Origin of the sequence: Acinetobacter sp. P8-3-8 (assembly GCF_000214135.1) — a bacterium.
Lineage (GTDB): Bacteria > Pseudomonadota > Gammaproteobacteria > Pseudomonadales > Moraxellaceae > Acinetobacter.
In genome coordinates this window covers 1-52,314 of the sequence record NZ_AFIE01000021.1, presented here as the reverse complement: position 1 = coordinate 52,314, position 52,314 = coordinate 1, and the positions used below count along the sequence as shown (strand labels likewise).

The following is a 52,314-nucleotide window of genomic DNA, read 5'->3' as shown; positions in this document are numbered from 1 at the left end:
TTCATCTAACCCACCCAGCGTGGGTTTTCATTTACCTGTAACACCTAAAACTTATAATCAACACCAAGGTTAATGAAGGATAACCTGTAATAACTAAGTTTGACCTATCTCGCCCTGCTATATGCAGGGTTTTCTTTTGTCTATTAAAGCATAAAATATAATTAAAATAATATTTTTTATAACTATAGTGTTGACTAATAAAATAACTGTAGTTATATTTATCTCACAGACAAACAAACCTTCTCAGTGAGACAAAAATGGAAATTCAAAATTTACGCTTACAACTCCTTCAGCTTTCAGGCGGTCAAGTTGAACACGCTCAAGCAATGGAAAAATACGTTTTGGAAGGTACTGGCTTAAATCAGCAAATGGGCGAAGCGGTAAACGGTGAAAAAGATGAAAAATGTAATTGTTTTTTTTGCCAACTCAGAACCGCAATTGAAAGTAATTCTTAATAAAAAAGCACACCGACCTCGAAACCAGTGTGCTTTCCCAAACAACAGGTGAATTATGAAACAAACACATCTTAAAAGTCAAACGACTCAATATTTAAATCAGCCTCCTACGGCTGAAAATACCATTCAGTATAGAAGCTCAGGCTTGGCTATTCCTTCAATCCTAGTATTGATTCTCTTGGCAATGCTTGCAGGCGGTGTTTTTAGTTGCTCAGGTTATCAAAGTGCAACAGCTAAAGTAGGGGTGAAATCATGAGTCGCTTAACTAAATCTTTACGTGAAGCAATGCTTGAAACGATTCTTTCACATGCATTTGATGCAAAACAAAAAAATGCCAAACAGCAAGAAATTATTGCTGGTGAAAAAGTCTATCAAGACATTTATGGTTCACATCTTATTGCAATGGAGAGCCTTCCAAAGGGTTTTCTTGAGAAATCATCATATTTCTACATATCAATTGCTGGTCGTTCACACTGCATTCGATTGAGTGAAAGTCGGCTAGTGGGTTGTAGACATGACAATAGTTATTTCAAAGCAAAGCTATATGTAGGTGATGAAGCTATTGCGATTGAATACCAAAAAGCTGTTGACGTTTGCGAAGATTTTGACATTAAAAGAAAGCAAATGTCTCGTGAAATTAACCCAGTTCTTGAAAGTGTTCATACATTTAAAAAACTATGGGAAGTATGGCCTGAATCAAAATCACTTTTAGAGAAATTTGAAGAAAAGCCAACAATCGCGATCCTACCTGCTGTTCAAGTTAACAAATTGAATGCTGCTTTAGGTTTGCCAGTTTCGGAAGTCAAGGAGCCACAACAATGAATATGCTTTCTAACTACGCTCCTGAAGCCCCTACTTTCCAAACACTTGTAGTTGCTGACGAGTTTGTTATCCAAGGCTCAAAAGTTTATTTCTCGTTGATTGTACCGAACTACAGCGCTTGTTATGTGTCTGCTGTGGTTGAAGCAAACCAAACATCAAGCTCACTGGCTTGGAACACTACAAGTGATCCGCAAAATGATGTTGATGTGAATTATGACTTGCTTGAAGTCGCTACTTGGCACCGCCCTATTGTTGAGGATTTTGACGAGATTCTAGCTGTTCAAGGGCTTCGATTTGCACTGACAAATAGCCAAGTTTACACACTCAACGAAATGCTCAAAGCGCATTTTGAAGAAGAAAAAGTTAATGAATTAAAAGGAGTAAAAGAATAATGGAATTACAAATATTAGAACAAAATGTGATTGAAGCAGAGCGTTTACGCATCGAGCGAGAAGCTCAAGCAAAAGCGGATGCCGAGCTTAAAGAACAGCAAGCGCGTGAAGCCAACAAGGCCCACAAAAAGAAAATCTGTAATGAGGCGCTCCAAGGTCTTACGAGCATTGGTGTTTCTGAAGAATTAGGCAAACAAATTTTACAGGCGATTCACAAAGGTGAAGTGCCTCACGTATCAATCAAGTTTTGAGGATTAGAAGATGAATGCACCTATACAGCACAGCACGATTGTAACGGCTCAAATCACTCAAATGGCAGATCTTTTAGGCCTTGGTAATGTTGATCCAGTTGAATTAAAAAATACATTAATTGCTACAGCTTTTAATAATGGTGATAAAGAAATTTCAGACGCTCAAATGGCTTCTTTGTTGATCGTTGCAGGCCAATATAAGCTTAATCCCTGGACTAAGGAAATATACGCCTTCCCTGATAAAAATAAAGGAATCATCCCTGTTGTTGGCGTTGATGGATGGTCGCGCATTGTAAATAGTAGCCCTAATTTTGATGGTTTGGAATTTAAATACTCTGAAAATATGGTCACCATGGAGGGTGCAAAGGTTGCTGCACCTGAATGGGTGGATTGTATTATTTACCGCAAGGATCGTGAGCGACCAACTGTAGTGCGTGAATATTTGGCTGAATGCTACCGCCCACCATTTAAAGGAAAATATGGCGATGTGGTTGGCCCTTGGCAGTCACACCCTTCACGTTTTTTACGACACAAGGCGACTATTCAATGTGCACGTCTAGCCTTTGGCTTTGTTGGAATTTATGACCAGGACGAAGCAGAACGAATTCAAGATGGTGGCACAGTCCGAACTGTTCAGGGTGAAACGGGTGATTTGATTCCTGATGGTTATCAAGAGTTTGAAGAAGCACATTTAAACAATATGCGTGAATTGGCATTTGAGGGAATGGAAGCTCTTGAGACTGGCTATGCAGAATTACCTAAAGGCAAATGTCGCTCGCACTTCTGGACCATGCATAAAGAATCATTAAAAGCTGCTGCGCAAAAAGCCGATCAACCACAAGGGGAAGTTTATGAACACTCTCCAGCGGAATGATGATTGGCATGCTCAACGATGCGGAAAAATTACCGCTTCACGCATCAAAGACATGGGCGCAAAACCATCTAAAGGCAAGTGCTATAACGCTCTAGCATTAACTATTCTTTCTGAGCGCCTTACAGGTGTTCAGGAAGAAACCAAAACCACTGGTCCGATGCAATGGGGTATTGATCAAGAGCCATTTGCAGTAATTGCTTATGAGAATGAAACAGGATCATTTGTCACTGATGTTGGTTTAATCGATCACCCTGCTATCAAAATGAGTGGCGCCAGTCCAGATGGATTGGTTGGGAAAAATGGGCAACTTGAGATTAAGTGCCCTTCTACCACAACGCATTTAAATACGATTTTGATGCAAGAAGTTCCAGAAGAACATATCCCACAAATCACTTGGCAATTGGCCTGCACTCGTCGTGAGTGGTGTGATTTTGTGAGTTACGATCCGCGACTTCCTGAGCATTTACAACTTTTCATTAAGCGTATTTATGCGAAAGATTTGGATATTCAAGGTGTTGAAAATTCAGTTATTGCTTTTAACCGGGTAATTGATAGCGCCTTTATTCAGCTTAATCAAAAGGAGCTCGCAGCATGACCCTCCTAAAACTTTACTTTCAACTTTGGCAAATGGCGTGGTGGTTGTGATGGAAATCAGAATTTTACCAGAACCACTCACTGAAAAATTCATTGTATTCAATTGCAATGCTGGGTTTTCGGTAAAAGGTACAGAAAAAGGTTTTTACCTTAGCAAAAAGAACAAGAAATCATTATTCGTCAGTAATAAAGGCGTGATGAATAAAGAAGCCCAAGAGCGTTATGAGTTAATGCTCAAGGTGTGGTTAAGGGATGGTCGCAGTTTTATGGATGACCTAAATATTGAGGTTCGACGTATTTATAGGATGGTGGCGGCATGAGCACATTAAAAGATTTAAACAAGCATCTGTTTGATCAGTTGGATCGTTTAGCCAAGGCTGATAAAGACACTCTTGATTCAGAGGTAAAGCGTGCTCAAACAATGTCGCAAGTGAGTGAGCAGATTGTGGATGCGCACAAAACTCAACTGGAAGCGGTAAAACTGGTGGCTCAATACAAAGGGCTTAACACGAATCAAGAAGCACCACAGATTTCTGTTGGTGATATGAATGTGAGTGTTTGATATGGCGAAAGGTATTGCGATTAAGTACACCGAAGAAATGCTGATGTTTTTACGTCAGCATGAGGAAACGCCACGTACTGAACTAACCTGTAAATTTAATGAAAAGTTTGGCTACAAGCTTTCAGTAGATAGCATTAAGGCTAAATGCCTGCGCATGGAATTAAAAACAGGTCGAACAGGATGCTTTTCACCTGGTCAAAAGTCTTGGAATAAAGGCTTAAAGGGTTATATGGGTGCGAACTCAACATCCTTTAAAAAAGGTCATACACCATCTAATCATAAACCAGTTGGCTATGAGCGTATCACGGTTGATGGTTATATCGAAATCAAAGTTTCAGAACCGAATGTATTTGAGTTAAAGCATCGGCAGATCTGGGAGCAACAACACGGGAAAATACCAGATAACCATGTTCTTGTTTTCAAAAATATGAACAAGCAAGACTGTCGACTTGAAAACCTGATGCTGGTTAGTCGTGCTGAGCTTGTTCGCTTAAATCAATCTTATCGAAAGCTTGCCACACCAGAAACAAATGAAACCTGTGTCTTGATGGCGAAGATCAAAAATAAAACGCATAACTTGAAGGTGGCGTGATGGAAGATAACAAACTAGAGCCAGCTGAAATTGTGCGCAGTGAAATGGGAACTTGGACACATCCAGTTTATTCAAAATACATGAATGAGCATCTGGAAAACAAAGAATACGTAAGTCGTGAAGAGTGGGAAAAATTTAAAAGCCACTTTGGTGTAGACACTGTGATGTTCTGGATGGAGAGCCTTGTTAATTCTGATGATTGGGAAATCATGATGGATGATTGTGATATCACCAAGTGGGACCCGATTGCACCAAACGGCTTTTTCTTAATTGATATCAATTTTAGTGAAGATGATGCCTATGCCATTTTCGCTCGAAATAAGTATGAAAGCGAGGTGGCGTGATGGATATTAATAAAGAACGTGCAGCTTTTGAAGCATCTTTAACAAAAATGAAAATTCATAACTTGCGAGTAGGAACAATATTCGACACAGAGAAAAATGAATACTTTGCTTCTGATGTTTTGCATCCAAGTGAAGATCATATTGTTGGTTGGATTAATTTTAGTTGGAGGTTGTGGCAAGAGAAAGCCACCCCTGAAGGGTTTGTTTTGGTGCCGAAAACTGAGTCAACTGGCTTAACAGATAAAAAAGGGAGAATTATCTTTGTTGGTGATGTTGTTGAATTTGTTGGAGGTTGTGTGGAATTTCTTGATTTATCTGGTTATGGATTATCTAAATACATTGTCAACAAAGGTGACAAAATGATAGTTCGTAAATTGAAATCAGGGTATACGCTTTCTCTACCATGGATTGATTGCGATACCCCCAATCGAGCCGGGAACTTAGGAAATTATGACTTTTGGAACCTTCAACGTGATTTTGTAGTGATCGAAGCACAGGAGCAAAGTCATGACAATTCAAACTGAAGAAATCGACCTTGTAAAAACCTGTGGTGAAAGCCCTGAACAATACGATGCTTTCTATAAGGGTAAACAAGTTGGCTATCTCCGCTTAAGACATGGCGAATTTAGAGTTGATTATCCTGATTGCGGTCAAGAAACCATTTTCTATTCAGAAGAAATGCAAGGTGATGGAAAGTTTGAAGATGATGAGCGTGATGAATTTCTTTTAAAAGCCAAGCAAGCGATTGTGAAAAGATTGAAAGAAGAAAAGGAGGAAGGTTGATGACTGCTATTGCGAATGTTGGTGATTTTGTTGTTGCTTTGCCACCTTCTGATATTTGGTTGACAGATGAACAAGCAGCAACTTTTCTAAGTTATTCACTTGTTCATTTTAAAAGTCATGTAATTTGCTTGGGAGGATTTCCAGCGCCAAGATACATCATGACAAATTCAAAAGGTAGAAGATGGAATTTAGAATCTATATCTAAATGGTTAAGAGAACGACCAGAAACTACAAAAAAAGTTACAGGCAGACCCCGCAAAATTTAGCGGGGTTTACTATTTTATATCTGTGGATAAAAATTGAATTACGCCAATTTTACGCCAAACTCATATTAAGTTATTGATTTTATTAATAGGTATGGTACGCCCAGCGGGACTCGAACCCACTCCACAGGCTTCGGAAACCTGCACTCTATCCAGTTAAGCTATGGGCGCTTAAATCGAGATGGCACATCATACCAAAAAATCGTATCAGGTAAAGCATTTATAAAACATCGAATTGCATTGATGCTTATGCTTTGAACAACGTTCCAAATTTGCAACAGATAATTCCATCTAATACGCTTGGTTTATTTTGTTAGATCGCTCACAATACACACTCCCCAAACCACGTGAGAATTTCATGACTGATGCTTTAACGTTAAGAGATTTATCGAAAACTTATCGAAATGGATTTCAGGCACTTAAAGGAATCAATTTAACTGTTCCTGAAGGTGAATTTTATGCACTTTTAGGGCCAAATGGTGCAGGTAAATCGACAACGATTAGTATTATCAGCTCTTTGACACATAAAACATCAGGTACAGTCGAAATTTTCGGCAATAATCTCGATACTCATCCTTCACATGCAAAACAATGTTTAGGCGTGGTTCCCCAAGAGTTTAACTTTGGTCAATTTGAAAAAACTTTTGACATTTTAGTGACTCAAGCGGGTTATTACGGTATTCCCAAAAAAATTGCTGAAAAACGCGCCGAAGAATATTTAGAAAAACTAGGCTTATGGGAAAAACGTAATACGCAAGGCCGTATGCTTTCAGGTGGTATGAAACGCCGTTTAATGATTGCACGTGCCATGATGCATGAACCTAAATTACTGATTTTAGATGAACCTACCGCTGGCGTTGACATCGAATTACGACGCTCAATGTGGGACTTTTTGACTGAAATGAATGAAAAAGGTACTTCAATCATTTTAACCACGCATTATCTTGAAGAAGCAGAAATGTTGTGCCGTCAAATCGCCATCATCGATCGTGGTGTCATTAAAGAAGATACTTCGATGAAAGCATTCTTAAATCAATTAAGTGAAGAATCCTTTATTTTTGATTTAGAACATCCCATTGAACCAATTCATGTTGACATCATTGGTGTGAAATTTAACTTGATTGATCCTGTGACTTTAGAAGTAACAATGGATAAAGCACATTCTTTAAATGATTTATTTCAACTGTTAGAAGCTCAAGGCATTCGTGTGCGCAGTATGCGTAATAAATCGAATCGTCTTGAAGAACTATTCGTAAAAATGGTCGAAAAAAATCTTGAAGGAGCGCAATAATGAACTTTACCCAACTTCGAGTTGCACTTTATACCCTTGTTTATAAAGAAATACGTCGCTTTATGCGAATTTGGCCACAAACCTTATTACCACCTGCAATCACTATGAGTTTGTACTTTGTGATTTTTGGAAATTTGGTCGGTTCTCGTATTGGGCAAATGGATGGATTTAGCTATATGCAGTTCATCGTTCCCGGTTTGATCATGATGGCTGTTATTACCAATAGTTATGCAAACGTATCATCGAGTTTCTTTAGTGCAAAATTTCAAAAGAGTATTGAAGAACTGATCATGAGCCCTGTTCCATTACATATGGTGTTGTGGGGTTATGTGATTGGTGGAGTTTGTCGTGGGGTCTTAGTCGGAGCAATTGTGACAGGTATGAGTCTGTTCTTTACAGATTTGGCGATTCACAATATTTTCGTGACTATATATACCGTCATTATTACTTCATTGCTTTTTTCATTGGGTGGTTTTATCAATGCGGTTTATGCAAAATCGTTTGATGATATTTCCATCATCCCAACCTTTGTTTTAACACCACTCACCTATTTAGGTGGTGTATTTTACTCTATTAGTGCTTTAAGTCCGTTTTGGCAAAATCTCTCTTTAGTTAACCCGATTGTATATATGGTCAATGCTTTCCGTTTCGGAATATTAGGTCATAGCGATGTAAATGTTTCTCTTTCATTGATTGTCGTAACACTTTGCTGTGGCGTGCTTTATGTCATTGCCTACTATTTACTTTCTCGTGGTTCAGGAATGCGTGAATAATGTCTGTTGAACACTCTTTATTAGGTAAAGAAACCAATTACCCAACCACTTATCAACCTGAAATCCTTTTCCCTATTTCACGTGCGCCTGCACGTGAACAATATGCCGATATTGAAGGTATCTATAAAGGAAAGGATTGGTGGCATGTTTTCGAAATTTCTTGGTTAAATCGCAAAGGTATTCCACAAGTTGCGATTGGTCGGATTACCCTGCCAGCAAGCTCACCGAATTTGATTGAGTCTAAATCTTTAAAACTCTACTTTAATAGTATGAACTTTACTGAATTTGACTCAAAAGAAGCCTTTATTGCAACAGTGGAAAAAGATTTATCACAAGCAGCTCAAGCTGACGTGACACTGACCTTATTCCAAGCGGATGAGCTTGATATTGCCAAGCCTCAAGGCATTTGTATTGATGACCAACAGCCTGAACATTTAGTCAATCATCCTGATGCATCACTTTTAACATTGGATCAAAGCGCTTCTGATGAAAATGTTGAGATACAACTCTATTCACATTTATTAAGAAGTAATTGCCCTGTCACTGGACAACCCGATTGGGGCACTGTTTTCATCCGTTATCAAGGCAAAAAACCTTGTTATCGTAGTGTTTTAGCTTATATTATCTCTTATCGTCAGCATAATGGTTTCCACGAACAATGTGTAGAACAAATCTTTGCCGATATTTGGCAAAATTTGCAACCTGAAAAACTGATGGTATATGCTGCATATACACGTCGTGGAGGATTGGACATTAATCCATGTCGTGTATCAGATGAAACATGGATGCCAAGCCCAATTCGTTTGGCTCGACAATAACATTGAGGTTGATGACATGCCTTTTTTTGGTTTTGTACCATCTGAAGAACTATTAAGGAATATTCAGACAGGTATTGAGAAAAAAAACTCCAACGAACCACTTTACCCTTTACGCGATCAAACTGCTTTATTAATTAATGATGAAATCATTGATGCGATCTTAATTGAGCTTGTTCGTCGCTTTCCACCGAGTGATCGTCGTGATACTGCTGAAAAGCTTGCTGGATATGTAAAATCGACGGTTGCCGTGCTTCTTAAACAACTGTTAAGTAAAGCAGACAATGAAGTTGTGCGTCAGTCTATTACTTTTTCTGAAAGTAGCTTATTTAGAGATCCACAAGATCAATTACGTGTTGGCGCTAGTTTAAATGCGAATCTAGTGACCAATATGAAGCATAGCTTTGCCGAAATTCTAGAAAATGGTGATATTAATCGTGGTGTTTTGTCTGAACAATACAAACAATTCGCCGATGCATCCATTAACCATTTCATGCGTGAATTTAATAAAACGCTTGATTTAGGTATGATCAAGCGTAAAGCAGCCGATATTGGTGCAGCAGCAGTAACCAAAGCTGTGCATATGGCGGTTGATAAGTTGATTCCAAACTTAAATAAAGAAGAAATCAAAGCACTCGCTGAATATCACAGTACATTATTTTTTAATTGATCATTAAAAGTTAATTGAATTTTTTAATGAAAAAATACTCTTGAATCCAAGGGTATTTTTTTTGATTTAGCAATGCATTAAAGTAAAAATATAAAATAATGATTTTTAATTCAAATAGATAAGATTTCTATAAATAACACTCAATCAGGTGATCACTCTATAAAGGGATTACATTCAAAATTCTCAAACTTTCATTTCTTAATTCAATTTTAATATTGTGCTTTTTTAGCCTATTTTTTAAACATAAATTCAAGATTGATCTGAATACTGTAAATACTCGCAAAACTAGGCGGACGTTACCTTCTACAGGGCTTATGTTAGCATTCGCAAACCGTTTCATGCACTAAAATAGTCCAATGGCTCCAAGTTCACAATATAAGTTTTTACGTCAAGCACCCCGTGATGGTTTAAGTACAACATCACATCCCTCCCGATGGCAAAAAATACATATTGACCCATGGTTGACGCTTTTCTTAATTTTAAATGCTTTGCTCGGTTTAACCGTCTTATATAGTGCATCTGAAGAAAGTATTGGACTCGTCGCTAAACAAGCCATGAGTTTTGGTATTGGTCTTATGGTCATGATTGCTTTAGCTCAGATTCCACCTAAGGTCTATCAAGCTTTTGCGCCTTATTTTTATCTGTTTAGTGTCGCCTGCTTAGTCGCAGTTAAACTTTTTGGTGAAGTTCGCATGGGTGCACAGCGCTGGATTGATATTCCCGGTGCAGGCAGTGTACAACCCAGTGAGTTTATGAAAATTGCAATGCCGCTCATGATTGCTTGGTTTTTATCTCGTAATCCGCTACCACCAAGCTTTAAGAACGTTTTCCTGTCTTTAATCATGATCGGTATTCCTTTTATTCTCATCGCAGAACAACCCGATCTTGGAACATCGTTACTTATTTTAGCCAGTGGTATTTTTGTGCTATTTCTAAGTGGTCTTTCTTGGAAAATGATTTTAGTTGCAATCAGTGCAGCAGCCGCTTTTATTCCTATCGCATGGCAATTTTTGCTGCATGATTATCAAAGACAGCGTGTATTGACTTTAATTAATCCAGCAGCAGATGCTTTGGGTACAGGTTGGAATATTATCCAGTCCGAAACTGCAATTGGCTCCGGTGGTTTTATGGGCAAAGGTTACTTAGCAGGTACACAATCGCACTTACACTTTTTACCTGAAGGTCATACCGACTTTATTATTGCAGCTTTTTCAGAAGAATTCGGGTTAATTGGTATTATCTTATTGATTGTGATCTATTTTGCAATTATCTTCAGAACATTCCAAATCAGTTTAAGTTGCTTTCATAATTTCGGCCGTTTGGTCGCAGGCACGTTTGGATTGTCATTTTTTGTTTATGTATTTGTAAATGCAGGCATGGTCAGTGGTATTTTACCTATAGTCGGTGTGCCATTACCCTTTATGAGTTATGGAGGGACTGCAATTATTACTTTAATGGCCACTTTTGGCATTGTAATGTCAATTCATACACATCGTTAATTTCATCATAAATAATTAGGAAATATAACCTATGTTTAATTTTGGGCTTTTACAAAAAGTAAGAAATTTGTCTTTTTGTGCAGCTGCATTTTCGATTACCAGTTTCTGCCAAGCCAATGAGTTTGCAAGTCATCCTGACTATAACAATTTTAAAGCAAAAACCATGCAAACTTATGGTTTGAGTGGTGAGCAAATCGATTGGGCAATGAATGGTTCAAGAAATCTGCCCAATATTATCAATATTATGAATCGACCAGGTGAAAGTAAGCCGTGGTATGAATATAAAACCAATTTCCTTTCTGAAGGTACGATTCAACGTGGTGTGCGCTTTAGAAACCAGTATGCAGATACGTTAAATCGTGCTGAACAGCAATTTGGTGTGCCTCAGGCGATCATTCTAGGGATTTTAGGAGTAGAAACAGGCTACGGCTCAAATAAGGGCTCATTTATCACTCGTGATGCTTTAGCCACACTTGGCTTCGGTTACCCTCGTCGTGCACAATATTTCCAAGATGAGCTCGGTGCATTGATTGCTTGGTCATATAAAGATGATGTTCCAACCAACTCAATTGTTGGTTCTTATGCAGGCGCTGTTGGTTACCCTCAATTTATGCCGAGTAATATCTCTAAATTTGGGGTGGACTATGATGGAAATGGTCATATTGATCTCAGAAATTCAGCCGTAGATGCCATTGGTTCAATTGCAAACTATTTAGCACAGCATGGTTGGCAAAGAAATCAACCGATCGGCTTCCTTGCACGTTATACAGGGAATAATCCTGATGCAATCATTGCTAAAGATTTAACTCAACCTGTGCCTTATGGTTCTATTAAAAATTTAGGGATTGCTCCACTTAATCCTATTGTCAAAATTGATGACTTAGATTTAGTCAATGTCATTCAATTGCAAGATAATTATGGCCCAATTTACTACATCACTTATCCAAACTTTCAAGTGATCACGACCTATAATAAAAGCCGTATGTATGCTACAGCTTTATGGCTTTTAGGCACTGAAATTGTAAGTCGATAAGGCTTGCAATTTCTTAAATACAAGAAAAGTCAAGAAATTATTTTGTTAATTTGATCGCATTTTCTACAAATTAAATAAATTGTTACACTTTTGGTTATTTTTTGATCAATTTCTGTAAGAATTTGTCCTTTTTGTAACTGTTTTACAAATAACACTAGACACATTTGTTATCGCTTGAATATTATCCTTCCGTTAAATGCAGTTGCACAAGTGAATTTACAGACCTCTATAGGTTAATTTTCAGCGACTTAGAAAGTTAAATCAGAGGTTCCAAGGAGTTAAACGATGCATGCTTCACTCAAATATATGATAGCCCTGACCATGGGTTTAAGTATGACGCAAGTGAACTCAGAAATGGTTCAGTCATCATACTTAAACAATGATTCAGATAGTTCGAGCTTAGCTTCTCGTGTAGTAAGCAAAGACTCAACGAATTTTAATTCACATTTCTCAAACCTTAACAGTTTGTCAATTACTGAACGTTCTGGCGATAAAATTCGCCGTGAAACAATTGCAGCTAAGATTCAAGTTCCTGAAGATGAGCCTTCAGTAATTGATAAACTAAACGAAGTAGCTTCAAATACAGTTCGCAAATTCAGCCAAACAGGCGTTGCGTCTTGGTATGGTCGTCAATTCCACGGTCGTAAGACTGCAAGTGGTGAAACATTCGATATGAATGAATTGACAGCTGCTCATCGTAGCCTTCCATTGAACTGTTATATCCGTGTAACGAATAAAGACAATGGTAAGAGTGTGGTTGTAAAAGTAAACGATCGTGGTCCTTTCCATGGTAACCGTGTACTTGACCTTTCATACGGCGCTGCTAAGCGTTTAGGTATTACAAATTCAGGAACGGGACGCGTAAGCATTGAACGCGTGGACGGTCCAAACTCGTAAATTCACTGCATGCATTTAACGAAGCCACTTTAAGTGGCTTTTTTAATGTCTGAATGTACAAGGCTTTTGATTATGCCTCTCTCCATTCAGCAATAGTGCGATTCAAATCGCACTTTATTGGAATTTCTATACACTCCTATGATTTAAAGCTAAATTTGCTTCTATACAACAATAATGATCTCTGTTAAGTTAAATTTTCAGTATGCTTATCTAATGTTGATTTAATACCGATTTAACCCTGAATGCTTTTTTATAATTTAAAATTTTAATAATTTAAATCTTGGGGAATAACAATGTTGCTACGCCCTGCTCTACTTAGCTCAAAGATTTTACCCATATTATCAATTACGAGTTGTATCTTGATCAGCGGTTGTGCGACCACAAAACAACAAGCTTTAAAAACACACTCAGATGCTCATCCTAACGCTCAAATTGAACAAAGCTCACACAACATGCTCATTCATGGTGGTTCTATATTAACCATGCAAGGAATGACGCCGCATTATGTAGAAGCACTATTGGTTCAAGATGGACGAATTACATTTGCAGGTGATTTAAAACAAGCCAAACGACGACAACAACAACAGAAAACCAGCCAAGAGATTGATTTAAAGCATTACACCCTATTACCAGGCTTTATCGATGCGCATAGTCATCTCAATAGTGTAGGACTACAGCAAACTGTTGCGAATTTATATCCTGAGCCCGATGGCAATGTGTCTGATATTCCCTCATTGCTCAATGCTTTATCACAATGGCAGCAACAAAATCAGGCATTTATCCAAGCCACTCAAGGCTGGATCATTGGCAATGGCTATGACGATGCGCAACTGGAAGAAAAACGGCACCCTACAGCAGATGACCTCGACAAAGTCTCAAGCAACCACCCGATTATTATTTTGCACCAATCAGGACATTTAGCTTCAGTCAATCATAAAGCACTTGAATTGCTTAACATTGATAAAAATACGAAGAATCCCACTGGCGGCATTATTCGTCGTAAAGCGCATTCACAAGAGCCTGATGGCGTATTAGAAGAAGCTGCAGTATTTTCAGCTATGGCAACGGCTTTTAGCAAAGTTCCACCTGAAATTATGCAGAATATGGCAAAAACGGCGTTAAACACTTATATCAAGAATGGTTATACCACTGTGCAAGAAGGGCGTGCAGATGCAGCAACTGCTGAATTATGGCGAAGCTTTGCTGATATTGGGCAGTTAGATATTGATGTGGTGGTTTATCCCGATATCATCAATGAAAAAGCATATATGCTGCAACATGGCTCAAATTCTCAATACCAAAAGCATTTTCGCATTGGTGGTGTGAAAATAAGTTTAGATGGCTCTCCTCAAGGAAAAACAGCGTGGCTAAGCCAACCTTATTTAATCCCCCCTGAGGGCAAAGATAAAAACTACCGTGGTTACCCTGCTTATCCTGAACAATCCACGGTTCAAAATGCAATTAATCTAGCCTATCAACAACATTGGCAAATTCTCGCACATGCCAATGGTGATGCTGCCATAGATCAGTATTTAGAGACAATAGAAGTGGCGAATCAAAAGTTTGGACAAGCAGATCGTCGCAATGTCATCATTCATGCGCAAACCATGCGAGAAGATCAGCTCGATCGGGCAAAAAAACTAGGTTTAATTCCATCGTTTTTCTCCTTACATACCTATTATTGGGGTGATTGGCATAAACACGAAACTTTAGGTGCAGCACGTGCCAATCGTATTTCCCCTACAGGATCTGCATTAAGAAAGAATATGATTTTTACTCAACATCATGATGCACCTGTTATTCCACCTAAAAATATGATGGTGATTGATGCAACAGTGAACCGTACTACACGAACGGGCGATGTTTTAGGTGAAGATCAACGGGTTAGTCCTTATATTGCGCTGAAATCTGTTACAGACTGGGCGGCTTATCAGTATTTTGAGGAGAAAGATAAAGGAACATTGGAAAAAGGCAAACTTGCCGATTTTGTGGTTTTAGATGGTGATCCGCTGAAAGTGCCATCACAGCAAATAAAGAATATTAAAATTGTAGCGACTTATAAAGCAGGTCAATTGATTTATCAAACGGATAGTTTCAAGCCTAATATATCTGTGAATTCAGACACGTCTAAAAAATAATTTATAAATTCAAGACAGTGGTGAGTAAAAACTCACCACTGTCATAATCAACAAAACCACTTACGACTTAGAATAAATTGACTGCTAATAACGCCAATAGCGCAGGAACAGCTTGTATATAAATAATTTTCTTACTTGCAGTTAACCCACCGTAAATTCCAGCCACTAAAACACATGCTAAAAAGAAGTTGGCAAGTGCTATCGCATACGTTTCAGGTGCAATGAGTGACCAAAACAGGCCTGCGGCTAAAAAGCCATTATACAAACCCTGATTTTGCGCCAATACTTTAGTGAGTTGTGCTTTTTCAAGTGTGTTGCCAAAGGCTTTCAGGCCATAAGGTTTATCCCATAAAAACATTTCCAACACCAAAATGTAGACATGTAATATTGCGATTAATCCAACGAGTATCTGCCCAATCATGTTTATTTTCCTTTTTCTGGTCAGCGTTTAATGTTTAATATCTAATCTAAGCCAGCCTCTCGGCTGACTCGATTTACTTGATTTAAGCTTTTAACAAGACTTTACCTTGTCTCGCCCCTTGCGTTGCTTTTGATGCTGCAGTTGTAATATCTGCAAATTCAAAAATACCATCGATCGGTAAAACAAGCTTGTTCTGCGTTGCCAATGTAAGTAATTCAATAAATAACGCTTTTTTACGTTCAGCAGGCATCTGTTTACTCACCGTACTTGCCCAAAAACCTTTTAGTGTCGCTTGTTTAAAGATCAAATCACCTGAGGAAATTTGCATCAATTCTCCAGTCATACTACCAAAGGAAATCAGCAAACCATTTTCAGACAATGTATTTAACAATTCGCCACTGGCTTTACCACCAATTGAATCTACACCAACCAATAAGGGTTGCTCGGCATGAATGGCTTTAACCTGCTGCTGCCAATCAGCTTGATCTGTGGCAACAACGTGCTGAATTCCCAAAGCTTGCATTTCACTGACTGCTTCTTGGCGACGAACTAAATTGATCACGTGAATACCACGTGCTTGCGCAATCATGGCAACCGTTTTACCTACAGCGCCATTGGCTGTATTTTGGATCATCCATTGTCCAGCTTGAATATTGGCAAAATCCAATAACATTAAAGCACTGATTGGCATTCCAATGAGTTGTGCTGCTAATTCATCAGGAATAGCATCATTCAAAGGAACAACCGCTTGTGCAGGAGCAATAAAATATTCTGCCCAACTGCCATGAACGCCAGCTACAGCGACACGTTGTCCAATCGCAACACCACTCACACCGTCACCTAAGGCATCGATAATACCGACTGCTTCACTACCACCAATTGCAGGCAATTCAGGCTTATAGCCATAACTGCCACGAACAGTCCACACATCATGGTTATGCATTGGAGATAAAATCGTTTTAATACGTACTTGCCCTGCCTTAGGTTCAGGCTTTGACATTTCAGCCAATTCTAGTACATCAGCAGGTTCACCAAAACGACGATGGATAATACTTCTCATAGCTTATTCCTTAATCGGGAGTAATAGATTTTGTGTGGTTTCTAAAGCCAAATAAAGTGGCGCTTTATCTTGAGCAAGTTTGGTCAATAGTGCCGCACCAAACCATAACTGATACATCACTTGCGCCATTTTATTTGGATCGATATGTGGAGGAATTGAACCTTCCTGCTGCCCTTCTTGTAATAATCCTGCAACACGCTCAGTCAATTTATTGACCCCGAAATTCAAGATTTTGCGCATATCTTCCGATAAATCAGAAACTTCAGCAGCCAATTTCACAATAAGACAATTCTCAGCCCAACCACCATGGGTTGGATCTTCAATCCATGCCTGCCAAAGCGCCATCAAACATGCATAGGCACTGCCATCTGTTTGCAACCAAAGTTGCTCGACCTTCACTTTGTAGTCACGAATATATTGTTCCAACAAAGCACAGCCAAAGTCTTCCTTTGACGCAAAATAATAGTAGAACGAACCTTTCGGTACGTCGCAGGCTTTTAATATCTCTTGCAAGCCAACGCCGACAAATCCTTTGCGTAATACCAGTTCAAAGCTGGTATCTAAGATATGTTGTCGGGTTGCTTCACTTTTGTTTGATCGTTTCATAGCCTTACTATAAATCAATAATAGACCAGTCGTCTATAAATTTAACCCATAATCGTGTAATTTAAATATCCAAAATATTGCCCCAACAACTCAAAAAATACGCACATCGCATCTTTGTCTAAATACATTATTTCACTTTAATTTTTAGGTAAATTTAACCCTTTGTTTAAAAACACATTGAAAAAATAGTTTATTAAAATATGATAACAGTGAAGTATTTTTATACTCATAAATATGAGCATTTATAATTTTGGATAATTTATGAAAATTAAGGCAATTTCTTTCGCAGTTTTATCATCTTTACTTTTAACTGCATGTGGTGGAGGGGGTGGCTCTGATTCGTATACAGGTGGTAATGGAAACAATGACAATACAACACCTGATACCTCTGCGAATCAACAATGGAGTATTCTTGATATTGGTGAAGTCAATTCAGCCCCATATGAAGGCCCCTTGGGCTATGAAGAAAATAGAATAACCTTAAAAGATGGCAAATATTATGTGAAACAAACCAATACATTAGATGATAGTAAGAGTTTATATCTCAGTTTTATGGTGACCAAAGATGGTGTTTATGAAGATGGCCCTATCAGTCAAGATGGAGCGTTGATTGGAACTGTGTCTATAAACGCAAATCAATGGACATTGTTGCCTTATTCGAAAATTGGATCGACTGGTTTAAAGTTTTATCATACCTACAAAACAATCGATATCAGTGGTCAATCGTTTAATCATGTCATTGCTCCATTAAATATGTGGGCAATCAAAAATGGTCGAACAAATGACATCTCTGTCAGCAATGCTGAATTAAAATTCTATACAGCCAATACCACCACCAAATTTCCAAGTGGTTCAACCTGCTTACAATTGATAAAAGAGGAAAATAATCAAGAATATATTGAACTTGAAATAGAAAGCGAAAATGACCCATATGTGATAAACAGATGGAATGATTTTGCCCTCGCAGGCTCTGGAGCAGAACAAAAAATATTTAAAGATACAACAGCATATATAACCTCTCAGGATGATAATGAAGACGACAATGCTGATATGTATGCAAAATACCAAAATAAGTATTTTGCAGGAAATTATACTGCCAAGGGCATACAATTTGATTTTGAGGATTTACTTAAAGAGCTTAGCGAGAGCAGTAAGGCTTTAACAGGTCAAGACAAAGTCATTGCAAATGAGTATATCGATGCCGTCAAAAATACATGTATGCTTTACAATGATAAAGCGACTCAGACCATCCTTAATGCCATTAAAAATGCAAATTAAAGCATTGTATTAAAACCAAAACACCACGTTTTTACGCGTGGTGTTTAGTTTAACAATTCATTCAATACTATATAATTTAACTTTATTTATACTTTCCAAAAACCTTCCATACGCCATTATCTGCCAAAGGATCACTATAACTGTCATTGCGTTGTTTACGTGGTTTCTCTCTTGCATCGACAATTTCAAAATCTTTTTCAATACTTAACACGATACCATTCACATAAAAACGAGTCCGTGTATATTCACTTTGACCATGTTGAAAGACATAAGTTCTTAAATCGATAAACTCCCGATGTGCAACCAATGCTGCCGTGTCATCACTATTAAGCCAATGCGTCATCTCAGCCATTTGTTCAGCATCAAATTGCCCACATTTTTCCAGCAATGAAGCAATTCCTCGAAATGTTTTTGATTCTTTCGCTCGGGTTTTATTGATTCGAATACGATCTACATGAAAAAAGAATAACGGGAAATTCAAATGACTGGGCAAGTGAATAGCATTCAAGACTTCATCTTCCATGAAAGGTTGATATAAAGCTTGTGCCCTTTCAATCAGCCCAAGCCAGTGCGTATAATATTCATCGACCTGTTGTTTTGATCCATAATAAATTGGTAATCCTTCAACATTGGATAAATCTACAGGCGGCCACATATTTTGTCTTAATAATGCAATATCATTTTTTAAACTTTGCACCGCAATCGCATCTTGCATCTTATCTTCCTGAATCATTTCAAATATGCTTAGGCTATTTTGAGTATGCTATAGTTGCAACGACGAAACAAGATTACAAAAAGGAAATCCAATGTCTGAAAATGATGAAATCTATGAAAATAGCGAACAAACTGAATCCGATGAACAATTTTTTGAGCGTGCGGATGAATTCATCGGTCTTGCAAATCAGTTGATTGATTCGACCCATCAAGTTTCGCATCTGACTACTGAACCAGGTAAAGTCAGCGCTTCATTTATGTACGCCAATGCACGTTTTAGCGCATGGCATGCGGCTTGTTCTTACCAACAAGTTGATGATTTTAAAAAAGATCGTCAAGTGATTTTAGATTATTATATGGAACAATTTAAGTCGATGCTTGAAAGCAATTTGGATGAATACCAAGAAAATTTTGAAGAGTATTTTCCAAAAGCAGAGGCTGAAGAAGTAAAGCGTTTCGTTTAAGTGCGGGATTGCCTATAATAGGTTTGTAAAATTAATATGTAGTTGTGGAAAAAATCATGTCTCAAAAAATCGATGCTGCTGATGTCACCGAAGAAGAAGCTTTAAACGCTGTCTTTTTTGAGCGTGCTGATGAGTTTATTAAGCAAGCCAATGAGTTTTGCCGCCCTGCAAAAGGTCAACAACCAAAGCCTGAAGAACTACGTGGTCAGGTTAGTGCAGCGATGTTATTTGCGACAGCTCGGTTTAATACTTGGGTTGCTGCCAATACTTTCAAAGATGGCGAAGAAATGCGTGAAGCAAAAGAACAAGTCATGTCTTATGTGCTACAGCAGTTTCAAATGATGCTTGAAGACAATTTTGATGAATATTGCGAACAGTTTGATAACTATCTTCGTTTTAGAAAAAATGAAGATTTTCATACGCATAAACATGATGGCAAAGATGACCATCAACACTAATTTATTTTAAGAACAAAAGTTAATAAAAAGCCCTGATGGGCTTTTTATTTATAAATAATTTTAACATTTACAATGACTTAAAATCAAAAAATACTCATCATTTTTATCAATTAATCATATCCATACTTTATAAATTTCATGTAATAGCTTCGCTAAACACCATTCTACATAATGGAAAATTATAAAAGTTGAAAGTCTGTTCAACCGATAAGATTTCCGAATGAATCAAGCTATACAAAAATTATTTCAAAGATAAATTCAAATAATTTAACAAAACTAAACAATATCCAAATTAGAGCACAATCTTACAAATAACAATTATTTCATTTTAAACAAATGTTTATGATTCTTAAAAAGCGAAAAAGTCTTTTTGTAAAAAAGTATTAAAATTAATCAAAATAATAATTATTTAGCTTAACTTATAAAACTCTTTATTAATTTTAGGATATATAAAATGGCTTCTTTGGTATACTCAGTAAATCTTATGGCTAATTCTACGGCAAAAATTTTCATAGGTTCTCAAGAAATCGGTTCTTTTACAGTTCGCCCTAATGGGTATTTCTCTCGTATGATTCCTTATGACAACGGCGAAACCGTAACATTAGTAGGCATCGATAAACAAGGTTTAAATTACTCCTATACCTTCATAGCTCGAAACTCTCATAGTTCAGATACTCCGACAACAATTGAAATTCATGACGATGTTCATACTGTGACTGGATCAGCAGAAGCAAACTCTGTTATTCGTATTACAGATTCAAATGGAAGCATCGTTGGAATTGCGACTGCAAACTACCAAGGTAAATTTACTGTTTCAACTGCCCCTCTACAACCTGGTGAGCAATTAAATATTATTGCAACGGATAACGATGGCAATGTTTCACAAGCTGCGCATATTACTGTTCCTCAACCCGTTGCGCTTATAAGTGATGCAACTACTCATAGCCTAACTCATCTTTTAGGAGACGAAGCAATTGTTTCAACGCAGGAAAACACTGCGAAAGCACATCCTTCTTCTCACTCAAACCTAGATCAGGTGATTAGCCATATCATCAAAGAACAAGGTATTACAGAGAATGTAAACCCTGAAGGACCAAAAACAACTCATCAAGACACAACCGTTCATACTGAATTAGTGGCTTTAACTGCTAAAAATCACAGTTTTGATGAACTTATTCAAGCTCAACAACATCTTGTTTAATAATAAAAATTAGATATGAAGTCTTATGGAATAGTAATATTCCATAAGACTTCAAAACAAACCAGCAAGCAGAGACATTCCGTTTTTGCTTGCTGGTAATCAATTTGTGATTGACGACAATAAGATAGATGGTCAATATCATCAGTAATTTTACTAATCGTAACATCCACACTTTATAAATTTCATGTATTGTATTTCTAATAATAAAGAACAAGTTGGACGTTATATGCAACATATAGATTTTCCAATTATTGACCTTCATATTCATCAATGGGATCCTTACAATACACCGCATGCGGCTGCACTTGCTGTTAAACTATTGGGAAATCGCCCTTTCCTCTTAGATAAAATGGTGCGTTTGGTTAAACCCAAAGATCTGATCGATACTGTTGGCTTAACCACGCATATTACTCAAGCTTATTTACCTCAAGATTACAAAAACGATATTGGTCAATATCAAGTTGAACAAGTCGTCCATATTGAAGCAAGTTGGGCAAACAATAAAGGCAAAGGTGTGGTGGGTGAAACAGAATTTATAGAATCACTACCTTTTAATGAGAATACTGTTCATCTTGGAGGCATTGTCGCTACGGCTGACCCTTGCGACAGTAATTTTAAAAAGATATTAAAATTACATCAAAAGGCTTCAAAGCGGTTACGTGGTATTCGCCGTATGGCTTCATTCCATGAAGATAAAGGCGTACACAATTGGACAGATGATCCAAACTTATATACCAATAAAAAGTTTCTAAAAGGTTTTGAACACATTGCGCAACATAACCTTAGTTTCGATGCATGGGTATATTCGACTCAAATTCCAGATGTAATTGAATTAGCCAAAAGATTTCCTGAAACATCAATTGTTTTAGATCACTTTGGTACGCCTGCTGGGCTATTTGGAAAAGTTGGGCAAAATACGGGATTAACTCAAACGGCTCGAGAAAATATTTTCTATCAGTGGCAAGATTACATGGCTGAACTGGGTACTTTACCAAATGTCTATACTAAAATGTCTGGTTTATTCATGCCTGTTTTAGGTCATCAATTTTATAAAAAAAAGCAACTGGCTTCTAAACAACAAATTATTGACCTCGTTGCTCCTCTCATTACACATGCCTTAGATAGTTTTGGAACTTATCGAGTCATGTTTGCTTCAAACTTTCCTATGGATCGAGTCAATACAAGCTTGATCAATATCATTGATGCATTTAGTGATGTGGTGATGCAATATGATGAAAATGCACTAGAACAAGTATTCCACCACAATGCAAAGCAGTTTTATCGCTTATAATTTTTATCATTATCTAAGAAAAATGCAGTGGCGCTCAAACGAGCGCTGCTCTCATTCATTCACTGAATTAAACAAATTAATTCTGTAAACCATCTTGTTGGCTTAAAAATTTTTGAATCGCATATTGTGCAATTTCAGCATCTTCAAAAGATTTAACCCCAGAAATACCTATTGCTCCAACCAATTGTTGTTGGTACAAAATAGGCTCTCCACCTTCCAGCATACCTGAAAATGTATCCATGGTCAGAAAACCCATTTGACCATTTTTGATTAAATTTTCAAAAACACCTGAAGGACGACGGCTCACCGCCGAACATTTGGCTTTTTCTAAACTCAGATTTGCAGTCATTGGAGATGCACCATCCATACGCTTCATCGCTAATAGATTTCCAGTCTCATCGACAATGCTAATACTGACATTAAAATGCTGTTCAATTGCATATTGATGAGCTTGGTCTAATAAAAATTCAGCATCTGACAATGTTAAATAATGTTTACTTTTCATCTTCCAACTCCATATCATAGTAAAAGAGCTTGCATCAAAGCACATGCTCTATTACATGATAATTCATTTGAAAATTATTTCATTTCAGCAAAAGTTTCTTTTGCAGCTTGAATTGTAAACGCAATGTCTTCATCACTATGTGCAGCAGAGATAAAACCAGCTTCAAAAGCAGATGGTGCAAGGTTTACACCACGTTTCAACATACCGTGGAAAAATTTACGGAATGCTTCAATATCACATTTGAGAATATGATCAAAACTGGTGATTTCTTTCTGATCCGTAAAGTAAATTCCAAATAATCCGCCCGCTTGTTGAGTGAAGAATGAAATACCTGCTTCGTCCGCAGCTGCTTGCAATCCAGTTAATAATTTGTCTAATTTTGCAGATAAATCTGTATAGAAATTCGGTTGACGTAAGGTTTCAAACATTTTGATTCCTGCACGCATTGCCAATGGATTACCTGACAAAGTTCCTGCCTGATACACACCACCTAAAGGCGCAATACATTCCATAATTTCACGTTTACCACCAAAAGCACCCACTGGCAGTCCTGCACCAATGATTTTACCGAGTGTCGTTAGATCAGGCTTAACATTGTAATACGCTTGCGCACCGCCCAAAGCAACACGAAAACCCGTCATTACTTCATCGATAATAAATACTGATTTATATTGATCACATTGTTCACGAATTGTTTCAAGGAAGCCCGGAATCGGTTTAACCAAATTCATATTTCCTGCAACAGGCTCAATAATCACCCCTGCAATCTCATTTCCAAATTTAGCAAAACATGCTTTTACAGCTTCAATATCGTTATAAGGTAAAGTAACTGTATGTTTTGCAAAATCCGCAGGAACGCCTTTCGAAGTTGGCTCACCCATGGTTAACATACCTGAACCCGCTTTCACTAATAGCGAATCAGAATGTCCGTGATAGCAACCTTCAAACTTCACAATCATGTCACGGCCTGTATAGCCACGTGCTAGACGAATAGCGGTCATGGTTGCTTCTGTACCAGAATTGGTCATTCGCACCATTTCAATTGAAGGCATAATTTCGCAGATCATATCTGCCAAAGTCGTTTCATGCACTGTTGGTGCACCAAAACTCAAACCATCTACAGCAGCATCTTGTACAGCTTTGATAATGTCAGGATGTGCATGACCTAAAATCATTGGTCCCCAAGAACCGACATAGTCGACATAGCGTTTGCCATCGACATCATATAAATAAGCACCTTTGGCTTTTTCAATAAAAACTGGCGTACCACCCACACCATTAAACGCACGCACCGGTGAATTTACACCGCCTGGGATATGCTTACTGGCTTGTTTAAACAATTGTTCTTGCTTTGGAGATAAGCTCATAAATCTACTCAATCCTATTTCAGGTGATCAATAATATTGCGACAACATTCTACATCATCAAACTTCAACGTTCTCATTCACAACCTAAAATACTGAAGCGGAGAAGTTTAAAGTTAAGATGTGTATTTTTTAAATAAATTAGGCAGTTTCTGCAAAAAGTTCAGCCCATGCAGCGACACGTGCAGGAATATCTTCAACTGATAAAGCCAATATATCACTAATTACAGCGCAAAGGTCAGCACCAGAATCGATCACAACTTTTGAATTTTCAACAGTTAAACCACCAATCGCACAAATAGGTAAGTTGAACTTTTCTGAGGCTTGCTTTAAAACCTCTAAACCGATATTCCCTGCTTCTGGTTTAGTTGAAGTTGCATAAATTGCACCAAATGCAATATAAGTTGCACCATCTGCAATGGCTTTTTCTGCAAGTTCAATCGAATTTAGGCACGTACGCCCAATAATCACACCTTGCGCCAAACGTGTAGCCGCATCCGAAATTTCCCCATCAGACTGACCAAGATGTACGCCTAGACCAAATTGTTCTGCTAAATCTAAATCATCATTAATCACAAACGGCGTTTGGTACTTTTCACACAATGTTTTGATCTGTTGAACTTCATCGATTTGATCAACTTTAGCAATTTTTTTACGGCGATATTGAAGTATGGCAATATCATTGGTTGCCAATGCTGCTTCTAATTTTTCTAAGAGTAAATGAATAGGATCATCATTGGTGATGAGATAAAGACCGCGCATACTTCTACTCGTTTAAAACAAAGTAGAAGTATAGCGAGAGTTGAAATGAAATACATATTGCTATAAAAATTTTATTGCTAATAAAACACATCTGTATTGTTAGTTTAATGAATAAATCGCTGATCACGATGGATATTCAAATTCAGTATTTAAATATTCATCGTAAATGTCTTAAGCAGATCAAAAATTAAGCTTCTATATTTTAGAACTTGAATAAACAAACATTATATTTGAGATATTCCCTGTACTAAGAATAAACTGTACTAACTTAAACTTACTTCACACTTATGTATCATTAAAATATTTAGGAATACTCAACAACAATTTGACTAAATCAGATTGGCGATTTGTTTCTGTTTTTCTTAGAATTTCTTTAATCTGCTTTCTTACTGTATCTATTGAGACATTGTTTTTTATAGAAATTTCTTTTGCTACAAATCCCTCTAATAATAAAATAGCCACTCGTGACTCTGCTGGAGTCAAATTAAAGGCTGTATGTAATAGATGTGAGTTAATTGTTGGAGAATATTTAGGATGATAGATCGTCAACATGACTGTTGGTCGAATACCAAACGTTTTTAACTCATGTTCAGAGATTAATAATGTAGCAAAAATATATACTTTTCCACCATTACCATCATCAAGTTTAATACAACCATCTTTCACGACTTCATATAATTGATCACTTTTTTGCTTAAATAAACATTCGATATTTTGTAAATCATGTGTTAGTTGTTTTTGAAATGGTTCAGGTAGTTTCAACTCATCATCAGAGATATTGACGATATTACTTTTTTGAATCAGCTGTTTTGCTGAAGTATTCAAATGCACGACTTTACAATCTAAATTGATCAAAATAACAGGCTGAGATAACTTATCAATCAGTGAATATCCAATAATCGCTTTACTTGAAAACTCAAAAATATAGCGTTGAATTACAGCTATTCTTTTTAAATGTACAACCAATTGATCTAAAAAATCTAATTCATCTTTATTTAATGGTGCACGTTGCTTCGATGTGTTGATTCCAATAATGACACATAAACGATCATCTTGAATCAATTCATGGACTGCACTATAACGAATTTGATTGGGTTCTAAAATATTCTGATAAACCTCAGAAGACTCCATCGTTGCATCATCAATAAAATGATGGCATTGATACCAGCCCTGATTTTGCATATTTAAAACATCAATCCAACGTGGATCATTTTTAATATAGTTTTGAATATAATTAACTTCTATACTTGCACTTTCTTCTTCTGTGTTTAATGAAATCGCACGACTATACGAGAAAGCATTATATTTTAAATCCATGCCAATCACATGGATCGCAGAGGAATCCATCACTTGATTGAGCTTGGCTAAAAAAATACCCCATCCATCATTTTGAATAGGAATCTTATAAATCAACTCAACTAATTCATCATAATATTCTCTATAAGTCATTGTGTTTTTTAATTCATGGACTGATCATTAATATAACAAAAATTCACATGAAATATAGAGAATTAAATCCAATAATTCATAAACCACAAGATCATTATAACGATCAATAAAAAAACCACCTTAAATACAGTGCTTATTATAAAAATAGTGAATCTAAATATAAGGTTATTTTTAATATTTTAACTTAAAATCATCGCTTTCATTTCATCATTAAAAAATAAAACTGGAGGCTTACTCCAGTTTAAAAAAGATTTTTACTTTTTCTGTTAGAAATAGACATTAACTGTCAATTTTATCAAATTTACGGTCTTTTAAACTTAAATTACCGCGGATAATATCTGACAACATTCGCCAATCTGAAATAAAGCTATATAGAGGTTGTTTGAAACTTGCTGGTTTATTTTTCTCAAAAACGAAATGACCAACCCAAGCACATGCATAACCCGATACTAAGCCATAAACAAAATACTTTGGTTTTCTTTGGCGAATTGCTTGAGCAAAAAAATAAATTCCTACACTACTTCCAACAGCATGCAAGCGACGGCTCATGATGTTTCGGTGTTCAGTTAAATAGAAACGATAAAACTCTGAATAATTTTTTATAGGTAGCTGAAATTGTTTAGATATTTCAAAATCTGATTTAGGTTCAACTTGTGCATTCACGGCAATCATCCTGATTTAGTATTCATCACATAATTCTAATTTATGTTGAATAAATGCACAAAGCAACACTCTTTTCAATAAAACGATATCGTGCTGCTGTAAATCAAATTTATAAGGTCAATTCTCATTTAAATTTTACGTTACAATGCTTCATTCAAATTAAGTAAAGTTAACGTACTTATCCACACTGTTTTATCAATATGTGAATAAGTATGATTGATCAGCTGTTATACACATTAAGATTTTAACAATATTGCTAGGATTCCATCATGCTTGAAGTTGAATTAAAATTTCAGATTCCAGAAGCTCGTCGTAGTGCTTTACTTAAAGCACTAGATCCCAAAAAGTCTGAAAAAATTCAATTACAAGCAAAGTATTATGATACTGATGATAAAAAACTTGCTCAAAATGGTGCAGCACTGCGTCAGCGTTTAGAAGGCACGCACTGGGTACAAACACTTAAAGCTGCAACTAAAAGCCATTTACAACGTGTTGAAGAAAACCATGATTTAGGTGAATTATCCGAAGCACCACAGCTTGATTTGTCGATTTATGCTGATCAATCTGAAGCACACAATATTTTAAAAAATGCATTAGCCGATCAATTTGATCAACTCAAACTGCAATTTGAAACAGATATTCAACGCACTTTTCGTGTTATTCATTTTGAAGATGCAGAAATTGAAGTCTGTTTAGATGTGGGCGAAATTCGTACAGATTCAAAACAAATTGAAATCCATGAAGTTGAATTTGAGTTGAAAAGTGGTTCAATTCAATCTTTATTGGCTTTTAGTTTTGAATGGGTGAAGAAATATCAACTTTGGCTAGACGTCCGCAGTAAAGCTGAATTTGGAAATCTACTTACACTCAATCAAAAAGTAAGTCCTGCGCAACAAAGTAAAGAAATCATTCTCAATAAAAAAGACAGTGCGGATAAAAACCTGCGTGCATTAATTGCTATCCATATGCAGCATCTTTTACCTAATATTGCTGCAATTTCTGCACAAGTTGCTGAATCTGAACATATTCGCCAAGCACAAATTGCACTACACCATTTACATTTAAGTCTTTCCCTATTTAAAGATTGGACAGATACAAAAACAGATAAATGGGCGCATCAATTGGCTGCATTTGAAAGCCATTTTAAAAATCTACAACATTTTGAACATATGCAGAATACTTTAGGTGCTTTATTGCAAAACCCTAAAACAGCAGAAAGTTTAGATAAAGACATTTTATATGCCCAAGAAAAACTGAATAATTTAGTGAAATCTACTCAAAATGTTCAACATTATTTAGAGCTGTTGATGTTTAGCTTAGGACAATCTGAAAAAGCACAAGAACATGATTTAAAATGGTACGCCCAAAATACATTACAACACCAGTATAAACAGCTTCAAGAAGCGTTAACTCAAGCCGATTTAGCGGATCTTGAAAGCTTAGAACTCTTGGCGCAAAGACTGAATGAATTGAAATTTAGCTTTCCAATTTTGACCCATATTTATGATGTCAAAAACCTGCAAAAATATGCCAAGTCTTTAAATGACGCTCAACAAGCATCTGAACAATATCAGGTGCTTGCTTCCTCTGCCTCATATTTGCAACAAACTGAACTCGAAGCCAGTGATTGGTTTGCTTTAGGCTGGCTTACAGCAAAACAAGAAGCTTATGCTCAAACCTTGTTAGATGCGACAGAACAATTCTTGCTTAGTCGTAAGTTTTTAAAATAATCACTTTATTTACTTAAATTGGATGATTTCAACGCTGAAATCATCCATATGCTGTTGATATCGTTTGATATCCCCTGATTTAGAATCATATATAAGAAAATAGACAATTATTCCAACATAAAAATGACGCAATATCGTTGAAAATAACGTTAGACTCAAGCTAAGCATGTATAAAAATGGAATTTTAACAATGCAAGAAATTGAGCTTAGATTTCAAATTCCACCAGACAAACGTGAGGCCATTCTCAAGGCACTACAACGTAAAAGTGTGCAACATACACACACTCAGAACCTTTATTTTGATAATGAACAATTCGAATTATTCCAACGTTCTATTTTACTTAAACAGCATTTGGAAAATGAGCAATGGCTACAAATCTTAAAATCCACTTCTAATCACTACACTGAACATTTTGAAATTAAAGAACTTCTTTCGTCAAATGATCATAAAATTCAAGTTGAGCATTATCAAAAAAATAAGCATATCCCTAAAGAAATTCGAAAATTAATCTCTGGTCTTGCTAATCCATTATCACTTCAATTTTCCACAAATTTTGAAAGATCATCCACTTTGTTTAATTTTCAAAACAGTCAAATCATCGTAGAACTTGATCGAGGTTTGATGCAAGTCAATCAAGATCAATTTGAAATTTACGAGCTAAGATTCCAACTTAAACAAGGTACGATTCAAGACTTAATTTCTTTTATTTTACCAAGAGTTAAGCGGTATTCTTTATGGCTCGATATTTGTAGTCATGTACAACAAGGCTTTCAATATGCTCAAGATGAACAGGAAATTCCTGTCCAACTACAAATGCCTCTGCACTTAAATAAAAATGATTCAACTGAACAAGCTTTAAAAAAGGTGATTCATCATTGTCTACAACACTTGCTTCCCAATAGTACGGCAATTGCTTCGCAACAATTCAACAGCGAACATGTTCATCAAGCACGTGTTGCCATTCGACGTTTACGTAGTGCCTTAAAAACTTTCTCAAGTTGGTCACAACATATAGATTTAACATGGCAAGACGAGTTGGCAAACTTATTCCGAGAATTGGGAACTTCTCGAGATTTAAGTATGTTCTATGAAGAGCTTTTGCCACAACTTGAAACATTAGATGCTCCTAAATTCAAACTTGAATCTTTGCCACAGTATGAGAATCATAAACTCAATGACCTATTTAAATCGCTAAGTTTTGCCAGCTTGGTACTTTCACTGATTCAATTTGTACATCAAGATATACATGAACAGTCTTCAAAATCGATAGAAAAAACTATTCACAAAAAACTTGAACAATTACATGAATCAATACAATTGGATGCTGAAAATTATTTAAGTTTAGACGTTGAAGCACGACATCGTACACGTAAACGCCTCAAAAGATTACGCTATAGCGTTGAATTTATTTCATCTCTATATGATCAGTCTTCTGTTAAAACCTATTTAAAAGCACTAAAACCTGCCCAAGAAAGTTTAGGAAAATATAATGACTTGATCGTTGCTGAAAATTTATTAAAGCCTTATGTCACGAATCAACCCGAAGTCTGGTTTGCACTTGGCTGGATTGCTGCTGAAAAACAAAATGCATTGATGCAATCACAGCAAGATTTACTTCACTTTGCACAGGTCAAAACTTTTTGGAAATAAGACTTTTTCTTTCGTTATGCACATTTAGCCTAATTTATTGAATAAACCGCATCAAAGGCTTATTCAATATTTTGAATCAGGATCGCTTCTTGATTACATTTAAATTTAATATTGAATGCCCCAAAATTCATTCCATAAATACGTTCTTCATCATGTTGATATGCTGGACGAGGATCTAAAGATAGAACTTGTTCCAACTCATCAATATATTGAGAATTAATTTTGTTTGCGTTTAATAGTTGTGTCTTTACATCTTGAGCATGTTCACTCCAAAACACTGCTTTACGCACAGGCTCATCTTGCGCATAACCACTCTCAGCATTGACGACAGCATCTGAATATTGGATATAGGGTTTAATATCTAAGATCGGTGTGCCATCCAATAAATCACTGCCCTGTAAATAGACTCGAATTGTATCTCCATGTTTTTGAACCTCTTTGAGTTGCACCACAGATAAACCAAGAGGTGCTGGACGGTACATACTCCGTGTTGCAAACACACCTATTTTTTTATTACCTCCTAAACGCGGTGGACGAACTTGTGGTCTAAACTTGTCATTATTCTGTTGATTTTTATTTTCGTGAAATTGCCAAATGATCCATATATGACTAAACTCCTCGATGCCTTCAAACGCCATAAGATCATTATAAGGCGCAATCATTTCGATATAAGATTCAACTTGAACAAGATTCGGTTGGCGTGGAATACCAAACTTTTCTTTATACGGCGATCGCATATAACCGATAATTGGAATAGTCAACTCTTTCATAATCACTTTTTCTGATAAGTTCATTAATTATATTCAGTTTATCGAGAATGTTTTTAGATTAGAATAGTAGCCTGTTTTAATTTGATAAATTATTGAGACCTTTAATGGCTGCTTTCAACGTCGAAAAGATTACTCACGTACACCACTGGAATGACACATTATTCAGTTTTAAAACAACACGTGATACTGCGTTACGTTTTAAAAATGGTCAATTTGTGATGATTGGACTTGAAGTCAATGGTAAGCCTTTAATGCGTGCTTATTCTATTGCGAGTGCGAACTACGAAGAAGAGTTAGAATTTTTCTCTATTAAAGTGCCAGATGGCCCTTTAACTTCGATTTTACAAAAAGTAAAAGTTGGTGATGACATTCTTATTTCAAAAAAACCAACAGGGACTTTAGTTCATGACGATCTAAACCCAGGTAAGAACTTGTACCTTCTTTCTTCTGGTACGGGTCTTGCGCCATTCTTAGCGATTATCCGTGATCCTGAAACTTATGAACGCTATGAAAAAGTGATTGTCGTTCATGGTACTCGCTTTATTTCAGAATTGGCTTATCAAGATTTGATTTTAAATGAATTGCCTAACCATGAGTTCTTCCAAGAATTAGGGATTAAAGACAAACTTGTTTACTACCCTACTGTAACTCGTGAAGAATTCCACACTCAAGGTCGTGTAACCACTGCGATTGAATCTGGTGAACTATTTGAAAAAATTGGTTTACCACGTTTTAACCCAGAAACTGATCGTGCAATGTTGTGCGGTAGCCCTGCATTTTTAAAAGATGTTGTTGCTTTGCTTGATCAGCATGGCCTTAAAGAATCACCACGTATGGGTGAGCTCGGCGATTACGTGATTGAACGCGCATTCGTTGAAAAATAATCCCTAGAGATTAAATCTTAAAAACCGAGGTCAAAGCCTCGGTTTTTATTGCCTGTTAATTTAAAAGTTTCCACGAATTTGGTAATACTACTCACTTAAGCATTTTAAATTGTTCCTTTCTTTATATTAGGTATATTAGTTCCAACTTAATCTGACACAGAGCTTGAAAAAAAGAAGTTACCGATTTTGATTAAAGGTGTCAAATCTCAATCAATAAGGCAACCCCTCATATTGCATATTTTCTAATGTCTATCAGTTTAAATTTGAGCTAAATCCTTACTATATCAAGATAAACATACTATAAGTCAACAATTTGAATAAAATCAAAAGCAGGCTCTTCATAAGGATGGCTTACTTTCAATGCTTTTGCGACTTGCACAGCCTTTTCTTCTGAGACAATGGTTTCTACACGCCATTCAGGAAGTTGTTCTAAAGTATCCAATTCTCCAATAAATGGATTTGCGCCTTTCACAGGTTTAAATTGTCCTGTTCCTAACACTTGCCATGCACAGTGTTCATAATTACCAATACCACCAGCCCCTGCTTCAAAAATAGCAAGTTTGGTTGATTCTAAATGTGATTCAGGGACGTAATAGATCAGTTTGAGCATTTTAATTATTCACTATAAAGATGTTTGAACATTCGTATCTAATATCAATCAGTATTATGGACTTAATATAAATCAAATTGCTTTTGTTTTATCAATTAATCAAACGTGATACTCATTACAATCCATCGAATAATAAAAAAGGACGCCTTAGCGTCCTCCTCCAACATCTAAAAATTACTCTTCAGATTCATCACCATCAGACTCAGGTTCACCTTCATCCATAATGATTTCATCTTCAACCAGTGCTTCAGAATCAATTAAATCTTCAGTATTTTCCAATACTTCGCCATCAATCATTTCAACATCTAAAATTTCTTCATCTGCTTCAACGGCTTCGACAGCAACAACACCGACTAAGATTTCTTCATTACCTAAACGAATCAGACGTACACCTTGTGCATTACGACCCGTTCTAGCAACTTCAGATGCGCGAGTACGAACTAAAGTACCACCATCAGAAATTAACATCAGTTCTTTAGATTCATCAATTGCAACTGCACCGACCAACTCACCGTTACGTTCAGATGTTTTGATTGCAATCACACCTTTACCGCCACGTTTCTTGGTTGGGAAGTCATCAACTGGAGTACGTTTACCATAACCATTTGCAGAAGCACATAATACTTCGCCAGTTTCAGGTACAACGACTAGAGAAACAATACGACTTGCTACATTTGAATCAGAAGAATCTTCATCATCGGAATCAATATCAGTTTCAACATCATCTTCTACTTGAGCCGCAGCTAAAGTTACGCGCATACCACGCACACCTTTTGCAGTACGTCCCATCACACGTGCATCAGTTTCAGAGAAACGAATCGCTTTACCTTCATTTGAGAACAACATGATTTGTTGTTCGCCATCGGTAATCGCTACACCAATTAAAGTGTCTTCTTCTTTCAGCTCAATTGCACGTAAACCATTTGAACGAACATTACTAAATTGTTCTAATTCAACACGTTTTACCGTACCAGAAGCAGTTGCCATGAATACATAGAAGTTTTTACGAACATTTTCAACACGTTCAGCAAACTCATTCACCAATTCATCTTCAATATCTGAAGCTGACAACTCTAAGCCGATTTCTTTCAATTGCTTACGTAAAGCATCTGATAAATCATCTGGGTTTTCACCAAGTTCTGCAAAGGCAGCTTTTAACGGCTCGTAATGTGCATCGATGATTGCATTTTCACGCAACTTCGCAACATTGGCACGTACAAAAGTTCTAAACTCAGTTAAACGTTCTGTAAATTTCTTCGGCGCATCAATGACAGGAAGAATAGCTGTAATCGTTTCATTTGCATCCAGTGGTAACAAGTTCACCATCGGGCGACCTTTTGAACCACGCGAAGCTTGTGGCACTTCAAACACTCTCAAACGGTACACTTTCCCAACATCGGTAAAGCAAAGTACGGTCGCATGATTCGAAGTCACGATTAGATGCTGAATATAATCATCTTCTTTCATCGAAGTCGCAGATTTACCACGTCCACCACGGCGTTGAGCAGCGTAGTCTGACAATGGTTGAGTTTTTGCATAACCTGTTTTAGATACGGTTAATACAACTTGCTCTTCTGGAATTAAATCTTCACGAGAGAAATCAATTCGTGATTCTACAATTTCAGTTTTACGTGCATCACCATATTGTTGTAAAACCAATGCGAGTTCTTCACGAATCACATTCATCAATAGGTTAAAGTCATTGAGAATCGCAGTTAATTCAGCAATTTGAGCTAAAATTTCAGAATATTCAGCTTGTAACTTATCTTGTTCAAGACCTGTTAAACGATGTAAGCGTAATTCTAAAATCGCACCCACTTGTGCAGGTGATAAACGGTAAACTAGACCATCTAAACCGAATGGACGGTTTGGATCTTCGCCTTCAATTTCATCAGGACGAACTGAAATTGCACCTGCTTTTTCAAGTAATGCAACCACATTTCCACCCGCCCATTCACCAGCAAGTAAACGCTCACGTGCTTCTGAAGGATTTGCAGATGTTTTAATCGTGTCGATAATGTCATCAATATTTGCTAAAGCAACAGTCAAACCTTCTAAGATATGACCACGTTCACGTGCTTTGCGTAATTCAAACATTGTACGGCGCGTCACCACTTCTTGGCGATGACGAATAAATGCCGCAATGATATCCTTCAAATTCATTAACTTAGGTTGTCCATTATCTAGACAAACCATGTTAATGCTGAATGAATTTTCAAGCTGAGTATTGAGGAACAAGTTATTCACAATCACTTCAGCGTTTTCACCACGCTTTAAGTCAATCGCAATACGCATCCCGTCTTTATCAGACTCATCTCGAAGTTCTGAGATTCCTTCAAGTTTTTTCTCTTTCACCAACTCAGCAATACGTTCAATCGTTCTTGCTTTATTGACTTGATAAGGAATTTCAGTGAAAACAATCGTTGTACGACCTGTTTTTTGGTCTTCTTCAAAATGGTATTTACCACGAATATGTAAACGACCTTTACCTGTACGGTAAGCATCTACAATTCCTGATTTACCATAAATAATACCGCCAGTAGGGAAATCTGGGCCAGAAATATATTCCATTAACCCTTCAATCGAAATATTCGGGTTATTTGCATAGGCTAAACACGCATTCACAACTTCCGTCATGTTGTGCGGTGCCATGTTGGTCGCCATACCAACGGCAATACCAGTTACACCATTGATCAATAAGTTTGGAATACGCGTCGGCATAACCTGAGGAATACGTTCAGAACCGTCGTAGTTATCTTCCCATTCGACTGTATCTTTTTCTAAGTCAGCCAACATTTCATGGGTTAGTTTACGCATACGTACTTCGGTATAACGCATTGCTGCTGCGCTATCGCCATCGACAGAACCGAAGTTACCCTGACCATCAACCAATTGATAACGTAGACTAAAATCCTGAGCCATACGTACAATAGTTTCATAAACAGCAGAATCACCATGCGGGTGGTATTTACCGATTACATCACCGACAACACGTGCAGATTTTTTATAGGCTTTGTTATAGTCATTACCTAACTCGTGCATAGCGAACAGCACACGACGATGAACAGGTTTTAAACCATCTCTCACGTCTGGTAATGCACGAGATACAATAACACTCATGGCATAATCGAGATATGAGCTTTTTAGTTCATCCTCAATGGCAATCGGTCTAATTTCCGATACGCTCATGCATACTCCTTATTTACAAACAGCGCACACTGCAACTGCTCATTTATATAATCAATCTTGCAAAGAATTAACTCAAAATGACTGAGCTAAAATCCGAAAATACAGCCGATAACTATAGCATAAAACAAAGACTTTTATAGGCTCTTTCGTTATGTTTTATCGACAAACATATGCTTTGTTTTGTATATATTTTCAACAACATAACTTACTTTACTTAAATCGCTTTTCTTGCAAATTTATTTTTCAAAATGCGGAATTTGTTATCACAATTTAGATCAAATAGACCTTTAATCACTTAACTTAAATATGAAGCAAGTACTCTATAAAGAAAAATATTATATTTGTGAGTAATAGTGATCAATGAATCACCTACATTAAGCATATTGCTCAATTATCTATATAATTCATATACAAAAGCATAAAAAATTTGATCGTCTTCAATTTATCAGACTAAAAATAACTTTTTTAGTTCGCCATTTAACATTGTAAAATTCAGTTTTTTACGTCTAAAGGAATAAATAAACGGATGAATAGAGTCAAAATTATTGATATAAAACCAACAGATATGAATAATCCAATTTGAATAGGTAACAAGATCAAATCAGGAACTAAACCAGGGCTAAAAAAACAAAGCTTCCATCCACTAAATCTTTATCATCGACAAAAGTAAATAAAAAAGTAATAAATCCTACGATCATAATCAGTAAGGAGATAAGCACACATGGAATGACCCAAATATACTGATTTAATGCAATATAACTTATGTAAGCTAACGCACCGCCCAATGCAAATATCAATGTACCAGAAAAAAAAGAACAAAATCTGAGATATAACGGATCCTTAAAAACTTGTGACAATTTTTTCATAGTTTTTAATCATTCATACTTTTAATCGTTATAGCAAGGAAAATACCAATTGTCTTCAATCAAAATTTATCTTTGAATATAAAACTATTTTTTAAACGCTATAATTTTTACAAATCACTTTTCACGTATAAAAAACGCCCCTTACGGAGCGTTTTTTAGAACAAGTCTTTCAAGAATTAAAGTTTAGAAACCAATTCAGGAACGACAGTATTCAAATCACCAACTAACCAGTAGTCAGCAACAGCATTGATTGGCGCTTCTTCATCTTTGTTGATCGCTACGATCACTTTAGAATCTTTCATACCAGCCAAATGCTGAATCGCACCTGAAATACCGATAGCCATGTATAGGTCAGGCGCAACGATTTTACCAGTTTGACCAACTTGCATATCGTTTGGAACGAAGCCAGCATCTACTGCAGCACGTGAAGCACCTTGAGCAGCACCAAGCTTATCTGCTAATGGATCAAGGACTTTGTGATAGTTCTCACCAGAACCTACACCACGACCACCAGATACAACGATACGAGCAGCTGTTAATTCTGGACGTTCAGATTTCACGATTTCTTCAGAAATGAACTTAGAGATACCAGCATCACCAGTAGAAGCAACAGCTTCGATCGCAGCAGAACCGCCTTCAGCAGCAACAGGATCAAATGCCGTACCACGTACAGTTGCAACAACAATTGGTTCGTCAGATTGAACTGTCGCAATTGCGTTACCAGCATAGATAGGACGTTTGAAAGTTTTAGGACCTTCAACAGCAATGATGTCAGTAATCATGCTTACGTCTAAAAGTGCAGCAGCGCGTGGAAGAATGTTCTTACCAGTTGTTGTAGAAGCAGCAAGGATATGTGTATAACCTTTACCAAGTTCTGCAACTAATTTAGCAACGTTTTCAGCCAATTGATTTGCATAAGCAGCATCATCAGCAAGTAATACTTTGCTTACACCAGCAACTTTTGCAGCAGCATCAGCAACTGCTTGAGCACCAGAACCTGCAACCAATACAGTGATATCACCACCGATTTTTTGAGCTGCAGCAACAACGTTTAAAGTTGCACCGTTAAGTGTCTTATTGTCGTGCTCAGCGATAACTAAAATACTCATGATTTTATCCTTCTGTATTAGATCACTTTCGCTTCATTTTTAAGTTTATCAACAAGCTCGTCTACAGACTTCACTTGTACACCAGCTTTACGCTCTGCAGGTGGTTCAACTTTAACTGTTTTAAGTTTAGAAGTTGTTGAAACGCCATAATCTGCAGGAGTTTTCGTATCAAGCGGTTTTTTACGTGCTTTCATAATGTTTGGAAGCGCAGCATAACGTGGCTCGTTCAAACGTAAGTCAGTCGTAATGATTGCTGGAGTATTTAACTCAACAGTTTGTAAACCACCATCAACTTCACGAGTCACTTGAACTTTATCGCCATTTACTGTCACAACAGAAGCAAATGTACCTTGACCAGCGCCAAGTAAAGCACCAAGCATCTGACCCACTTGGTTAGAGTCATCATCAATCGCTTGTTTACCTAAAAGTACAAGTTGTGGTTGTTCTTGTTCAACTACACCTTTAAGGATTTTTGCAATTTCCAAAGCACCTAATTGGCTGTCATCAGCTTCAACTAAGATACCACGGTCAGCACCAAGCGCCATCGCAGAACGAATTTGCTCTTGTGCTTCTTTAGCACCAATAGAAACCACAACGATTTCTGAAACTGTTCCCTTTTCTTTTAAACGAACCGCTTCTTCAACAGCGATTTCATCGAATGGGTTAATTGACATTTTAACGTTAGTAAGGTCAACCCCACTATTGTCCGGTTTAACGCGAACTTTAACGTTGGCATCAACCACACGTTTTACAGCAACAAGAGCCTTCATGTAATCCTCGGCTGTTTTAGCAAAATAAATGTTGAGAAAAGTTATAATAACTCTTCATTTAAAATTTTTAGGTGCCCTATCTTGCAATGTGATTGGCATTTCGGTCAAGTCACAATTCGCGAAAGAGCTGTAAAAAAGCGTAAAAATCGTTGAACGGACAGTTCATAAAAAAAATGTAACAATGCTGTTCTTCAATTTCAGATTATATTAAGACAAATTTTAAATATTGATTTTAAATATTTTTTTAATAAAAATAACTTCTTAAGACTAAATTTTCAATATTTAAATATAGGTTACAATGTCAGAATTATTTCCATATTGGATTTGTATTTTTTTATTCAAATTTGTCATTAAAGATAGATTGACAAAGAAATTTAATTTTTTACATCATTAAAAATTGTAACTTTTGCTATTTTTAGCATTTATTTAAGTCTAAACGATGAAAAGTCAGCATAAATTTTGCTTTATGCTGACTGAAGTCTATTCAAAAGTTATTGATAACACTTATGAATCTTACTGATTTGATACGTGTATTAGTGCTAGTTAATGACCAACCAAGTCGCAGCCAAAGCCAAAAGTGAACCAGAGCCTGCATCAATCCATTTTTGTTTACGTTCATCTATTCCTGTTTTTTGAGAAATTTTGGCAAAGACCAAACTCAAACAACAGTAGATCACAAAAATTAAACCAATAAAGACAAAAGACAATGCCAAACCCTGAGCAACCGTATTTCCTGATTTATCGATAAACTGAGGAAGTATTGCAAAATAAATCAACATGCCTTTTGGGTTTAATAAAGCTGTAAAAAAACCTTTTCGGATGGGTTGTGCTGATACTTTTTGTTCAATCTTCACTTGTTTTGAATGAAATACTGACTTAATCAAATGAAATGCTAAATATAATAAGTATGCAATTCCTAGATAACGAATCGTTTCAAATAAAACAGGAAAGGAAACAATAATTGCAGCAATCCCAAGTGCAACCAATATTGAATGCACTAAATATCCTGAACAAATACCGATTGTTGCCATCATACCTGCTTTCGCATCTTTACCCATCACTTGTGACAGGATAAATAACATATCTGGTCCTGGTGTGAAAATTAACGGCAATACCGTTAAGGCAAAAAGCGCGAATACAGACATTTTCATTTCCTTTCTGTACTGTTTTAGGGAAGAAAATAGTATCTTTCAAAACCCTTAAAATAGGATTGCAAATGTTCTATAATATTTACTATTTTTCGAATTAAATTCTAATTTATGAAAATTTCATCAAAGACAATTCTAATTAAGCTAGATCGTATTGATAAAAATATCATTCGTGCTTTACAAGCCAATGGTCGAATTCAAAACAACGATTTAGCACGTGAAATTGGACTATCACCTTCATCTTGCTTAAGACGAGTCAGATTATTGGAGGAAGCCAATGTTATTCAAAACTACACTACCGTTGTTGACCCTCAAAAAATTGGTTTCCAACTGATTTTATTTTCAAGAATTTGGCTTTTAGGACAAGATGCAGAAACCATCGACCTATTTATCGAGGCGATGAAAGAACTTCCTCAAGTCATGGAATGCTATATTATTTTGGGTGAGTGCGATGCGATGTTAAAAGTGGTCGTTCCTGATTTAGAAAGTTATCGGAAATTTCAGTCTACACATTTGACCAAGAAAAACGGGATCACCAGTGTTAAGACTGATGTGCCGAGTCAAATCATTAAACAAAGCTTTCAACTTCCACTTGAAGATTTATAAAAGTTTTATAGAAAACTTAAAAAGCAAAGTAAAAATGAATTGGAATCATACGATGCAAACATTCTCTCCACCGATTCAATTGGAATCATCCAGATTGATTTTAAGGCAATGGCAAATAACTGATTTTGAGCCCTTTGCAAATTTAAATGCCGATCCAGATGTTATGGCTCACTTCCCTACAACTTTATCGGAGCTTGAAAGTCAGCAACTGGCTGAAAAATTCCAGACCATCATTGCTGAAAATGGTTGGGGTTTCTGGGCAGTAGAATTAAAAGAAAATCATCAGTTTATTGGTTTTGTTGGACTGCAAAATCAACCTACACAATATAGTTTTTCTCCCTGTGTAGAAATTGGCTGGAGATTAGCACAACAATATTGGCATCACGGTTATGCAACTGAAGCTGCTCAGCTTTGTTTAAAATTCTCTTTTGAACAATTAGCGCTTGAAGAAGTTGTGTCATTCACTGCAATGTCGAATGTTCCCTCACAAAAGGTCATGCAACGACTGGGAATGCGACATATCAAAAACTTCATACATCCAGCTTTAGATGTGAAACACCCTTTGGCTGAACATTTACTTTACAGCATTCAAAATCCCAACGCTTTGGAACAATGATTTACGAAAATTCCAAAACCATATACATTTTAAATTTAGGAAATACTTTAAATGGATGCAAAATAACAATGATTTATGAAATATGCACAGATCGACTTTTACTGAGACAGTGGCAAGATTCAGATTATGCACCATTTGCAAAGATCAGCTCGAATGCTGAAGTAATGCAATATTTCCCTAAAATACTGAATCGTCAAGAAAGTGATGAACTAGCAGACAAAATTCGAACTTTAATCGCAGAAAATGGTTGGGGACTTTGGGCGGTTGAATTACTAGAAACCCAAGAATTTATTGGTTGTATTGGAATGCATGCTCAACCTACAAAATTCGATTTTTCGCCCTGCATCGAAATTGGATGGCGACTTGATCCTCAATTTTGGAATCATGGTTATGCAACTGAAGGCGCAGAAGCATGTTTAAGATTTGCTTTCGAAGAACTTTATTTTCAAGAAATCGTGGCATTTACTTCTAAAAATAATATTGCCTCACAAAAAGTCATGGAAAAACTTGGAATGACTTTCTCTCATGACTTCTTACATCCTGATTTGGATGATACTCACCCACTGCGCGAGGAAAAGTTATATCGCATCCAAAAACAAGATTTTAAATTTTAAGATCGTTCTTATTCTGCAAAACTTTCTAAAAAATCACGATGCACATGACTTAATTCTATTAAGTCTTGATTCTGTAGATCAAAAATTTTCCACACTTCTAGAAAATCTTCTTTTAAATCTACACGGTTTGAAGCGATTTGCGCAGCTTGCCATTGCTGATCTGAAATCCATAAATAGACTTCGTTGGTTTCAGTATTTATCGCCTGTACTTTACCCTCAGCATTAATTCCAAGCACTTTTCCTTTTTCAGGTAAGGTTGCTTCAATTTTCGGTAAGCTAAATTCAATAAAATGTTTGACTTGTCGCAAGCCATAGCCTCTAAAAATTTCTTTTTGAGCTTCAGTGAGTTGCTTATATTTTTGTTCAAGTTCCGAGATCATTGGAAAGCCTAAAGTATTACAAAATTGGATCAATAGAAAAGCATTTCGATTCATACGAAATTAGATATACAACAGAGCCTCACTAAAAACAATTGGCCTTTTGGCTTTTTTATCTTTGAATTGTTTCCAAACCGAGTCTTTTTTGTAAAACATTTCAATCAAATCAATGAAAGACATTCAGCAAAATTGAATATTTAAGACGTTTTTATCTTATTGGCGCGAGGATGGGCTTGATCATAAACTTGTGCAAGACGATCAAAATCGACATGGGTATAAATTTGCGTCGTGCTGAGATTACTATGACCGAGCATTTCTTGTACTGCCCGTAAATCACCACTATTCGACAACATATGACTGGCAAAACAATGTCGAAGTAAATGCGGATGCAAATCTACATTCACACCTGCTCGCAAAGCTTGATATTTCACTCGGTTCTCAATTTGACGAGGCGTGATGCTATTTCCACGTTGCGTAATAAACACATACGATTGCGGATTAAACTCGCCCTGCCAAATACGGTAAATTTTCAGCCATTCAATCAAACTTTGTTTGGCTTTCGAACCAAAAGGAACAATCCGTGTTTTATTTCCTTTACCGGTAATGCGTAATAAATGCCGATTAAAATCAATATCACGAATCATAAGCCCTTGAATTTCAGCCAATCGTAAACCACTTGAATAAAGTAATTCAAGAATGGCTTTATCACGAAGCCACAATTGTTTTTCGATGGGTTTTTCTGGTTCAGGCTGATCCATAATTTGATTAACTGTTTCAATATCAATCATGCCAGGCAAAGGTCGAGGCTGTCTTTTCAATTGAAAATCATCAGCAGGATTAATTTCTAAATAGTTCCCTTGCTCCGCCCATTTCATAAATTGACGAATCGAAGTCAAATGGCGCTGTAAACTGGTAGAACTGAGTTGGTGTTTTTCTACTCGATAAGCAATATATTCTCTTAAATCCGAAGTTTCGATTTGTTTTAATTCAAGCTTTTTCTCATAGCAAAAATCAATAAAATTAGATACATCACGAAAATAAGCTTCTAAAGTATGTTCGGACTGATTTTGAATTTTACGATCTTTAATCCACATCGAGAGCAATTGCATTGCGCCATATTGCATAAAGCCCTCCTTATCTAGCTCTATTTACTTATTATCAATCAATTCTGTTCTAACATTCGAAACCAAAAGCATTTGGCTAATGAAAGTAAAAACCCTGAAACTATTCAGGGTTTTTAACGATACAACAATTTAAATTAAGATTTAAATGATGACAATACCAATCAACTCTGGAAATATCTTAAATCTAATCGACCTTCATAGACTGTTGCAGTAGGACCTGTCATCCACACTACATCACCCTCTTTCCATTCAATTTGCAGCTTACCACCTGCTAATTCAATTTCCACATTGTCAGCAAGTAAACCACGACGCATACCTGAAACAGCCGCAGCACACGCACCTGTACCGCATGCCATTGTTTCACCTACACCACGCTCGAAGACACGTAAACGTGCATGTTTTTCATCAACAATTTGCATAAATCCTGCATTAACACGTTGTGGAAAACGTATATGAGATTCAACTTGCGGACCAATTTTCGCAACATCTGCTGTCAAAACATTGGGAACAATAGTCACAGCATGTGGATTACCCATGTTTACCACATCAATCGTTAACTGCTGTTCATCGGCTAATGTAATGTCATACAATGCTTCTGGCTCATCCGCAAGGAATGGAATCTCATTCGGTAAAAATTTAGGATAGCCCATGTTGACTCGAACCCAACCATTTTCACCCAATTCAGGTTCTACAATCCCAGCATTGGTTTGCACTTTAAAACGCTTTTTATTGGTTAACTGACGTTCATATACAAATCGAGCAAAACAACGTACGCCATTTCCACACTGTTCAACTTCAGAACCATCTGCATTGAAAATACGATATTTAAAATCTACATTTGGGAAATCAGGTGCTTCTACAATCAAAAGCTGATCAAAACCAATACCAAAGTGGCGGTCTGCCAAACGGCGAATAGTCATCGCATCGAAAAAAGCACGTTGGCTAATCAGGTCAACAACCATAAAGTCATTACCCAAGCCATGCATTTTGGTAAATTCTAATAACATCTAAAATTACTCCTTAAGGCAATAAACGTTCATTTTTCCAAAGTGATTCAATCGTTTCACGCTCACGAATCAAGTGTGACTGATCGGCATCGACCATCACTTCAGCCGCACGACCACGGGTATTGTAGTTTGAACTCATGACAAAACCATACGCTCCTGCACCCAAGACAGCAAGATAATCATTTTCTTGAATCGCAAGTTCACGCTCTTTACCTATAAAGTCAGCCGACTCACAAATAGGTCCTACCAAATCCCAAGTTTTTGTTTCGACTTGAGCTTTTGGCGCAACCACTTGAATATCCATCCATGCTTCATAAAGTGCTGGGCGTATCAAATCATTCATTGCAGCATCGATTAAAGCAAAGTTACGATGAACTGTTGGTTTGAGTAGATCCACCTTAGTCAAAAGAACACCAGCGTTTGCAGAAATACTACGACCCGGCTCCATATAGACTTTTAAACCTAATTTTTCCAAAGCAGGACGCATTGCATTGGCATATTCAGCAACAGTCGGCGGAACTTCATCTTTATAAGTCACCCCTAAACCACCACCAATATCGATGTGTTGCAGGTGAATATCTAATGCTTTTAGTTGATCAATCATACTCATCACACGATCAAGCGCATCAACAAAAGGCTGTGTTTCTGTCAATTGTGAACCGATATGGCAATCAATTCCTACAACATCAAGATTTGGCAATGAGGCTGCATATTGATAGGTTTCAAAAACTGCATCGGATGGAATACCAAACTTATTTTCTTTTAACCCAGTCGAAATATAAGGATGGGTTTTAGCATCCACATCTGGATTGACACGTAATGAAACGGGCGCTTTTTTACCAAGCTGTGCTGCAACTTTTTGAATACGGTCTAATTCAGCGTGTGATTCCACATTGAAGCAAGCAATACCGACTTCTAAAGCTTTTTGAATATCGGCTTCTTGTTTGCCTAAACCTGAAAATACAATTTTTGATGGCTCACCACCTGCCGCAAGTACACGAGCAAGTTCACCACCAGTTACAATGTCAAAACCTGAACCCAGTTTCGCTAATACATTCAATACCGCAAGGTTTGAGTTTGACTTCACCGCATAGCAAATTTGATGATCGATAAAATCAAATGCTTTATCCATATCTAAATAATGCTTTTCAAATGTCGCTTTTGAATAGACATAAAGTGGTGTGCCATATTGCTGTGCAAGTTGCTCTAAAGAACATTGCTCTGCATGCAATACCCCATCAATGCGGGAAAAACTCATGAATGTATCCTTTCAATGAACGTGTAATTGGGTTTAGTTTGAAGTGACTTGAGAAGCAGGTACTGACTGATCTGCGGCATCCGCTTGATCTTTCACTTTTTCCTCAGATTGCACTGCTTTATTGTCTTCTTTCGAGTACAACAAATATTTGGCACGTTTGTCATAATCTGGGCTGTTTGCTAAGTGCAACTCACCCGATTGACCACAACCGACCAAAACAACGCTGCTTAAAACTAAACCGATGCCACAAATAGCAAGACGCATCTGCTCACCTATTTCCAAAATTTTCGTCAGTATACCTTGATTCTAAATATTGACCAAAGTATCAAACCACAAAGCTTAGAACGAGAATACAAAAAACGCCAGTGGTTCACTGGCGTTTTCTTATCAGTATCTTTGAAATAGCTAATTACTGTTTTTTCTTATAGAAACAGAAATAACCAATCGCAAGGATAATTAACCAAATTGGACTCACCATCAAGGACTTAAGCGTATCAGGCTCTAAAGCAAGAATCCCGATTGTTCCAATGAAGAATACAATCACGATATAACAAGTGATTGGACCACCTGGTAGCTTAAACACTGATTTTGCATGTAGCTCTGGACGTGTTTTGTAATACACCAGATAGCTCCACAAAATGATCAACCAAACCAAAATGAATAGAATCGTTGAAAGTGTGGTTGCTAATGTAAACGCTTCAACAGTATTGGGTACAAAGTACTGAAGTGCAGCACCACCCAATAAACACACACCAGAGAAATAAAGTGCATTTGCTGGAACAGCACGTCTATTCAATAAGCCAAAAGCTTTCGGGCCTTGATCTTCACGAGAAAGACCAAACAGCATACGACTTGTAGAGAATACACCACTGTTCATAGATGACATCACTGAAGAAAGTACCACTAAGTTCATGATGATCGCCGCAGCAGCAATACCTGCTTGGCTGAACAAGTTCACGAATGGACTCACTTTAGGATCAATCATATTCCACGGCGTAACCGACATTACAATCACTAAAGCCAATACATAGAAGAAAATAATACGAATTGGAATTGAGTTTACTGCTTTAGGTAAATTTTTCTCAGGATCTTTGGTTTCAGCCGCAGTTGTCCCTACAAGCTCCACACCTACAAAGGCAAAGATTGCAATTTGGAAACCTGCAAGGAACCCATCAAAACCTTTTGGGAACATACCACCGTTGTCCCATAAATGCGTAAATGAAGCCACTTGACCTGTCGTTGAAGTAAAACCTGTAAAGATCATCCAGAAACCGACCAAAATCAGAACCACAATGGCAATAATTTTAATCAATGCGAACCAAAACTCTAGTTCACCGAACAATTTCACCGTCACTAAATTTAGTCCCATAATGAAGAAAATTGCTGCGACACTAATCAGCGCACCTTCAGTCGGGGTAAACGGCACACCATTATTAAAGAACTGTAAATAATAAATAATGGCAGATAAATCAGCAATACCGATCGTGATCCAACACAGCCAATACGTCCATCCAACAAAATAACCTGCCCAAGGCCCAATTAAATCTGTTGAAAAATCAATAAATGACTTGTATTGCAAGTTTGAAAGTAATAATTCACCAAGCGCACGCATGACGAAAAACACCATCAAACCAATGATCATGTAAATAAATAAAATGGAAGGCCCTGCGAGACTGATCGTCTTCCCTGAACCCATAAATAACCCAGTACCAATTGCACCACCAATTGCAATCAATTGAAGATGGCGATTGGATAAACTTCTCGAAAGTTCTCCATCCTTACTGTGTTGTGTCGTATTTCCTTGTTGCATTATAAATTTCAACTATGTATCTATTCACGCTAAAATTATCTTAATTTACAAAAAAAAGAAAAAGAAAAATTTTACTAAACAGTTTATTAGCCAAACTAAAGACAGTGCGCCCAAAACATTGAATTTATAATAATTGATTGTATTTTATACCAAAAAAAATTAATTATTCTAAAAATCAAGTATTAAGATAATTTAAGAAAAATATAAAATAAGCAAATATGAAGCTTGTATCTCAGATAAATCTATGTCAAAAAAGAGATACATTGAAAAAAACTATACTAAAGTTCAATTGGACATTTTGGATAATGATTATCCATTAGGCAAATCGCTGATCTGAACTTTATTTTTCTAAAATATGGATGGCATGACAATTGCTTATTTAAACAGCATGTTATGTAAATAAAATGGATAAAAAAGAAGAAGCTTATGATCGAAAATATTCAATCAATAATGGAAACACTTAGTGGTTGGGTCTGGGGACCCTATATGCTCGTACTGCTGGTCGGTACTGGTGTCTTCCTTACCTTTAGACTGATGTTTTTACAATTTCGCCTTTTACCCTTCGCCTTTAAACAAGTTTTTAGTAAGCATGATAAAGCCAAAAGCCATGAAGGAGATATTTCACACTTCGCTGCACTCATGACTGCACTTTCTGCAACCATTGGTACAGGTAATATCGCTGGTGTAGCAACAGCTTGCGTACTAGGTGGTCCGGGTGCTGTATTTTGGATGTGGATGACTGCTTTAGTTGGTATGGCAACCAAATATGGAGAAGGTGTTCTCGCTGTAAAATACCGTATTACCAATGAAAATGGCCAAAAATCTGGTGGCCCAATGTATTACATTGAACACGGTTTAAAGTGGAAATGGCTAGCAATATTGTTCGCCTTATTCGGTACAATCGCCTCATTTGGTATTGGTAGTTCTGTACAATCAAACACCGTGGCGCTTGCTGTACAAAATAGCATGGGGATCGAAACTTGGGTGACAGGTGTCATCATTACTATATTTTCAGCTTTAGTGATTTTAGGTGGGATTAAATCGATCGCAAAAGCTTCATCTTTTATTGTGCCTATTATGGCCATCGGTTATGTCCTAGGTGGTTTAGCGATTATTCTCTCAAACATTGAGCTTATCGTTCCTGCACTTAAATTGATCTTTGTTGATGCATTTACTGGGCAAGCCGTTGCTGGTGGTGCAATTGGGGCTGTCATTCGTTACGGTGTGGCACGTGGTGTATTTTCGAATGAAGCGGGTATGGGTTCTGCACCTATTGCTGCTGCCGCTGCAAAGACAGATCATCCTGTACGCCAAGGCTTAGTTTCAATGACGGGTACATTTATTGACACCATCATTGTTTGTAGTATTACAGGTCTTGTTTTAGTCATGGGCTATCTGACTGCTGGGAATAGTTTTGGAACTGAAACGGGAGCGGTGCTGACCACACATATTTTTGATCGTTTACTTCCAGGTATAGGCGGTTGGGTAGTCACTTTAGGTATTATTTTCTTTGCATATTCAACCATTCTAGGCTGGTGTTATTATGGTGAAAAATGCGCGACTTATTTATTCGGAGAAAAATTTGTCCTTCCTTACAGGATCATTTACATTCTGACAGTCTTTATAGGAACGATTGCCACACTTGACTTAGTCTGGTTATTCGCAGATACCTTCAATGGTTTAATGGCAATTCCGAACTTAATTGCCTTACTGTTACTTTCAACAGTAATTGTCAAAGAAACCAAAGACTTCTTAGCAAAGCGTAAATCTGGTGAATTATATTAATTTATGAGCTTGCCACATCCAAGAGCTGCTTTCATGCAGCTCTTTTTGTTTGAGGTCTGTTCATCTTTTTATATGATGCTGTATAGTCATAGTCCAACAATCAATTCAATCACCTCAATTTTTCGAAAATTATTATGGCAAAAGTTAAAACTGTTTATCGTTGTGAACAATGTGGTACAGACCATCCAAAATGGTCGGGTCAATGTTCAGACTGTGGTGAATGGAATAGTTTAACCGAAGTGCGTATTGAACCTGTTGTCGCACATCGTGCCAAAGCAATGGGCGGTGGTTATGCAGGACAAGTCGCCAATATTACGACCCTCGACAAAATTGCCGTTTCAAGTGAAACACGATTACAAACTGGGATCAGTGAATTTGATCGTGTCCTTGGTGGTGGTTTGGTCACTGGATCTGTGGTTTTAATTGGGGGTGATCCCGGCATTGGTAAATCGACCATTCTATTGCAAACAGCAACACACATGGCTGCTGCCAATAGTTCGGCTTTATATGTCACAGGTGAAGAATCACTTTCACAGGTTGCTTTACGTGCCAACCGACTGGACTTACCCACAGACAGACTTCAAGTCATGGCGGAAACATGCGTAGAACGTATTTGCGATACGCTTGCACAACTTCGCCCTGCCGTTGCCATTCTAGATTCGATTCAAACGCTTTATACAGAAACCTTACAATCCGCACCAGGTGGTGTATCGCAAATTCGTGAATCTGCTGCCCTACTCACCCGCTTTGCTAAAAATAGTGGTACAGCCTTATTCATTGTCGGTCACGTTACCAAAGAAGGTTCTCTTGCTGGGCCACGTGTACTTGAACACATGGTGGATTGTGTCCTTTATTTTGAAGGGCAATCAGATTCACGTTACCGCATGATTCGAGCCGTTAAAAACCGTTTTGGTGCTGTCAACGAACTCGGTGTCTTTGGCATGACCGATAAGGGACTTAAAGAAGTCGCCAATCCTTCTGCAATTTTCCTTAGCCGTTATGATGAAGCGATTCCGGGTTCAGTGGTTATGATCAGTCGAGAAGGCACTCGACCTTTACTTGTGGAAGTACAGGCTTTGGTCGATGATGCGCACGGACAACCTCGTCGAGTTGCACTCGGTTTAGAACAAAACCGTTTAAATATGTTATTGGCTGTCATGCATCGTCATGGTGGGGTACAAACTTCTGGACAGGATGTTTATGTCAATGTGGTCGGTGGTTTAAAAATTACAGAAACAGGTTCAGATTTAGCCGTGCTTTTAGCTTGTGCATCCAGTTTACGTTCTAAAGCCTTACCACAACAATTGGCTGTTTTTGGAGAAGTTGGATTATCTGGGGAAATACGACCTGTTCCCAATGGTCAAGAACGTCTAAAAGAAGCGATTAAACATGGCTTTAAATACATTATTGTCCCAAGAGGAAATGCTCCACAAAAACCAATCGCAGGTGTACAAATTATTTCTGTAGCACGTTTACATGAAGCATTAACTGAAGCAATGCAACTTAGCGATGAAGTCGGTTAAAGGCGAGAAATTTTCTTACTTAGAGATTGTGACAAGGATGAATATTGCGACAAGGATGTCGTGAATAGTGGCTATGCACATAAAAACCTCAAAGAAACTCGCAATTAAAATGATCAAAAGCATTAAGCAGGCATCTATATATTTAGCTTGAGAATTTTCACCATAATAATGTTATAGAATCCACATCAAGTGCGACTATTCCAACCATATGATAAAAACTAATATTTAAAGATTATTTTATCTTTTCAATAAATTATAAAAAAACTAACAGACGGATTTCAACAATCAAAAAATTCGTTATCTTTATGTGAATTTCTACTCAAATATATGTTAAAAACATTGAAATTCTATGCAAAAGACTGCATAAATAGAGAAATGAAAACAACAGAAGTGTGTTGTTTAAATCATATTCATCAATTGATTTGTTAAATAGGAAATTTCAATGGAAGTTCGACAGCGCGGCTTGATCGCAGGTATTTTAATGGCAACTTTGGCTGTAGCTCCTTTAGCCGAAGCGAAACGTGCAGGTGGTGGTAAAAGCCATGGCATGAGCCGTTCTTCGAGTTCAAGTCAATCTTATTCTCAACCTCGTCAAGTTACGCCTGCTCAACAGCCAACAGCTGTAGGTCAGCAAAAATCTGGCTCTGGCGTAGGTAAAATGGTCGCTGCAGGTGTTGCAGGTGCTGCGGTAGGTGCAGTTGCAGCCAATGCGATGGCGGATGATCGTAACGGTACCAATGCTCAAACCACTGATGCAGAATTGGCGCAACAACAAGCTGCTCAACAAGAAGAAAAAGGCGGAATCCCAAGCTGGATTTGGTTAATTCTGATTGCGGGTGCTGCTTTCTTCTTGTTCCGTAAATTCGGTGCAAAAAAAAAATTAGCAAGTAATAATCCTTATGCTCCAAATAGCGCAGGACCTACTTCTGCGCCATTTGGTCAAGCAAATACAACTGCACGCACGTCAAATGATAGTACCAATATCTTTGGCCAATCCGTTGCAGGTGGTGCAGCGACTCAAGCGCCTTTTGGTGCATCAATGCAAAGTGGCAATCAACTTCCTGATGGAAGTGAGCCTGCTTCGTTCTTACGTGTTGCTCGTCAGCGTTTCAACCATATTCAGTCAATGAACTCTGTAACTAATATTGCAGAAATTCAACGCTATCTTACTCCTGATCTTTATCAGTCAATGTATAGCGATATTATGGCAAACCAAGATCAAGACGTTGCTGAGTTTTCAAACTTAAATGCAATGGTTGTAGATAGTGCAACTGAAAATGGTCAGTATGTTGTAAGCGTTCGCTTCACAGGTACTGTCAGTGAAGATTTAAATAGCCTTCCGCAACCATTTGCAGAAGTATGGCACTTTATTAAACCTGCAGGATCTAACCAAGATTGGTTAGTTGCAGGGATTCAACAAGAAAGCTAATTTTTCTTTCTAAGCAAATGTGCTCCTGAAATAAAAATAAAACCAGCACTTTGGTGCTGGTTTTCTATGTAACATCAATTCTATATAGCATTTTATAATTTACTGTTTTTTATTCAATGTTGTATATTTTAAACCTTGTCAATTCATCAATATA

56 protein-coding genes, 1 tRNA gene and 1 pseudogene are annotated in these 52,314 nt (G+C 37.1%); 36 read left to right on the top strand and 22 right to left on the bottom strand.

The features are described 5' to 3' along the window. The first annotated feature begins 257 nt into the window (after positions 1-257). The 14 genes and pseudogenes from GGG_RS0110505 to GGG_RS0110440 all read left to right on the top strand — a co-directional run bounded on the left by GGG_RS0110505 (position 258) and on the right by GGG_RS0110440 (position 5,935). On the top strand, positions 258-455 hold the full coding sequence (locus tag GGG_RS0110505; protein WP_010114710.1) for a hypothetical protein: 198 nt from the start codon (positions 258-260) through the stop codon (positions 453-455). 55 nt (positions 456-510) lie between these two features. Further along, positions 511-711: a hypothetical protein gene (locus GGG_RS0110500; protein ID WP_010114709.1), complete on the top strand. Its 201-nt coding sequence runs from the start codon at positions 511-513 to the stop codon at positions 709-711. Next, positions 708-1,277 carry an Nmad5 family putative nucleotide modification protein gene (locus tag GGG_RS0110495; RefSeq protein WP_010114708.1) on the top strand — a complete coding sequence of 190 codons (570 nt, stop codon included), beginning with the start codon at positions 708-710 and terminating at the stop codon, positions 1,275-1,277. Before GGG_RS0110500 ends, GGG_RS0110495 begins: the two co-directional genes overlap by 4 nt. After that, a complete protein-coding gene (locus GGG_RS0110490) occupies positions 1,274-1,669 on the top strand; it encodes a hypothetical protein (protein WP_010114707.1) in 396 nt (131 codons plus the stop codon). Before GGG_RS0110495 ends, GGG_RS0110490 begins: the two co-directional genes overlap by 4 nt. A 29-nt stretch (positions 1,670-1,698) precedes the next feature. Beyond that, positions 1,699-1,920: pseudogene (locus tag GGG_RS0110485) on the top strand (hypothetical protein); the annotation flags it as partial. 61 nt (positions 1,921-1,981) lie between these two features. After that, positions 1,982-2,794 carry a phage recombination protein Bet gene (gene bet / locus GGG_RS0110480; RefSeq protein WP_264650125.1) on the top strand — a complete coding sequence of 271 codons (813 nt, stop codon included), beginning with the start codon at positions 1,982-1,984 and terminating at the stop codon, positions 2,792-2,794. Next, a complete protein-coding gene (locus GGG_RS0110475) occupies positions 2,772-3,389 on the top strand; it encodes a lambda exonuclease family protein (RefSeq protein ID WP_010114703.1) in 618 nt (205 codons plus the stop codon). The genes bet and GGG_RS0110475 overlap by 23 nt, the downstream gene beginning before the upstream one ends. Positions 3,390-3,438: 49 nt before the next feature. Continuing rightward, entirely contained in the window at positions 3,439-3,708 is a 270-nt protein-coding gene (locus tag GGG_RS0110470) for a hypothetical protein (protein WP_010114701.1), read from the top strand. Continuing rightward, complete coding sequence (locus tag GGG_RS0110465; protein WP_010114700.1) at positions 3,705-3,950, top strand: hypothetical protein; 246 nt, start codon at positions 3,705-3,707, stop codon at positions 3,948-3,950. Before GGG_RS0110470 ends, GGG_RS0110465 begins: the two co-directional genes overlap by 4 nt. A gap of 1 nt (position 3,951) precedes the next feature. Next, complete coding sequence (locus GGG_RS0110460) at positions 3,952-4,542, top strand: HNH endonuclease signature motif containing protein (RefSeq protein WP_010114699.1); 591 nt, start codon at positions 3,952-3,954, stop codon at positions 4,540-4,542. Then, a complete protein-coding gene (locus GGG_RS0110455) occupies positions 4,542-4,886 on the top strand; it encodes a hypothetical protein (protein WP_010114698.1) in 345 nt (114 codons plus the stop codon). Before GGG_RS0110460 ends, GGG_RS0110455 begins: the two co-directional genes overlap by 1 nt. Continuing rightward, a complete protein-coding gene (locus GGG_RS0110450) occupies positions 4,886-5,410 on the top strand; it encodes a YopX family protein (RefSeq protein ID WP_010114697.1) in 525 nt (174 codons plus the stop codon). Before GGG_RS0110455 ends, GGG_RS0110450 begins: the two co-directional genes overlap by 1 nt. Further along, positions 5,394-5,669, top strand: a complete 276-nt coding sequence (locus GGG_RS0110445; RefSeq protein ID WP_010114695.1) for a hypothetical protein — start codon at positions 5,394-5,396, stop codon at positions 5,667-5,669. The genes GGG_RS0110450 and GGG_RS0110445 overlap by 17 nt, the downstream gene beginning before the upstream one ends. Continuing rightward, positions 5,669-5,935, top strand: a complete 267-nt coding sequence (locus tag GGG_RS0110440) for a hypothetical protein (protein ID WP_010114693.1) — start codon at positions 5,669-5,671, stop codon at positions 5,933-5,935. Before GGG_RS0110445 ends, GGG_RS0110440 begins: the two co-directional genes overlap by 1 nt. 92 nt (positions 5,936-6,027) lie before the next feature. Here GGG_RS0110440 and GGG_RS0110435 read toward each other — a convergent pair. Next, positions 6,028-6,103: transfer RNA gene (locus tag GGG_RS0110435), tRNA-Arg, on the bottom strand. A 187-nt stretch (positions 6,104-6,290) separates the two neighbouring features. Here GGG_RS0110435 and GGG_RS0110430 point away from each other — a divergent pair. The 8 genes from GGG_RS0110430 (at position 6,291) to GGG_RS0110395 (ending at position 15,048) form a co-directional block, all read left to right on the top strand. Further along, positions 6,291-7,223 carry an ABC transporter ATP-binding protein gene (locus GGG_RS0110430; RefSeq protein WP_010114692.1) on the top strand — a complete coding sequence of 311 codons (933 nt, stop codon included), beginning with the start codon at positions 6,291-6,293 and terminating at the stop codon, positions 7,221-7,223. Then, positions 7,223-7,996: an ABC transporter permease gene (locus GGG_RS0110425; protein ID WP_010114691.1), complete on the top strand. Its 774-nt coding sequence runs from the start codon at positions 7,223-7,225 to the stop codon at positions 7,994-7,996. The genes GGG_RS0110430 and GGG_RS0110425 overlap by 1 nt, the downstream gene beginning before the upstream one ends. Further along, complete coding sequence (queF, locus tag GGG_RS0110420; protein WP_010114690.1) at positions 7,996-8,814, top strand: NADPH-dependent 7-cyano-7-deazaguanine reductase QueF; 819 nt, start codon at positions 7,996-7,998, stop codon at positions 8,812-8,814. The genes GGG_RS0110425 and queF overlap by 1 nt, the downstream gene beginning before the upstream one ends. Positions 8,815-8,830: 16 nt before the next feature. After that, positions 8,831-9,481, top strand: a complete 651-nt coding sequence (locus GGG_RS0110415; RefSeq protein WP_010114689.1) for a hypothetical protein — start codon at positions 8,831-8,833, stop codon at positions 9,479-9,481. 356 nt (positions 9,482-9,837) lie between these two features. Continuing rightward, complete coding sequence (gene rodA / locus GGG_RS0110410) at positions 9,838-10,980, top strand: rod shape-determining protein RodA (RefSeq protein ID WP_010114687.1); 1,143 nt, start codon at positions 9,838-9,840, stop codon at positions 10,978-10,980. 31 nt (positions 10,981-11,011) lie between these two features. Then, positions 11,012-12,013 carry a lytic murein transglycosylase B gene (gene mltB, locus GGG_RS0110405; protein WP_010114685.1) on the top strand — a complete coding sequence of 334 codons (1,002 nt, stop codon included), beginning with the start codon at positions 11,012-11,014 and terminating at the stop codon, positions 12,011-12,013. Positions 12,014-12,298: 285 nt separating this feature from the next. Further along, the gene (locus tag GGG_RS0110400; RefSeq protein WP_010114683.1) at positions 12,299-12,910 is read left to right on the top strand and encodes a septal ring lytic transglycosylase RlpA family protein; all 612 of its coding nucleotides are present in this window, start codon (positions 12,299-12,301) and stop codon (positions 12,908-12,910) included. A 293-nt stretch (positions 12,911-13,203) separates the two neighbouring features. Next, complete coding sequence (locus tag GGG_RS0110395) at positions 13,204-15,048, top strand: amidohydrolase (RefSeq protein WP_010114681.1); 1,845 nt, start codon at positions 13,204-13,206, stop codon at positions 15,046-15,048. Positions 15,049-15,115: 67 nt separating this feature from the next. On the opposite strand, the gene GGG_RS0110390 is transcribed toward GGG_RS0110395, so the two are convergent. The 3 genes from GGG_RS0110390 to GGG_RS0110380 all read right to left on the bottom strand — a co-directional run bounded on the left by GGG_RS0110390 (position 15,116) and on the right by GGG_RS0110380 (position 17,135). After that, positions 15,116-15,469, bottom strand: a complete 354-nt coding sequence (locus GGG_RS0110390; RefSeq protein WP_010114679.1) for a DUF1304 domain-containing protein — start codon at positions 15,467-15,469, stop codon at positions 15,116-15,118. A gap of 82 nt (positions 15,470-15,551) precedes the next feature. Further along, positions 15,552-16,529, bottom strand: coding sequence for a zinc-binding dehydrogenase (locus GGG_RS0110385; RefSeq protein ID WP_010114677.1), 978 nt, complete (start codon positions 16,527-16,529; stop codon positions 15,552-15,554). A gap of 3 nt (positions 16,530-16,532) precedes the next feature. Further along, positions 16,533-17,135: a TetR/AcrR family transcriptional regulator gene (locus tag GGG_RS0110380; RefSeq protein ID WP_010114675.1), complete on the bottom strand. Its 603-nt coding sequence runs from the start codon at positions 17,133-17,135 to the stop codon at positions 16,533-16,535. Positions 17,136-17,396: 261 nt separating this feature from the next. Between GGG_RS0110380 and GGG_RS0110375 the strand changes: the two genes are divergently transcribed. Then, a complete protein-coding gene (locus GGG_RS0110375) occupies positions 17,397-18,413 on the top strand; it encodes a hypothetical protein (protein ID WP_010114673.1) in 1,017 nt (338 codons plus the stop codon). A gap of 82 nt (positions 18,414-18,495) precedes the next feature. On the opposite strand, the gene GGG_RS0110370 is transcribed toward GGG_RS0110375, so the two are convergent. Next, on the bottom strand, positions 18,496-19,128 hold the full coding sequence (locus GGG_RS0110370) for a hypothetical protein (protein WP_010114671.1): 633 nt from the start codon (positions 19,126-19,128) through the stop codon (positions 18,496-18,498). Between the two features lie 91 nt (positions 19,129-19,219). On the opposite strand from GGG_RS0110370, the gene GGG_RS0110365 reads away from it, so the two are divergent. From GGG_RS0110365 to GGG_RS0110345, 4 genes are all read left to right on the top strand, one after another. Continuing rightward, positions 19,220-19,591 (top strand): DUF3144 domain-containing protein, encoded by a 372-nt coding sequence (locus GGG_RS0110365; protein WP_010114670.1) that lies wholly within the window; start codon positions 19,220-19,222, stop codon positions 19,589-19,591. A gap of 56 nt (positions 19,592-19,647) precedes the next feature. Then, a complete protein-coding gene (locus GGG_RS0110360) occupies positions 19,648-20,049 on the top strand; it encodes a DUF3144 domain-containing protein (protein WP_010114669.1) in 402 nt (133 codons plus the stop codon). 454 nt (positions 20,050-20,503) lie between these two features. Further along, positions 20,504-21,250: an Ig-like domain-containing protein gene (locus GGG_RS0110355; RefSeq protein ID WP_010114668.1), complete on the top strand. Its 747-nt coding sequence runs from the start codon at positions 20,504-20,506 to the stop codon at positions 21,248-21,250. 226 nt (positions 21,251-21,476) lie between these two features. Next, positions 21,477-22,541, top strand: coding sequence for an amidohydrolase (locus tag GGG_RS0110345; RefSeq protein ID WP_029574536.1), 1,065 nt, complete (start codon positions 21,477-21,479; stop codon positions 22,539-22,541). A 76-nt stretch (positions 22,542-22,617) separates the two neighbouring features. On the opposite strand, the gene GGG_RS0110340 is transcribed toward GGG_RS0110345, so the two are convergent. The 5 genes from GGG_RS0110340 to GGG_RS0110320 all read right to left on the bottom strand — a co-directional run bounded on the left by GGG_RS0110340 (position 22,618) and on the right by GGG_RS0110320 (position 27,293). Next, on the bottom strand, positions 22,618-23,046 hold the full coding sequence (locus tag GGG_RS0110340) for a heme-binding protein (protein ID WP_010114666.1): 429 nt from the start codon (positions 23,044-23,046) through the stop codon (positions 22,618-22,620). A 74-nt stretch (positions 23,047-23,120) separates the two neighbouring features. Continuing rightward, positions 23,121-24,413 carry a glutamate-1-semialdehyde 2,1-aminomutase gene (gene hemL, locus GGG_RS0110335; RefSeq protein WP_010114665.1) on the bottom strand — a complete coding sequence of 431 codons (1,293 nt, stop codon included), beginning with the start codon at positions 24,411-24,413 and terminating at the stop codon, positions 23,121-23,123. A gap of 138 nt (positions 24,414-24,551) precedes the next feature. Then, positions 24,552-25,172, bottom strand: a complete 621-nt coding sequence (gene thiE, locus GGG_RS0110330; RefSeq protein WP_010114663.1) for a thiamine phosphate synthase — start codon at positions 25,170-25,172, stop codon at positions 24,552-24,554. Between the two features lie 285 nt (positions 25,173-25,457). After that, on the bottom strand, positions 25,458-26,621 hold the full coding sequence (locus tag GGG_RS0110325; protein WP_010114661.1) for a LuxR C-terminal-related transcriptional regulator: 1,164 nt from the start codon (positions 26,619-26,621) through the stop codon (positions 25,458-25,460). 279 nt (positions 26,622-26,900) lie between these two features. Continuing rightward, the gene (locus GGG_RS0110320; protein ID WP_010114659.1) at positions 26,901-27,293 is read right to left on the bottom strand and encodes a DUF962 domain-containing protein; all 393 of its coding nucleotides are present in this window, start codon (positions 27,291-27,293) and stop codon (positions 26,901-26,903) included. A gap of 260 nt (positions 27,294-27,553) precedes the next feature. Between GGG_RS0110320 and GGG_RS0110315 the strand changes: the two genes are divergently transcribed. Beyond that, a complete protein-coding gene (locus GGG_RS0110315) occupies positions 27,554-29,014 on the top strand; it encodes a CYTH domain-containing protein (RefSeq protein ID WP_010114658.1) in 1,461 nt (486 codons plus the stop codon). Between the two features lie 190 nt (positions 29,015-29,204). Next, complete coding sequence (locus tag GGG_RS0110310) at positions 29,205-30,665, top strand: CHAD domain-containing protein (protein ID WP_010114657.1); 1,461 nt, start codon at positions 29,205-29,207, stop codon at positions 30,663-30,665. A 59-nt stretch (positions 30,666-30,724) separates the two neighbouring features. Here GGG_RS0110310 and tsaA read toward each other — a convergent pair whose 3' ends face one another. Next, complete coding sequence (gene tsaA / locus GGG_RS0110305) at positions 30,725-31,459, bottom strand: tRNA (N6-threonylcarbamoyladenosine(37)-N6)-methyltransferase TrmO (protein WP_010114656.1); 735 nt, start codon at positions 31,457-31,459, stop codon at positions 30,725-30,727. 80 nt (positions 31,460-31,539) lie between these two features. Between tsaA and GGG_RS0110300 the strand changes: the two genes are divergently transcribed. Beyond that, complete coding sequence (locus GGG_RS0110300) at positions 31,540-32,319, top strand: ferredoxin--NADP reductase (protein WP_010114655.1); 780 nt, start codon at positions 31,540-31,542, stop codon at positions 32,317-32,319. Between the two features lie 298 nt (positions 32,320-32,617). Here the strand turns inward: GGG_RS0110300 and GGG_RS0110295 are convergent, their stop codons facing one another. From GGG_RS0110295 to GGG_RS0110265, 5 genes are all read right to left on the bottom strand, one after another. Continuing rightward, positions 32,618-32,929, bottom strand: a complete 312-nt coding sequence (locus GGG_RS0110295; RefSeq protein ID WP_010114654.1) for an NIF3 1 — start codon at positions 32,927-32,929, stop codon at positions 32,618-32,620. Positions 32,930-33,103: 174 nt separating this feature from the next. Then, positions 33,104-36,118 (bottom strand): DNA gyrase subunit A, encoded by a 3,015-nt coding sequence (gene gyrA / locus GGG_RS0110290; RefSeq protein ID WP_010114653.1) that lies wholly within the window; start codon positions 36,116-36,118, stop codon positions 33,104-33,106. Between the two features lie 1,042 nt (positions 36,119-37,160). After that, the gene (locus GGG_RS0110275) at positions 37,161-38,093 is read right to left on the bottom strand and encodes an FAD-binding protein (RefSeq protein WP_010114650.1); all 933 of its coding nucleotides are present in this window, start codon (positions 38,091-38,093) and stop codon (positions 37,161-37,163) included. Positions 38,094-38,110: 17 nt separating this feature from the next. Next, the gene (locus GGG_RS0110270; RefSeq protein WP_010114648.1) at positions 38,111-38,863 is read right to left on the bottom strand and encodes an electron transfer flavoprotein subunit beta/FixA family protein; all 753 of its coding nucleotides are present in this window, start codon (positions 38,861-38,863) and stop codon (positions 38,111-38,113) included. A gap of 539 nt (positions 38,864-39,402) precedes the next feature. Further along, positions 39,403-40,008, bottom strand: a complete 606-nt coding sequence (locus GGG_RS0110265) for a LysE family translocator (protein WP_010114646.1) — start codon at positions 40,006-40,008, stop codon at positions 39,403-39,405. A 114-nt stretch (positions 40,009-40,122) separates the two neighbouring features. On the opposite strand from GGG_RS0110265, the gene GGG_RS0110260 reads away from it, so the two are divergent. The 3 genes from GGG_RS0110260 (at position 40,123) to GGG_RS0110250 (ending at position 41,847) form a co-directional block, all read left to right on the top strand. Further along, entirely contained in the window at positions 40,123-40,617 is a 495-nt protein-coding gene (locus GGG_RS0110260) for an Lrp/AsnC family transcriptional regulator (RefSeq protein ID WP_010114644.1), read from the top strand. A gap of 52 nt (positions 40,618-40,669) precedes the next feature. After that, on the top strand, positions 40,670-41,233 hold the full coding sequence (locus GGG_RS0110255; RefSeq protein ID WP_010114642.1) for a GNAT family N-acetyltransferase: 564 nt from the start codon (positions 40,670-40,672) through the stop codon (positions 41,231-41,233). A gap of 68 nt (positions 41,234-41,301) precedes the next feature. Next, positions 41,302-41,847: a GNAT family N-acetyltransferase gene (locus GGG_RS0110250; protein WP_010114640.1), complete on the top strand. Its 546-nt coding sequence runs from the start codon at positions 41,302-41,304 to the stop codon at positions 41,845-41,847. 8 nt (positions 41,848-41,855) lie between these two features. On the opposite strand, the gene GGG_RS0110245 is transcribed toward GGG_RS0110250, so the two are convergent. From GGG_RS0110245 to GGG_RS0110220, 6 genes are all read right to left on the bottom strand, one after another. Then, on the bottom strand, positions 41,856-42,227 hold the full coding sequence (locus GGG_RS0110245) for a hypothetical protein (protein ID WP_029574533.1): 372 nt from the start codon (positions 42,225-42,227) through the stop codon (positions 41,856-41,858). Between the two features lie 194 nt (positions 42,228-42,421). Next, entirely contained in the window at positions 42,422-43,318 is an 897-nt protein-coding gene (gene xerA / locus GGG_RS0110240) for a site-specific tyrosine recombinase/integron integrase (RefSeq protein ID WP_171057683.1), read from the bottom strand. A gap of 191 nt (positions 43,319-43,509) precedes the next feature. Continuing rightward, a complete protein-coding gene (dapF, locus tag GGG_RS0110235; protein ID WP_010114634.1) occupies positions 43,510-44,355 on the bottom strand; it encodes a diaminopimelate epimerase in 846 nt (281 codons plus the stop codon). Positions 44,356-44,368: 13 nt separating this feature from the next. After that, positions 44,369-45,613: a diaminopimelate decarboxylase gene (lysA, locus tag GGG_RS0110230; RefSeq protein ID WP_010114632.1), complete on the bottom strand. Its 1,245-nt coding sequence runs from the start codon at positions 45,611-45,613 to the stop codon at positions 44,369-44,371. A gap of 33 nt (positions 45,614-45,646) precedes the next feature. Beyond that, positions 45,647-45,877 (bottom strand): hypothetical protein, encoded by a 231-nt coding sequence (locus GGG_RS0110225; protein ID WP_010114630.1) that lies wholly within the window; start codon positions 45,875-45,877, stop codon positions 45,647-45,649. Positions 45,878-46,022: 145 nt separating this feature from the next. Beyond that, positions 46,023-47,423 carry an amino acid permease gene (locus GGG_RS0110220; protein ID WP_010114628.1) on the bottom strand — a complete coding sequence of 467 codons (1,401 nt, stop codon included), beginning with the start codon at positions 47,421-47,423 and terminating at the stop codon, positions 46,023-46,025. A 429-nt stretch (positions 47,424-47,852) separates the two neighbouring features. Here GGG_RS0110220 and GGG_RS0110215 point away from each other — a divergent pair, with 429 nt between their 5' ends. The 3 genes from GGG_RS0110215 to GGG_RS0110205 all read left to right on the top strand — a co-directional run bounded on the left by GGG_RS0110215 (position 47,853) and on the right by GGG_RS0110205 (position 52,160). Further along, positions 47,853-49,208, top strand: coding sequence for a sodium:alanine symporter family protein (locus tag GGG_RS0110215; protein WP_029574532.1), 1,356 nt, complete (start codon positions 47,853-47,855; stop codon positions 49,206-49,208). A gap of 134 nt (positions 49,209-49,342) precedes the next feature. After that, positions 49,343-50,731: a DNA repair protein RadA gene (gene radA, locus GGG_RS0110210; RefSeq protein WP_010114624.1), complete on the top strand. Its 1,389-nt coding sequence runs from the start codon at positions 49,343-49,345 to the stop codon at positions 50,729-50,731. Between the two features lie 442 nt (positions 50,732-51,173). Further along, positions 51,174-52,160, top strand: a complete 987-nt coding sequence (locus GGG_RS0110205) for a Tim44 domain-containing protein (RefSeq protein ID WP_010114622.1) — start codon at positions 51,174-51,176, stop codon at positions 52,158-52,160. Positions 52,161-52,314 lie beyond the last annotated feature (154 nt).

Coding starts and splice junctions, on each gene's coding strand:
- GGG_RS0110505 (WP_010114710.1), top strand. CDS start 258: ATGGAAATTCAAAATTTACGCTTACAACTCCTTCAGCTTTCAGGCGGT.
- GGG_RS0110500 (WP_010114709.1), top strand. CDS start 511: ATGAAACAAACACATCTTAAAAGTCAAACGACTCAATATTTAAATCAG.
- GGG_RS0110495 (WP_010114708.1), top strand. CDS start 708: ATGAGTCGCTTAACTAAATCTTTACGTGAAGCAATGCTTGAAACGATT.
- GGG_RS0110490 (WP_010114707.1), top strand. CDS start 1,274: ATGAATATGCTTTCTAACTACGCTCCTGAAGCCCCTACTTTCCAAACA.
- bet (WP_264650125.1), top strand. CDS start 1,982: ATGGCAGATCTTTTAGGCCTTGGTAATGTTGATCCAGTTGAATTAAAA.
- GGG_RS0110475 (WP_010114703.1), top strand. CDS start 2,772: ATGAACACTCTCCAGCGGAATGATGATTGGCATGCTCAACGATGCGGA.
- GGG_RS0110470 (WP_010114701.1), top strand. CDS start 3,439: ATGGAAATCAGAATTTTACCAGAACCACTCACTGAAAAATTCATTGTA.
- GGG_RS0110465 (WP_010114700.1), top strand. CDS start 3,705: ATGAGCACATTAAAAGATTTAAACAAGCATCTGTTTGATCAGTTGGAT.
- GGG_RS0110460 (WP_010114699.1), top strand. CDS start 3,952: ATGGCGAAAGGTATTGCGATTAAGTACACCGAAGAAATGCTGATGTTT.
- GGG_RS0110455 (WP_010114698.1), top strand. CDS start 4,542: ATGGAAGATAACAAACTAGAGCCAGCTGAAATTGTGCGCAGTGAAATG.
- GGG_RS0110450 (WP_010114697.1), top strand. CDS start 4,886: ATGGATATTAATAAAGAACGTGCAGCTTTTGAAGCATCTTTAACAAAA.
- GGG_RS0110445 (WP_010114695.1), top strand. CDS start 5,394: ATGACAATTCAAACTGAAGAAATCGACCTTGTAAAAACCTGTGGTGAA.
- GGG_RS0110440 (WP_010114693.1), top strand. CDS start 5,669: ATGACTGCTATTGCGAATGTTGGTGATTTTGTTGTTGCTTTGCCACCT.
- GGG_RS0110430 (WP_010114692.1), top strand. CDS start 6,291: ATGACTGATGCTTTAACGTTAAGAGATTTATCGAAAACTTATCGAAAT.
- GGG_RS0110425 (WP_010114691.1), top strand. CDS start 7,223: ATGAACTTTACCCAACTTCGAGTTGCACTTTATACCCTTGTTTATAAA.
- queF (WP_010114690.1), top strand. CDS start 7,996: ATGTCTGTTGAACACTCTTTATTAGGTAAAGAAACCAATTACCCAACC.
- GGG_RS0110415 (WP_010114689.1), top strand. CDS start 8,831: ATGCCTTTTTTTGGTTTTGTACCATCTGAAGAACTATTAAGGAATATT.
- rodA (WP_010114687.1), top strand. CDS start 9,838: ATGGCTCCAAGTTCACAATATAAGTTTTTACGTCAAGCACCCCGTGAT.
- mltB (WP_010114685.1), top strand. CDS start 11,012: ATGTTTAATTTTGGGCTTTTACAAAAAGTAAGAAATTTGTCTTTTTGT.
- GGG_RS0110400 (WP_010114683.1), top strand. CDS start 12,299: ATGCATGCTTCACTCAAATATATGATAGCCCTGACCATGGGTTTAAGT.
- GGG_RS0110395 (WP_010114681.1), top strand. CDS start 13,204: ATGTTGCTACGCCCTGCTCTACTTAGCTCAAAGATTTTACCCATATTA.
- GGG_RS0110390 (WP_010114679.1), bottom strand. CDS start 15,469: ATGATTGGGCAGATACTCGTTGGATTAATCGCAATATTACATGTCTAC.
- GGG_RS0110385 (WP_010114677.1), bottom strand. CDS start 16,529: ATGAGAAGTATTATCCATCGTCGTTTTGGTGAACCTGCTGATGTACTA.
- GGG_RS0110380 (WP_010114675.1), bottom strand. CDS start 17,135: ATGAAACGATCAAACAAAAGTGAAGCAACCCGACAACATATCTTAGAT.
- GGG_RS0110375 (WP_010114673.1), top strand. CDS start 17,397: ATGAAAATTAAGGCAATTTCTTTCGCAGTTTTATCATCTTTACTTTTA.
- GGG_RS0110370 (WP_010114671.1), bottom strand. CDS start 19,128: ATGCAAGATGCGATTGCGGTGCAAAGTTTAAAAAATGATATTGCATTA.
- GGG_RS0110365 (WP_010114670.1), top strand. CDS start 19,220: ATGTCTGAAAATGATGAAATCTATGAAAATAGCGAACAAACTGAATCC.
- GGG_RS0110360 (WP_010114669.1), top strand. CDS start 19,648: ATGTCTCAAAAAATCGATGCTGCTGATGTCACCGAAGAAGAAGCTTTA.
- GGG_RS0110355 (WP_010114668.1), top strand. CDS start 20,504: ATGGCTTCTTTGGTATACTCAGTAAATCTTATGGCTAATTCTACGGCA.
- GGG_RS0110345 (WP_029574536.1), top strand. CDS start 21,477: ATGCAACATATAGATTTTCCAATTATTGACCTTCATATTCATCAATGG.
- GGG_RS0110340 (WP_010114666.1), bottom strand. CDS start 23,046: ATGAAAAGTAAACATTATTTAACATTGTCAGATGCTGAATTTTTATTA.
- hemL (WP_010114665.1), bottom strand. CDS start 24,413: ATGAGCTTATCTCCAAAGCAAGAACAATTGTTTAAACAAGCCAGTAAG.
- thiE (WP_010114663.1), bottom strand. CDS start 25,172: ATGCGCGGTCTTTATCTCATCACCAATGATGATCCTATTCATTTACTC.
- GGG_RS0110325 (WP_010114661.1), bottom strand. CDS start 26,621: ATGACTTATAGAGAATATTATGATGAATTAGTTGAGTTGATTTATAAG.
- GGG_RS0110320 (WP_010114659.1), bottom strand. CDS start 27,293: ATGATTGCCGTGAATGCACAAGTTGAACCTAAATCAGATTTTGAAATA.
- GGG_RS0110315 (WP_010114658.1), top strand. CDS start 27,554: ATGCTTGAAGTTGAATTAAAATTTCAGATTCCAGAAGCTCGTCGTAGT.
- GGG_RS0110310 (WP_010114657.1), top strand. CDS start 29,205: ATGCAAGAAATTGAGCTTAGATTTCAAATTCCACCAGACAAACGTGAG.
- tsaA (WP_010114656.1), bottom strand. CDS start 31,459: ATGAACTTATCAGAAAAAGTGATTATGAAAGAGTTGACTATTCCAATT.
- GGG_RS0110300 (WP_010114655.1), top strand. CDS start 31,540: ATGGCTGCTTTCAACGTCGAAAAGATTACTCACGTACACCACTGGAAT.
- GGG_RS0110295 (WP_010114654.1), bottom strand. CDS start 32,929: ATGCTCAAACTGATCTATTACGTCCCTGAATCACATTTAGAATCAACC.
- gyrA (WP_010114653.1), bottom strand. CDS start 36,118: ATGAGCGTATCGGAAATTAGACCGATTGCCATTGAGGATGAACTAAAA.
- GGG_RS0110275 (WP_010114650.1), bottom strand. CDS start 38,093: ATGAGTATTTTAGTTATCGCTGAGCACGACAATAAGACACTTAACGGT.
- GGG_RS0110270 (WP_010114648.1), bottom strand. CDS start 38,863: ATGAAGGCTCTTGTTGCTGTAAAACGTGTGGTTGATGCCAACGTTAAA.
- GGG_RS0110265 (WP_010114646.1), bottom strand. CDS start 40,008: ATGTCTGTATTCGCGCTTTTTGCCTTAACGGTATTGCCGTTAATTTTC.
- GGG_RS0110260 (WP_010114644.1), top strand. CDS start 40,123: ATGAAAATTTCATCAAAGACAATTCTAATTAAGCTAGATCGTATTGAT.
- GGG_RS0110255 (WP_010114642.1), top strand. CDS start 40,670: ATGCAAACATTCTCTCCACCGATTCAATTGGAATCATCCAGATTGATT.
- GGG_RS0110250 (WP_010114640.1), top strand. CDS start 41,302: ATGATTTATGAAATATGCACAGATCGACTTTTACTGAGACAGTGGCAA.
- GGG_RS0110245 (WP_029574533.1), bottom strand. CDS start 42,227: ATGATCTCGGAACTTGAACAAAAATATAAGCAACTCACTGAAGCTCAA.
- xerA (WP_171057683.1), bottom strand. CDS start 43,318: ATGTGGATTAAAGATCGTAAAATTCAAAATCAGTCCGAACATACTTTA.
- dapF (WP_010114634.1), bottom strand. CDS start 44,355: ATGTTATTAGAATTTACCAAAATGCATGGCTTGGGTAATGACTTTATG.
- lysA (WP_010114632.1), bottom strand. CDS start 45,613: ATGAGTTTTTCCCGCATTGATGGGGTATTGCATGCAGAGCAATGTTCT.
- GGG_RS0110225 (WP_010114630.1), bottom strand. CDS start 45,877: ATGCGTCTTGCTATTTGTGGCATCGGTTTAGTTTTAAGCAGCGTTGTT.
- GGG_RS0110220 (WP_010114628.1), bottom strand. CDS start 47,423: ATGCAACAAGGAAATACGACACAACACAGTAAGGATGGAGAACTTTCG.
- radA (WP_010114624.1), top strand. CDS start 49,343: ATGGCAAAAGTTAAAACTGTTTATCGTTGTGAACAATGTGGTACAGAC.
- GGG_RS0110205 (WP_010114622.1), top strand. CDS start 51,174: ATGGAAGTTCGACAGCGCGGCTTGATCGCAGGTATTTTAATGGCAACT.